Annotated in this window: 50 protein-coding genes (2 of these 50 only partly in view); 22 read left to right on the forward strand and 28 right to left on the reverse strand. The window is 62.2% G+C overall.

Annotated elements, in window-relative coordinates:
* The 7 genes from PQR32_RS14055 to PQR32_RS14085 all read right to left on the reverse strand — a co-directional run.
* Positions 1-186: the 5' end (the start) of a mandelate racemase/muconate lactonizing enzyme family protein gene (locus PQR32_RS14055; protein WP_408227386.1), read on the reverse strand. It extends 927 nt beyond the left edge of the window; the window shows 186 of its 1,113 coding nt (coding positions 1-186); its start codon is at positions 184-186; the stop codon falls past the left edge of the window.
* Positions 187-218: 32 nt separating this feature from the next.
* Complete coding sequence (locus PQR32_RS14060) at positions 219-1,334, reverse strand: porin (protein WP_408227389.1); 1,116 nt, start codon at positions 1,332-1,334, stop codon at positions 219-221.
* 34 nt (positions 1,335-1,368) lie between these two features.
* A complete protein-coding gene (locus PQR32_RS14065) occupies positions 1,369-2,760 on the reverse strand; it encodes an MFS transporter (protein WP_408227392.1) in 1,392 nt (463 codons plus the stop codon).
* 287 nt (positions 2,761-3,047) lie between these two features.
* The gene (locus PQR32_RS14070; protein ID WP_408227395.1) at positions 3,048-4,052 is read right to left on the reverse strand and encodes a ketopantoate reductase family protein; all 1,005 of its coding nucleotides are present in this window, start codon (positions 4,050-4,052) and stop codon (positions 3,048-3,050) included.
* On the reverse strand, positions 4,049-5,239 hold the full coding sequence (locus PQR32_RS14075; protein WP_408227398.1) for an alpha-hydroxy acid oxidase: 1,191 nt from the start codon (positions 5,237-5,239) through the stop codon (positions 4,049-4,051). Before PQR32_RS14075 ends, PQR32_RS14070 begins: the two co-directional genes overlap by 4 nt.
* A gap of 83 nt (positions 5,240-5,322) precedes the next feature.
* Complete coding sequence (locus PQR32_RS14080; protein ID WP_408227401.1) at positions 5,323-6,720, reverse strand: aminotransferase family protein; 1,398 nt, start codon at positions 6,718-6,720, stop codon at positions 5,323-5,325.
* Positions 6,713-9,019: a N,N-dimethylformamidase beta subunit family domain-containing protein gene (locus tag PQR32_RS14085; protein WP_408227404.1), complete on the reverse strand. Its 2,307-nt coding sequence runs from the start codon at positions 9,017-9,019 to the stop codon at positions 6,713-6,715. The genes PQR32_RS14080 and PQR32_RS14085 overlap by 8 nt, the downstream gene beginning before the upstream one ends.
* A 147-nt stretch (positions 9,020-9,166) precedes the next feature.
* On the opposite strand from PQR32_RS14085, the gene PQR32_RS14090 reads away from it, so the two are divergent.
* Both PQR32_RS14090 and PQR32_RS14095 read left to right on the forward strand, forming a co-directional pair.
* On the forward strand, positions 9,167-10,069 hold the full coding sequence (locus PQR32_RS14090) for a LysR family transcriptional regulator (RefSeq protein WP_408227407.1): 903 nt from the start codon (positions 9,167-9,169) through the stop codon (positions 10,067-10,069).
* Entirely contained in the window at positions 10,066-10,992 is a 927-nt protein-coding gene (locus tag PQR32_RS14095) for a LysR family transcriptional regulator (protein WP_408227410.1), read from the forward strand. The genes PQR32_RS14090 and PQR32_RS14095 overlap by 4 nt, the downstream gene beginning before the upstream one ends.
* A gap of 507 nt (positions 10,993-11,499) precedes the next feature.
* Here the strand turns inward: PQR32_RS14095 and PQR32_RS14100 are convergent.
* Positions 11,500-12,078 (reverse strand): GNAT family N-acetyltransferase, encoded by a 579-nt coding sequence (locus PQR32_RS14100; RefSeq protein WP_408227413.1) that lies wholly within the window; start codon positions 12,076-12,078, stop codon positions 11,500-11,502.
* Between the two features lie 620 nt (positions 12,079-12,698).
* On the opposite strand from PQR32_RS14100, the gene PQR32_RS14105 reads away from it, so the two are divergent.
* The 5 genes from PQR32_RS14105 to PQR32_RS14125 all read left to right on the forward strand — a co-directional run bounded on the left by PQR32_RS14105 (position 12,699) and on the right by PQR32_RS14125 (position 17,218).
* The gene (locus PQR32_RS14105) at positions 12,699-13,613 is read left to right on the forward strand and encodes a 3-hydroxyacyl-CoA dehydrogenase (RefSeq protein WP_408227416.1); all 915 of its coding nucleotides are present in this window, start codon (positions 12,699-12,701) and stop codon (positions 13,611-13,613) included.
* Positions 13,614-13,634: 21 nt separating this feature from the next.
* Positions 13,635-14,588 carry a 3-hydroxyacyl-CoA dehydrogenase NAD-binding domain-containing protein gene (locus PQR32_RS14110; RefSeq protein WP_408227419.1) on the forward strand — a complete coding sequence of 318 codons (954 nt, stop codon included), beginning with the start codon at positions 13,635-13,637 and terminating at the stop codon, positions 14,586-14,588.
* Positions 14,589-14,680: 92 nt separating this feature from the next.
* Positions 14,681-16,189 carry a CoA transferase gene (locus PQR32_RS14115; protein WP_408227422.1) on the forward strand — a complete coding sequence of 503 codons (1,509 nt, stop codon included), beginning with the start codon at positions 14,681-14,683 and terminating at the stop codon, positions 16,187-16,189.
* A 340-nt stretch (positions 16,190-16,529) separates the two neighbouring features.
* Positions 16,530-16,925 carry a nuclear transport factor 2 family protein gene (locus PQR32_RS14120; RefSeq protein ID WP_408227425.1) on the forward strand — a complete coding sequence of 132 codons (396 nt, stop codon included), beginning with the start codon at positions 16,530-16,532 and terminating at the stop codon, positions 16,923-16,925.
* 35 nt (positions 16,926-16,960) lie between these two features.
* Complete coding sequence (locus PQR32_RS14125; protein WP_408227428.1) at positions 16,961-17,218, forward strand: hypothetical protein; 258 nt, start codon at positions 16,961-16,963, stop codon at positions 17,216-17,218.
* On the opposite strand, the gene PQR32_RS14130 is transcribed toward PQR32_RS14125, so the two are convergent.
* Positions 17,207-17,398 (reverse strand): hypothetical protein, encoded by a 192-nt coding sequence (locus PQR32_RS14130; RefSeq protein WP_408227431.1) that lies wholly within the window; start codon positions 17,396-17,398, stop codon positions 17,207-17,209. The two genes, PQR32_RS14125 and PQR32_RS14130, sit on opposite strands and share 12 nt — an antisense overlap.
* 6 nt (positions 17,399-17,404) lie before the next feature.
* Here PQR32_RS14130 and PQR32_RS14135 point away from each other — a divergent pair, with 6 nt between their 5' ends.
* Positions 17,405-17,848, forward strand: coding sequence for a hypothetical protein (locus PQR32_RS14135; protein WP_408227433.1), 444 nt, complete (start codon positions 17,405-17,407; stop codon positions 17,846-17,848).
* Between the two features lie 344 nt (positions 17,849-18,192).
* Here the strand turns inward: PQR32_RS14135 and PQR32_RS14140 are convergent, their stop codons facing one another.
* From PQR32_RS14140 to PQR32_RS14165, 6 genes are all read right to left on the reverse strand, one after another.
* Positions 18,193-19,917: an FAD-binding protein gene (locus PQR32_RS14140; RefSeq protein WP_408227435.1), complete on the reverse strand. Its 1,725-nt coding sequence runs from the start codon at positions 19,915-19,917 to the stop codon at positions 18,193-18,195.
* A 66-nt stretch (positions 19,918-19,983) separates the two neighbouring features.
* Positions 19,984-21,219 (reverse strand): CaiB/BaiF CoA transferase family protein, encoded by a 1,236-nt coding sequence (locus PQR32_RS14145; RefSeq protein WP_408227438.1) that lies wholly within the window; start codon positions 21,217-21,219, stop codon positions 19,984-19,986.
* Between the two features lie 181 nt (positions 21,220-21,400).
* On the reverse strand, positions 21,401-22,234 hold the full coding sequence (locus tag PQR32_RS14150) for an enoyl-CoA hydratase-related protein (protein WP_408227441.1): 834 nt from the start codon (positions 22,232-22,234) through the stop codon (positions 21,401-21,403).
* 108 nt (positions 22,235-22,342) lie between these two features.
* Positions 22,343-23,614, reverse strand: a complete 1,272-nt coding sequence (locus PQR32_RS14155; protein WP_408227444.1) for a TRAP transporter large permease — start codon at positions 23,612-23,614, stop codon at positions 22,343-22,345.
* 11 nt (positions 23,615-23,625) lie between these two features.
* Positions 23,626-24,159 carry a TRAP transporter small permease gene (locus PQR32_RS14160; protein ID WP_408227447.1) on the reverse strand — a complete coding sequence of 178 codons (534 nt, stop codon included), beginning with the start codon at positions 24,157-24,159 and terminating at the stop codon, positions 23,626-23,628.
* A 12-nt stretch (positions 24,160-24,171) separates the two neighbouring features.
* Entirely contained in the window at positions 24,172-25,203 is a 1,032-nt protein-coding gene (locus PQR32_RS14165; RefSeq protein ID WP_408227450.1) for a TRAP transporter substrate-binding protein, read from the reverse strand.
* Between the two features lie 423 nt (positions 25,204-25,626).
* Between PQR32_RS14165 and PQR32_RS14170 the strand changes: the two genes are divergently transcribed.
* From PQR32_RS14170 to PQR32_RS14200, 7 genes are all read left to right on the forward strand, one after another.
* Entirely contained in the window at positions 25,627-26,052 is a 426-nt protein-coding gene (locus tag PQR32_RS14170; protein WP_408227453.1) for a MaoC family dehydratase, read from the forward strand.
* A 48-nt stretch (positions 26,053-26,100) separates the two neighbouring features.
* Positions 26,101-27,246 carry an acyl-CoA dehydrogenase family protein gene (locus PQR32_RS14175; RefSeq protein ID WP_408227456.1) on the forward strand — a complete coding sequence of 382 codons (1,146 nt, stop codon included), beginning with the start codon at positions 26,101-26,103 and terminating at the stop codon, positions 27,244-27,246.
* Between the two features lie 44 nt (positions 27,247-27,290).
* Positions 27,291-28,484, forward strand: a complete 1,194-nt coding sequence (locus PQR32_RS14180) for a CaiB/BaiF CoA transferase family protein (protein ID WP_408227459.1) — start codon at positions 27,291-27,293, stop codon at positions 28,482-28,484.
* Positions 28,481-28,924 (forward strand): MaoC family dehydratase, encoded by a 444-nt coding sequence (locus tag PQR32_RS14185; RefSeq protein WP_408227462.1) that lies wholly within the window; start codon positions 28,481-28,483, stop codon positions 28,922-28,924. The genes PQR32_RS14180 and PQR32_RS14185 overlap by 4 nt, the downstream gene beginning before the upstream one ends.
* 189 nt (positions 28,925-29,113) lie before the next feature.
* On the forward strand, positions 29,114-30,007 hold the full coding sequence (locus tag PQR32_RS14190) for a helix-turn-helix domain-containing protein (protein ID WP_087647998.1): 894 nt from the start codon (positions 29,114-29,116) through the stop codon (positions 30,005-30,007).
* A gap of 143 nt (positions 30,008-30,150) precedes the next feature.
* The gene (locus PQR32_RS14195; protein WP_408227465.1) at positions 30,151-31,371 is read left to right on the forward strand and encodes a glycoside hydrolase family protein; all 1,221 of its coding nucleotides are present in this window, start codon (positions 30,151-30,153) and stop codon (positions 31,369-31,371) included.
* 46 nt (positions 31,372-31,417) lie between these two features.
* Positions 31,418-32,590, forward strand: coding sequence for a fumarylacetoacetate hydrolase family protein (locus PQR32_RS14200; protein WP_408227468.1), 1,173 nt, complete (start codon positions 31,418-31,420; stop codon positions 32,588-32,590).
* Positions 32,591-32,731: 141 nt separating this feature from the next.
* Here PQR32_RS14200 and PQR32_RS14205 read toward each other — a convergent pair whose 3' ends face one another.
* From PQR32_RS14205 to PQR32_RS14250, 10 genes are all read right to left on the reverse strand, one after another.
* Positions 32,732-34,264 carry a methyl-accepting chemotaxis protein gene (locus tag PQR32_RS14205; RefSeq protein ID WP_408227471.1) on the reverse strand — a complete coding sequence of 511 codons (1,533 nt, stop codon included), beginning with the start codon at positions 34,262-34,264 and terminating at the stop codon, positions 32,732-32,734.
* A gap of 11 nt (positions 34,265-34,275) precedes the next feature.
* Positions 34,276-35,877: an aldehyde dehydrogenase (NADP(+)) gene (locus PQR32_RS14210; protein ID WP_408227474.1), complete on the reverse strand. Its 1,602-nt coding sequence runs from the start codon at positions 35,875-35,877 to the stop codon at positions 34,276-34,278.
* A gap of 104 nt (positions 35,878-35,981) precedes the next feature.
* The gene (locus PQR32_RS14215; RefSeq protein ID WP_408227477.1) at positions 35,982-37,085 is read right to left on the reverse strand and encodes an Ldh family oxidoreductase; all 1,104 of its coding nucleotides are present in this window, start codon (positions 37,083-37,085) and stop codon (positions 35,982-35,984) included.
* Between the two features lie 73 nt (positions 37,086-37,158).
* Positions 37,159-38,496, reverse strand: coding sequence for an MFS transporter (locus PQR32_RS14220; RefSeq protein ID WP_408227479.1), 1,338 nt, complete (start codon positions 38,494-38,496; stop codon positions 37,159-37,161).
* A 143-nt stretch (positions 38,497-38,639) separates the two neighbouring features.
* Entirely contained in the window at positions 38,640-39,398 is a 759-nt protein-coding gene (locus tag PQR32_RS14225) for a ribonuclease activity regulator RraA (protein WP_408227481.1), read from the reverse strand.
* A 42-nt stretch (positions 39,399-39,440) separates the two neighbouring features.
* Positions 39,441-40,652: a porin gene (locus PQR32_RS14230; protein ID WP_408227484.1), complete on the reverse strand. Its 1,212-nt coding sequence runs from the start codon at positions 40,650-40,652 to the stop codon at positions 39,441-39,443.
* A gap of 153 nt (positions 40,653-40,805) precedes the next feature.
* A complete protein-coding gene (lhgD, locus tag PQR32_RS14235) occupies positions 40,806-42,002 on the reverse strand; it encodes an L-2-hydroxyglutarate dehydrogenase (RefSeq protein WP_408227487.1) in 1,197 nt (398 codons plus the stop codon).
* Between the two features lie 152 nt (positions 42,003-42,154).
* Positions 42,155-42,856 carry a FadR/GntR family transcriptional regulator gene (locus tag PQR32_RS14240; protein ID WP_408227490.1) on the reverse strand — a complete coding sequence of 234 codons (702 nt, stop codon included), beginning with the start codon at positions 42,854-42,856 and terminating at the stop codon, positions 42,155-42,157.
* 308 nt (positions 42,857-43,164) lie between these two features.
* Entirely contained in the window at positions 43,165-44,550 is a 1,386-nt protein-coding gene (locus tag PQR32_RS14245) for an MFS transporter (protein WP_408227493.1), read from the reverse strand.
* 89 nt (positions 44,551-44,639) lie between these two features.
* Positions 44,640-45,806, reverse strand: coding sequence for a M24 family metallopeptidase (locus tag PQR32_RS14250; RefSeq protein ID WP_408227496.1), 1,167 nt, complete (start codon positions 45,804-45,806; stop codon positions 44,640-44,642).
* A gap of 188 nt (positions 45,807-45,994) precedes the next feature.
* Between PQR32_RS14250 and PQR32_RS14255 the strand changes: the two genes are divergently transcribed.
* Positions 45,995-46,990 carry a LysR substrate-binding domain-containing protein gene (locus PQR32_RS14255; RefSeq protein WP_408227499.1) on the forward strand — a complete coding sequence of 332 codons (996 nt, stop codon included), beginning with the start codon at positions 45,995-45,997 and terminating at the stop codon, positions 46,988-46,990.
* A 16-nt stretch (positions 46,991-47,006) separates the two neighbouring features.
* Here the strand turns inward: PQR32_RS14255 and iolB are convergent, their stop codons facing one another.
* From iolB to uxuA, 3 genes are read right to left on the reverse strand one after another with little or no spacing between them, the layout of a single operon-like run.
* Entirely contained in the window at positions 47,007-47,837 is an 831-nt protein-coding gene (gene iolB, locus PQR32_RS14260; protein WP_408227502.1) for a 5-deoxy-glucuronate isomerase, read from the reverse strand.
* 55 nt (positions 47,838-47,892) lie between these two features.
* On the reverse strand, positions 47,893-49,386 hold the full coding sequence (locus tag PQR32_RS14265; protein ID WP_408227505.1) for a mannitol dehydrogenase family protein: 1,494 nt from the start codon (positions 49,384-49,386) through the stop codon (positions 47,893-47,895).
* A complete protein-coding gene (gene uxuA / locus PQR32_RS14270) occupies positions 49,373-50,431 on the reverse strand; it encodes a mannonate dehydratase (protein WP_408227508.1) in 1,059 nt (352 codons plus the stop codon). The genes PQR32_RS14265 and uxuA overlap by 14 nt, the downstream gene beginning before the upstream one ends.
* A gap of 580 nt (positions 50,432-51,011) precedes the next feature.
* On the opposite strand from uxuA, the gene PQR32_RS14275 reads away from it, so the two are divergent.
* From PQR32_RS14275 to PQR32_RS14300, 6 genes are all read left to right on the forward strand, one after another.
* Positions 51,012-52,262, forward strand: a complete 1,251-nt coding sequence (locus tag PQR32_RS14275; protein WP_408227511.1) for a ribulose-bisphosphate carboxylase large subunit family protein — start codon at positions 51,012-51,014, stop codon at positions 52,260-52,262.
* A gap of 6 nt (positions 52,263-52,268) precedes the next feature.
* A complete protein-coding gene (locus PQR32_RS14280; protein WP_408227514.1) occupies positions 52,269-53,660 on the forward strand; it encodes a four-carbon acid sugar kinase family protein in 1,392 nt (463 codons plus the stop codon).
* A 69-nt stretch (positions 53,661-53,729) separates the two neighbouring features.
* Positions 53,730-54,512 (forward strand): phytanoyl-CoA dioxygenase family protein, encoded by a 783-nt coding sequence (locus PQR32_RS14285; RefSeq protein WP_408227517.1) that lies wholly within the window; start codon positions 53,730-53,732, stop codon positions 54,510-54,512.
* 62 nt (positions 54,513-54,574) lie between these two features.
* Positions 54,575-55,621, forward strand: a complete 1,047-nt coding sequence (locus PQR32_RS14290) for a TRAP transporter substrate-binding protein (RefSeq protein WP_408227520.1) — start codon at positions 54,575-54,577, stop codon at positions 55,619-55,621.
* Between the two features lie 56 nt (positions 55,622-55,677).
* Positions 55,678-57,546: a TRAP transporter large permease gene (locus tag PQR32_RS14295; RefSeq protein ID WP_408227523.1), complete on the forward strand. Its 1,869-nt coding sequence runs from the start codon at positions 55,678-55,680 to the stop codon at positions 57,544-57,546.
* Between the two features lie 33 nt (positions 57,547-57,579).
* A protein-coding gene (locus PQR32_RS14300) for a MurR/RpiR family transcriptional regulator (protein WP_408227526.1) crosses the window boundary here: on the forward strand, positions 57,580-57,671 show its 5' portion. Its footprint extends 796 nt past the window's final position; only the first 92 of its 888 coding nucleotides appear in the window; it begins with the start codon at positions 57,580-57,582; the stop codon falls past the right edge of the window.

A 57,671-nucleotide genomic window follows, 5' to 3' on the forward strand; every position in this document is an offset into this window, starting at 1 on the left:
CTGACTATGCGACATCGGTGCCTCGATGATCGCCTTGACGACTGACGGACAACTGTCCACTTCGCCCCATCCGACGATGCCGGAATCGGTGGTGATCTTGATGAGCAATGCGTCTTGCGAGCTGTCGGGACGCGCGCTGATCTCGGGCAACGCGAGCCACAGCGCTTCGACGTTAGTGATTTTCATGATGAGGGTGTAAAAAAGAGAATGGACCTGACTCAGAACAGCGTACGGAGACCGAGCGTGGCGCCCGTTTGCGAAGCTCGTCCGCCGAAGCTGCCAACAGGGTTGTTGGGATCGGTCACCGACGCGCCGTTCAACACGTTGCGGTCGAGTTCGGCGTAAATGTCGGTCCGCTTGGACAGGCGGTAATCGATCAACGCGACGAGGGTCTTGATCTTGCCGCCCGCATCGCCCGCCACACCGGCGACGTTATCCAGCATCAGACTCGCACCGACGCTCAAGGCGGGCGTGACGCGGTAATTGGCGCCAATTTCCGCGTAGGAATCGCGCCGGCTTGCTGTTTGTTTGTTCACGCCCGCTGCCGTGTTGGCGTTCGAGAGAATGCTCGTGTTGGCCAACGCGGAACCCGAAGCCGTACCAACCGTGAAGCCGGCGTCGCGTTTCGAATAGATATAGAGCCCGTAAAGCGTGACCGGACCCAGCGAGTAGTTGGCGCCGCCGCCAAACACGTTGGCATGACGATCCGCCGCGTCGCTTGAGCGCTGCGCCACCGCGCCGACGGCAAGTCCGCTCCCGTTATAAGTGAGCGCGATGGCATCGGTCGAGCCCGCCTGAAAGTCGCCTGCCTGGCCGCCAAACGAGTGCTGCAGTTGCAGCCCGAACCCGGCACGCGAAAAGGAATACTTGGCCGAGTTGTCGAGGCGCACGCCGAAGAAGCGTGTTTCCCAAGCCTCTTGCAGGTAGTTCGGGAAGTTGAACGCATCGTAGTTCGAAAGCTGCCAGAACGGAATGCTGTAAATACGCCCCGCCTGGAGCATGCCGTAGGTCGGGTTGTCGATCCCCACCCATGCCTGCCGGCCGAACAATTGCCCTTGCTGATCGAACGCACCCGTGGTTGGAATGAAGCCGTCCTCCAGCACGAACCTGACTGCCGTGCCGTTGCCGATGTCCTCACTGCCCTTCAGGCCGAAGCGGCTCCCCATGAGCGCGCCCGAACCGAGTCCCCAAGTGGTCGCATTTTTACTCGTCGCCGCATTGGTCGTATAGCGCAGGCCGGTATCGATCGCGCCGTATAGCGTCACCGACGATTGCGCGCTTGCGGCTCCGCAAACAAGCATTCCCGTTGCCAAGGTAATGGTTTTGATTTTCATGTCTTCGCCTGCATAAATGGTTCGGATGTGTTTTTTAGTTTGGGCAATCGTTGACGTGCGTGATGCCGGTCGGATCGGCACGGAGAACCGGAGAGGCGACCGTTCTTTCGGCCGGCAGGGTAGCGGCCGGCGGGTACTTGCCGCATTGGGCACGGCAGGTGATTAACGCCACGAGGCTGACAAGCGCGCCGAACCCGACGTAGTAGGCAGGCGCGAGGTTATCGCCCGTCTTGCCAATCAGCCATGTCACGATGAACGGTGCGAAACCGCCGAAGATCGTCACTGCAAGGCTGTAGCTGACCGACAGACCGGTCGTCCGGGAGCGGGTTGGGAACAGGCGGCCCATCAACGCCGGCACCGGCGCGAAGTAAGCGGCGAGTCCAATGCCGAGCACGAACTGCATCGCGACGAGACGCATGACGCTGGGCGTCGCGTCGATATACACCAGCGCCGGATACATGCCGAGGCCAACGATGAGCGCGCCCGGCACCATGACACGCGCGGCGCCGATCCGATCCGACAGCGCCCCGAAATATGGCGACAGCACGAACTGCACGGTACCGGCTGCCATCACGGAGTAGTAAGCGAGCGACGGCGTGAGATGGAGCTGGCGAATCGCATAGGTCGGCATGTACAGCAGCAGCACGTAGGAGCCGATAGTCGACAGCACGATCAGGCCGGTTGCCGGCAAGAGTCCTGCGAGGCCGCGCCAACGTGACGGAGTTGCACTGGCGCAGACATCGGCGGTGATGAGCTTTTGCACCTCGGCGACAAACTGGGGCGTTTCGTCGACCTTGCGTCGAATGTAGAAGCCGACCGGGCCGATCAGCGCGCCGAAGAAAAACGGCACCCGCCAGCCCCACGACAGTTGTGCATCCGCGGGCAAGAGCGCCACCATCAGACCGAACAGAGCGGCCAGCAGCGCAGTCAACCCTTGGCTTGCCACCTGCCAACTCGCGTAGAAACCGCGTTCGCGCTCGGGCGTGTGTTCGAGCAGGAACGTGGTGGAACTGCCAAATTCGCCGCCCGCCGAGAAGCCCTGGATCACCCGCGAGATCACGATCAGCACGGGTGCCCACGGGCCAATCGACGCATACGTCGGCGCGAAACCGATGGTCAGCGTTCCGGCCGTCATCATCAGCATCGACAGCGACAGCGCTGCCTTGCGGCCAGCGCGGTCGGCGTACATGCCAAGCACGATGGCACCGATCGGCCGGACGAAAAACGACACGCCGAAGGTCGCCACAGTCATCAGCAGTGACGTGAATTCGTCTTTGGCGGGAAAGAAGATCTTCGAGATCGTGATCGCGAAGAAGCCGAACACGATGATGTCGAACCATTCGAGCGCGTTGCCGATCGTGGCAGAGATCACTGCTTTCCTTCGGCGCGCCGCCTGCATGTCGGCGTCGGGAATCAAAGCGTTCATTGTCGAAAGTCCCTTGGTCTTGAGGTCGGATGGCCCGCGTTCAAATGACGACGCGAACCGGTATGGGGAGAAAGTAAAAAGACAAAATAGTGACCGCGATGCGCTTTGCCCATTAGTCGATATTCGCGTGATGAATATCGGCGCGACGCTTTTATCTACGGGCGATTCGAGGCGCCTAGGGCAAACGCCAGGGAGCGCTGCGGCGTCGCGCCTGAACGTCGGCGGCACGAAGACAAAAAAAAGCTGCCCGTAGGCAGCTCGGCTTCGACACAACGGCAAACCGTGTCTCAGGAGGCGCTTGGATAGAGACCGCTTGCCGAGGCTCGCAAACGCGCCAGCGTCGCGAGTAGATCGAGCGTTGGCGTGAGCACGCCACGTTCTCGCGCGAATTGAAGAGGTTGCATCAGGATCGAATCGATTTCGAGCGGGCGGCCTGCTTCGAGGTCCTGAGACATGCTCGCTTTATGCAGCAGCCCGCGCGTCGGCGCGAGGTAGTAATCGGCATCGAGCGGTACCCTGCAGCCCATCGCGTGCGCGAGCGCGATGCCTTCGTTCACCGCTGCACGTAACAGCGTCTCTCCGCCCGGGTCGTCGCAAATTGCCGAGAGCGGCAGGTGCGTCAGCAGCGAGGCCGGTGAACCGGCCAGGTTGCCGATCAGTTTCGTCCATACGTCCATGCGGATGTCGTTCGATACGCGGCACGGCAAACCGCCCGCCTCAAGCGCCTGCGCGATCCGGATCTCCCGCGGTGACGGTTCGTTCGTCGCAAGCCTGCGCGCAGAAGGTTCGCCGATCACGACGTGCGGCTGCGCGCTTAATACCTCGATCACGCCTGGCGCGCTGATCGAACACGCCGTATAAGCGAGCCCGCCTATCGCACGCCTTGGCCCGACCGCGCGCCACAACGCACCATGCGGATCGACAAGCGGCAATTGCCTTTCGTTTGCATCGCCGTTGTGTTGGTGGAAATACCACCATGGCACGCCGTTCGCAACGAACACCACCGTCGTGTCGGGTCCGAGCAGCGGCGTGATGCCCGCAGCCACCGCCGGCAAAGCGGTGGTCTTCACCGCAACGATCACCACATCTTGCGGGCCAAGCTGTTCGGCCCGATCGCTCGCCGTGGGCGTGCAATACAGCTCGCCGTCCGGCAGATTGACCCGCAACCCATCACGCCGAAGTGCCTCGAGATGGCCGCCGCGCGCAATCACCGACACCTGCGCGCCGCCGTACGCGAAGCGCGCCGCCAGATGGCCGCCGACCGCTCCCGCGCCAAATACACAAACCCTCATGCCCGGATCTCCGTCGACAACCATGGCGCGAGACGCACGTGGTCGCGAGTCACCTCGCTGCAGGCCCGCACGCCACACAACGCCATCGCCTGGTCCAGTTCTTCGCGCAATATCGAGAGCGCGCGATCGACGCCGGCTTCGCCGGCGGTTGCGAGCGCGTACACAGCGGCCCGTCCAATCTGTACCGCGCTCGCACCCAGCGCAAGTGCCTTCAGGACATCGCTGCCGCTGCGAACGCCACTGTCGACAAGGACCGACATCTGCCCGCCGACCACATCGACAATCTCCGGCAGGATGTCCAGCGCGGCGATGGCCCCGTCTAGTTGGCGACCGCCGTGATTCGATACCACCAGTCCGTCGACGCCTGCAGCCAGCGCCCGGCTAGCCTGCCGGGGATCAGCCAGTCCCTTGATGACAAGCGCATGCGGCCAGCGGGCCCGCAGACGCTCGACCGTGTGCCAGTCCAGACGCGGGCTGATCGCCGACAGATTGCGCTCGGACACCGTTGCGGCCGGACGGCTCGCCGCGGCCTCCTCCCACATCACGGGCTTCGGTGCCCCGTTGCGCAACATATCGAACATCCAGCGCGGATGCAGCGCCACGTCGAGCACCTTGGCAGGCGTCCAGCGCAACGGCATGGAAAAGCCGTTACGCACGTCGCGCAGCCGCCGGCCGGGCACCGCTGTATCGACGGTCACCTGCAACACGTCGTAGCCTTCGCTGTCGATCTGGTCGAGCCACTTGTCCAGCAGACGTTCATCCGGCGGCACATAGAGCTGGAACCACTTGCGCCCCCCAGCCGCGCGCATGACCTCGCCGCTCGGTATGCTGGTTCCGTTGCTCAGCACGAACGGGATACCGTGCCGGGCCGCGGCGCGCGCCAACGCGATTTCGCCATCCGGCCAGAACGCCGACGCGAGGCCAATCGGTCCGATGACGACCGGCATTGCCTGCTGGCAACCGAACAGGCCAATGCGTGGCGTGCGCACTGAGACATCGACAGGCCCCGATGGAACAAGCCGGACCCGCTCGAAGGCCGCACGGTTCTCGCGCACCGTGCTCTCGCCACCCGCGCCGCCCTCGATGAAGTCGAATACCATGCGCGGCAGCGCGCTACGCGCGGACTCGTGGAAATCCTCGATGCTATGGATGCGCGCGAGCCGGCGCGAGGACGTCGCAAGGGACACTGGCTTTTGCGGTTCACTCGTGATGTGGGCCGACGCCGGGCCGGGCGCAACCGCACTCGTTAAAACCGGTTTGGCGTTATCGCTCATCGCAGCAAACGCTCGCGTTGCAGGTCGCGCTCGAAGTCAGCCAGAGACCGCTCCAGCCGGTTAATCAGTTCATCGATCTGCGGCTCCGTCACGATCAAGGGCGGTGCGATCAGTTGCATGTCGCCGAATTCGCCACGATTGGCGCGCCGGTTGTACAGCGCGATGCCGTGCGCAAGACCGTACTGGGTGAGCCGCGCTGGAGCGTTCATCGCTGCGGGCAATGGCCGTTTGGTCGCCTGATCCGCAACCAGCTCGATCGCCATGAGCAGCCCCTTGCCACGCACGTCGCCAATCAGTCGCGAGCGCGTTTGCAACTCGCGCAACTGTGCATCCAAATAGTCCCCCATTCGCGCGGCGCGCTCGACGAGCCCTTGCTCGACCACTTCGTCGAGCACAGCCACGGCCACCGCGCACGAAAACGGATTGGAGAAATACGTATGGCCATGCACGAAGCCACCTTGAGCCGCAATGGTTTCGACGATGCGATTGGGCGCAAGGACCGCGCCGAACGGCGTGTAGCCGGCGGCCAGACCTTTGGCGAGCGTCACGATATCGGGCCGCGATCCCTGCCAATGTTGGGACGACAGGAACGCGCCGCTGCGGCCCGCGCCGCTCATGATCTCGTCGTGAATCAGCAGTACATCGTAACGATCGCAAATCTCGCGGACCTTCCGGTAATACGACGCCGGCGACACCAGGGCGCCGCTCGACAGTCCACCGATCGGCTCGATGATGAAGGCGAGCACCGTCTGCGGGCCCTCCTCCAGAATCTTCGCTTCTAGCGCCTGTGCACAAGCAGCAACGTGCTCTTCGGCACTGATGCCTGGCGCCAGCCGATAAGTCAGCGGAGCGGGAATTTTCGGCATTGTCCGCAGCATGGGTCCGTAGATCGACTCTGTGAACGAATCGCCGGTGACCGCCATCGCTCCCATCGTCGAGCCGTGGTAGCTCGGATCACGCGCGATGACCTTGAAACGCGTGCCCTCACCGCGCGCGACCGCATATTGGCGCGCGAGCTTGAGTGCCGATTCGTTCGCCTCCGAACCGCCGGAGACGAAAAACGCGCGCTCGAAGCCCTCGCCGGCAAGACCCGTAAGCCGGTCGGCGAGCCGCACGTTGTGCTCGCTCTCGAAGAAGCGTGGGTAGGCGAACGTCACGCGCTGAGCCTGTTCGATCATTGCCGCCACGACACGCGGATTCGAATGACCAAGATTGCTGACCACAGCACCGGAGGTGGCGTCCAAATATGGCTTGCCGGCTTCGTCGTACAGATAGACGCCCTCGCCACGCGCGATGCGCGGCGGTCGTGGCGCGCCCTTCGGCAGGTAAAAGCTCATTACGCTGCCGCCGCTCGGAGTGTCGCCGACCAGGCGCGGCTGAGATTGTTCAGACATGTACGTTGGCCTCGATGGATGCTACTGCGCGCACGTCGTCCGTGCCCGGGTTGGCGCGACGGGAGAAGCGGCTCAGCACGTTGTACAACAGGGTTGAAACGTCGTTGCTATAGCCACGGTGCGACAGTGCACCGCAAAATGTGATTGAGCCGACGGAGAACACGGCGCCGCCGAAGCCCGTTTCGTAGTAGACGATTTCTGAGCGAATCAATGTCTCGGCGGGCGCCCGCGAACGCGTCATCGTGTGTGACAGCAGCGCGTCGAGCGCCGGGCCGAACGCCGCACTATGGCCTTCGGAGCGGGCGAGAATCGTCACATTGGCCGGCGTGCCGTCTGCCGGTGCGGTGGAGTCCAGCTCGAATCCGGCTGCCCCGCCGCCCGACAAGCCGTAGTCACCGAACAATGGTCCTTCAATGCCGTCGAGGATCCAGCCGCCCGGCTGTTTGCGGGCAGCATCCAGCACGCGGTAATGCGCGCCTTCGAACGGACCTTGCGAGGTGAAGCCGATGCCGACCAGTTGCTGCGGCGGGCGCGCGCTGCTGCGCCATAAGCCTCCGTATTCGCCGTCCAGCGCGTGAAAATACTCGCCTGCTTCGGCAGCCCACGCGCGCACGCCCCCTTCCGTGCGGCGCATTTCTATCGCGCCGGGCACGCTCGGCGAGCGGCCGACGCGCCAGTAAAAACCATTGCCGCCGAGATACGCGAGATTGCCGCCGGTGCGCTGATAGCCGGCGAACGCGTCGAGCGTCGCGGCCGTGTGGTATTCCGGATGCGTGCTGGTCAGCACCGTAGCGTACGGTTCGAGAATTGCGGCGCCAAAGCGTTCGAGATCGTCGTCGGTGACGACATCGAAGGCGAAGCCCTGGTGTTCGAGCCAGTCGAGCAGATGAGTATCCGCGATGTAATGACGGCAACCGGAACCGCGCGCGTCGTCGAACGTGATGAAGCCGGGGCGCATCGTCAGCATCGGCCGCAGACGCGACGAAAAGGCGACGCCGCTGCCGTCCGAATGGCGGTTGTAAGTCGACAGGCCGACTTCCGGATGCTCGTCCGGATTGTGAGGATAAGCGCCCCATTGCGCGACCTTGTTGCGCAACGACGCATCGAAGTTGCCGCGCGCGTAATTGGCGTAGGCCTGATAGGTGTAGGTCGCGGCAACGAAGACGATCGAAGCGGTCGGCTTGCCGGGTTCGGGACGCACATAGAACGGCAGATAATCGGTTGCGCCTTCCACGCCTATTTTCATCGCGTAAGCACCGCTTCTCAACGACGGGGGCACCTTGAACGTGAAATCGGTTGCCCAGCCGGCGTCGTGCAGGTCGTCATCATGGAAGTGGATGGCGGCGTAGTGATCCGGCGCGGCGCGCCAGCACGTTTCGCGACCGCTCCACAGGCTGCCGCGTACCGCCCGTGTGGGCAGGTTGATCAACTCGCCGTGCCGCGCGTGCGGTGCGATATCGACAATCTCCAGCGAATCGATGCCGCGCGCGAAGTCCCATGCTGCAAACAGACCAGCATGCTCAAAGTCTGCCGCGCGCGGTGCCGCGGCCGCGCGCGCGTTCGTGGCAAACGCCGGCGGCAGGTTGGCGATGAAGGGTGCTTCTATCTTGCCATTGAAGAAGGCGCGGCGGCCGTCTCCATCCTCCTGCGCGGCGATCAGCAGATCGGCGGCATCGTGCGCGCCGCCGCTTGCCTCCGCTTGCAGCGGCGTTGCAATCGCCTCGTCGAATGCCTGCACGGTGCGGCAAAAGAGCGGCAGCGCAACGCGGCGGTCCACCTCCGCCACCCCGACTTCAATCTGGCCGGCAGCCGGGTCGATAGCGCACCAGATGTCATACCATCTGGCGCCAAGCGCGGCGGGACACTGCAGATGCGTGACGGGCTTGCCAAGACCCCGTCCAAGCCGCATCTCAACGCCGTTCTCGTTGACCAGCAGCGCGAACCCCGTGCCCTTTGCCGCATTCCATTGTGACATCACGCACTGCTCGCCGCGGGCGATGGCGCTCGGCTGGATGCGCGCGCCCACGGTCAGGCCGGCGCCGCCGCCGGCCATTGGCAGCCGCGCGGCGCGGGCAAACGAGCCCGGCAACAGCGGTTTGTCCACCGAGGCAAAAGTCCCAGAAAAAATATGACTGAGGCGCTCAAAGCGCATACCCGGGCCGTCGGGGTTGGGATCGGAGTGAATCACCCGCACGAGCTCGGCCTCAAACGGCTGGGCAGACCGGCTGGATACCTTGAATTCAATGGATTCGTCGGGTCCGGCGGAAAGGATGTCGCTGTAGCCAGTGATCGTGATCATGCGCGTGCCTTGAGTGCGCCGCGCCCTTGCGCGGCTGATTATCAGAATGGACGGCTCCCGCTTCATCGCAGGATTCATTTTCAGCCCAGTCTAGGTCCAGCAAATTTTTTGCACTACGCGGCGGGCGTTTGATCGTATATTCGTGTCATGAATATCAACGAGATCGATCTGAATCTGCTGCGGATTCTTGACGCCGTCCACAGCGAGCGCAGCGTGAGCCGCGCGGCACTCAGGCTCAACCTGTCGCAGCCGCGCGTGAGCAATGCGCTGGTGAGCCTGCGCGAACTGCTGCAGGACCGGCTGTTCGTGCGCACGGCAAGCGGCGTGGCGCCCACGGAACTGATGACACTGCTCGCGCCACGCGTGCGCGAAGCCCTGAGCCTGCTGGAAGACTGCCTCGTGCAACGCTTCGGTTTCGAGCCGGCTAGCGCGCGGCGTACGTTTCGGCTTCATATGAGCGACAGCATCGAGATCATCGCCATTCCGCCACTGCGGCAACGCGTCGACGAAATGGCGCCTCAGGTACGACTCGAAACTGCGCAATTGCCAGCGGCTCACATCCCGCAGGCGTTGCAAGCCGGCGAAATTGACTTCGCAATCGGCAGCTATGGCGCAATGGGCGACGACATCGTGCGCGAGCATCTATTCAATGACGCATTCGTCCTGCTGGTCGAGGGCATGCACCCGGTGCCGGACAACGCATCACGCGAGGCCTTGCAGCAGATTCACTATGTCGTGGTCGGCGAGTCGGCCGACATCGAACAGTTGATGGCTGACCTCGGCCTCAGCCGCCAGATCAGGGTGCGTACATCGTTCTATCTTTCGGTGCCAGCACTGCTGCGGGGCAGCGGCCTGGCCGTGTGGTTGCCGCGTAGCGTCGCGGGCGCACTCGTCGCGCTTGGCGAATACCGTATCGTCACACCCACCACGCGACAACGCGCGGTCGCGGTCAACGTGTTCCTCCACCCGCGGGCCATGCGCGATCCGGCGCTGGAATGGATGCGGCAACAGATACTCGATACGCTGTGCGGCCAGACGGAGGCGCGATGACCCGGGATCCGAATCGCGTAACGGAGCGCATCGATCTGCATCTGCTGGAGGTATTGGACGCCGTTTTCATCGAACGTAATATCGGCCGGGCGGCATTAAGGCTCGACGTATCGCAGCCCGTGGTGAGCGGCGCACTGACGCGCTTGCGTCTTTTGCTGAAGGATCAGCTGTTCAAGCGAAGTCCCGGCGGCGTTGAACCCACTGCGCTAGTCAGCCTGATCGCACCGGCAATTCACCGCGCGCTCAGCGAGATTCACGACACATTGCAAGAGACGCAAACGTTCGTGCCGGAACAATCGGATCGAACCTTCGTGATCAGCATGAGCGATAGCGGCGAACTGGCGTTTTTGCCCGCCGTGCAGCGGCATCTCGCCGCCATTGCGCCAAACGTGCGACTCAAGTCGGTGATGGTTCCTCTCGGCGAACTCGCCAGTGCGTTGGAAACCAACACCGTGCATATTGCGCTGGGTCTGCTTCCTGAAATGGGCGTTGAATTCGAGCGCGTGCATCTGTTCGATCAGGACTATGTGCTCGTGATGGGCGAGCAACACCCGTTCGCGGGGCAAGCCATTACCCGCGAATTGCTGACGCAGTTCGAATTCGTGCTGGTGGGGCGCTTTCCCGATGTCGAGCAGTTGATCGCAGAACATGGGTTGACGAGCCGGATTCGCTTGCGGGTCGCGCACTATCTGGCCGTCCCGATGATTCTGTCGACCAGCAACCTGGCGGTATGGTTGCCGCGAAGTCTGATCGCACCGCTGGCGCTGCTGGGACGCTATCACTCAAGCAGCGTGGCCGCCTTGCAACGCACGTTTTCACTCAGTGCGGTCCGACACCGACGCAGTGTCCGGGAACCAGGCGCGCAGTGGTTATGGGAGCACGTTACAAAGGCCATCATTGACACCTACATGGAAAGCACCTGATCACCCGCTTGCAGTCCCTGGGAACCTGCAAGCGGGAGGGAAAAATATCAGCCCTTTTCGGACAACGCGCTGGGCGCTTTCCGCGCAGCAGGGTCCATTGTCTGGGGAGTCAATGCCTTCGCTAGCAAACTCAATGAACACCGGCTAGCAAAAATAACGAACATCAACCACAAGGGCGAGTGTCCGCAAACGAAGTCGGTTGTGCGGATGATTTCCGGACAGGCATGTTGACCATCCCTGTTAGCTTTTATGTCAATCGAGGCGATTCGGGCTGAGCGAATAACTCGGGGCAGACTCGCCCCGGCTGTCGAAGCTCGGACGCCCAGTGTCTCTTGGCATGCAAGAAGCAAGCCGTCCAGCATCCGTTCCGCGCAGCTTATTGTCCCTTCGGAGCAATTGGGTCGTCTTGCGCACGTCCTCGCCTCTGTTTCCTTCCATCAATCGCAGTGTCGAGTGCGGATTCAACCGAACCCGGCTGTTCCCGCTGCGGACAGGGTGCTTCGGAGATTACGCATGCCGTTCCATAAGGGCCGGTGACGACGAAGGAGCATGCACCAAAGTGCAGATCTTGCCGTCGTTTTCGATTTCGACAAAACCGATTCTGCTGTACCAGTCATAGGCAGCTCGGTTGCATATGAAGACATTCAGGTACAGCGGTTTTTGTAAGTAACTGGACAACGACATGACCTTGGCAATCGCTGCACTGCCGATCGACTTGTTTTGCATCTCCGGCACGATACAAAGCATCCTCAGCCATACGAGATCCGGTTCGACGTCCCATTGCACAAACCCGCATCGGCCGCCTTCCCACGTAACTATTTGACAACAGCCCTGGCGAAGGCTTTTTGCAAACCCTGCTTGCTGCAAGTCGTCGTCCCAGCCATACGCTGAAGTAACGAAACCTTTCATCGTTCGCCGGTACGTGTCAAATAGCCATGCCGAGTCTCCGGGTACCGGCAGCTGAAAATCCAGGTTCATCACAACCGCCGATCCCGATAAGCAGGTCTTCGCCAGCGTACTGGATAAAGAGATCGGCATCAATTGGTTGGGGCCGGCGAACGCCAACGGATGCGGAATGCCATTCACCGGACAGCTGAGTCAGCGATCCGCTGCTGGTCGAACCTGGGCTCCCGACGAACCGCCGAAATCGACCCGAATCGGACCTACGACACTTCGTGCCAGCGATGGCCGGTTTCAAAGGGATGCTGTTGAAAAAGTCGCGGCAGTTGGTTGCCCACCGCCGGTCAGAAAATCGACCTCTCAGAACGCCCTGACAAGCGGTTCGCGGGCCTCGGTTAAGGGTAAAGCGATCCATGAAAACCTCGCGATGTAGACCGTCGCCGGCTTTTTCAACAGCATCAAAGGTCAAATGGTCATTCACGCAGCGACATGCCTCTAACGAGTATGGGACACGAGGCGTATTCCAGCTTTATGTAATAGCCGCCCTTTGCCCCGCCAACTACCATCAGAAAATTGGCACTACAAACCGTTCAATTCAGACACCACGGCTTGGCGATTGCACTGCGGACCTCGATGTGGTCCCGGGCCGGATGAACGTCCTGCCAGGCAATTCACGGCATCCGATTCCGATCGCGAAGGGATCGGAAAGCCAGCGGTAATGATCGACGAGACCGCTACCCGGCGGTACACAGTCGCGCCCGACATTCAATCTCTCTTCCAATGGCAATGACCCGAAAGGACACACGATGACCCTGCCCCGAACCAGCGGAACGAATATTTCCCCGGACGCGACCCGCTCCGGCCGATTGTTTTTCCTCGAACTGAGCGGTGGCCGCATTCACTCGATCAATCCCGACGGATCCGACCTCAAGACGATCGTCGCGGATTGCCGCCTCCCCGACGGCATCGTCGTGGACGTTGATGCCGATCATATCTACTGGACCAACATGGGTTCGATCGGCCTCCATGACGGCTCGATCGAACGTGCCGACCTGGATGGCAAGAACCGCGTGGTCATCGTCCCGCAAGGCGTCACGCACACACCGAAGCAGATTCATCTCGACAAGGTTGGCGGCAAGCTCTATTGGTGCGACCGCGAGGGCATGCGCGTGATGCGCGCCAACCTCGACGGCTCTCAAGTCGACACGCTGGTCGCGACCGGGCAGAGCGACCAGGACCGTCTCGACCAGACCCGGTGGTGCGTCGGAATCACGATCGATCCGAAGCACAAGAAGCTCTACTGGACGCAGAAAGGTCCGGACAACGCCGGCCTGGGCCGCATCTTCCGCACCAATATCGACATCCCGCAAGGCGAAGACCCGGCGAACCGCTCCGACATCGAAGTGCTGTTCGACCGGCTGCCCGAGCCCATCGACCTCGAGCTCGACCTCACGAAGCGTGTCCTCTACTGGACCGACCGCGGCGATCCTCCGCGCGGCAACACCGTCAGTCGCACGCCGATCGACGGACCGGCGACGTCTGAAATCCTCGTTACGCACCTGATGGAGGGAATCGGCATCGCACTCGACATTCCCGGTAACCGGATGTTCGTCACGGACCTGGGCGGCTCGGTCTACTCCGCCGATCTCGATGGAAAAAACCCGCGCAACTTCCTTTTCGCCCAAGGCAACCTCACCGGCATTGCCTATGCCGAATTCTGACCCACGCATTGGAGACATGACATGACTGATACCAAGAGCCAGCCCATTCGCCGCATCGCCATCATCGGCACCGGCGTGATCGGTGCCAGCTGGACCGCGCTGTTTCTCGCCAAGGGGTTGAAGGTCGTTGCGACGGACATCGCCCCGAATGCCGAAGCCCAGCTCAGGGCGTTCGTGGAGGCTGCCTGGCCGGCGCTCACGAGATTGGGCCTGGCGCCCGGCGCGTCGCAAGCGAACCTGACATTCACGCCCGTGCTTGCACAAGCACTCACGGATGTCGACCTGGTCCAGGAAAACGGCCCCGAGCGGCTCGAATTCAAGCAGGATCTCTATCGGCAACTCGATGAGCTGCTGCCCCCCCACGTGATCATCGCATCGAGCACGTCGACCCTGCCCATGAGCAGCATCCAGGTGGGCGCCGTGCTGCATCCCGAGCGCTGCGTCGTCGGCCATCCGTTCAATCCGCCGCACCTGATTCCGCTGGTCGAGATCGTCGGCGGGACCAAGACCTCGCAAGAGACGATCCAGCGCGCCATGGAGTTCTATACGTCGATCGGGAAACAGGCGGTGCGCCTGAACAAGGAATTGCGGGGCCACGTCGCCAACCGTCTGCAGTTCGCGGTGGCGCGCGAGGTCTATTACCTGGTGTCAGAGGGTGTGCTGAGTGCCGCCGACGTCGACACCGCCCTCTCCTGGGGGCCGGGCCTGCGCTGGGGCTTGATGGGCAACATGATGCTCAATCACCTCGGCGGCGGCCCGGGCGGCATCGAGCACTTCTTCCATCAGTTCGCCGGCCCGATGACGGCTGGGTGGAAGGAACTGGGCTCGCCGGAGCTGACGCCGGAAGTGCAGAAGAAGCTGATCGACGGCGTTCATGCCGAGGTCGGATCGCGGTCCATCGAGGAACTGGAGGCAGAGCGCGATGAGCTGCTGCTCGGACTCATCGAACTGCGTACTAAAGGCACTGCGCACTAAAGGTACGGACGCGATTAACCCGCGCGAGGCTGCCGCTCGCGCGGGTTGATCGCGGGCAGTTGACACTCCCTAATCGAAATGGAATTTCGCAAATGAATGACTCGACCAATCTTCCAATCGAAAACGATCCGGATCGGCTCACCGGAATCATTCAATCGAATCTCGCGAATCCGGCACGGAACGCGGATATCGACCTGCACGGCGCGCTCAATGACGTACTGAAAGACGTCGGGCTATCGACGGCGGACAGCGGTGGCAAGATCACTTTCCACGGCCGCGATCCGATCATCCCCGCGCTCTTCCGGTTCGGCTCGTTGTCCGCGATCGCCCTGGCCGCGAAGGCCGTCGGCGTCGCTGCACTATGGCGACTGCGGACCGGCGAGGAACAGGACATCGAAGTGGACGTTCGTAAAGCGTTGCGGCGCTTCGCGGGGTTCTTCGATCTGAAATGGGAGACGATCAATGGACGTCCTCCAGCCCTCAAGATCGATACGAATCTCTTTCGCGAAACCCGCGATGGACGGCATGTCGTGCCCCTGAACATCTACCCAAAGCTGGCTGCCCGCGAACTCAGCCTGCTCCGGTGCGACTCCAGCCCGGAAGCCGTGCGCAACGCCATTCTGCAATGGCGCGCGGACGACCTGGAGAATGCGGCGGCGGAGGCCGGGATCGTCATCGCGAAGGTGCGCACTTTCGAGGAATTCAGCAAGGAGCTTCAGTACACCGAGGTCCTCTCGAGAATGTCGCTGATCAACGTGGAAAAGATCGGCGAAAGTGAGCCGATCCCTTTCATGAAAGAGGGCACCAGTCCGCTGGACGGCATTCGCGCACTTGGGATGGGTCACGTGATTGCCGGAGCGGCCATCGGGCGAGACCTCGCTTTGCACGGGGCCGATGTCCTCAACATCTGGCGGCCGTTCGACGATAGCGAGATCGAGGCGTTCGCGTGGGACACTCAGGTCGGGATGCGCTCGACGATCCTGGACTACTCGAAGGAGGATCGCGCGAAATTCGATCTCCTGCTGAAGGATGCCGATGTCTTCTTCGCAAACAAGCGTCCGGGCTATCTGGAACGCCATGGTCTCGAGGCCGAGGAGCTCTGCGGCAGGAAGCCTGGGTTGATCCATGCCAGTGTCCTGCTTCACGGCGCCAGGGGCCCCTGGAAGTATCGTCCGGGATTCGATGAAATCGGCGCGGCCGTCTCGGGGCTGTTCGCCGTCGAAGGTACGCTCGCGCGTCCGAAATCGCCGCCGATCATCCCCATTGTCGACAACGTGGTGGGCTGGCTCGGCACAGTCGGCGTACTCGCGGCGCTGCGCCGGCGTGCGGTCGAGGGTGGTAGCTATCGGGTCACCGTTTCTCTGACCCGAACCGTGCTGTGGCTGTTCTCGCTCGGCATCTTCGACAGGGACTATGCCCAGGCGACCGCCGGATCTTCCGACGAGCACGCCTACATCGCTCCCGATCTGTTCACGGCGGAGACCCCATTGGGCACGTATCAGGGCATGACCGACCAGGTCGTCCTGTCGGAGACTCCCGGGTCCTTCAGGACGGTGCTCGTGCCACGAGGCTCGAGCAAGCCCGAATGGCTGGCGCGGTGAGGGTTCCCGACCTGCGCTTTTGCGAAATCGGCCAGGAGCGCGACGGCGTTACCGATTGAGAATCGAACGTCGCTTCCTGGCCCGACCCGCGTCTGATGCGGTCGGCTCTGATCGACCCTGTATAGCGGCCCTTCCCGAAATGATGCTGAACGTCTCAAGTCGGGATCTCACCGGCCGTTTGCGTACAACTCGCAGCCCGTTCCATCAGTAATCCTGAGTTACGTGCTCAAACTTGACTGTGCCTCCGGGACTTTTAATTCGCTCCAGGCGGCCAGGTCTGATATTCGCGCTGCGGCACAAGCGTATAGTCAGTCATCTGTCACGGTGGAGATTTGCAGACATGAACGATCTCGCTACCAAAGAAGCCGACGCACTGGCGATTGTCAAAACGTTTTATCGAGGCGCCGCCGAGGGCAGGATAGTGGACTTCGAAAAGTACCTGGCTGACGACTTCACATTGCTCGTTCCCGACTACCTTCCTTGGGGAGGTCAATATGACAAAGCCGGCTACGTGTCGATTCTTCCCCAGGTGGCAGCGACACTCGATTTCGCGAGGCTTTCGTACGAGAGCCTAACCGTACAGGGCGAACACGTCGTAGCTCTGATTCGGATTGGCGTCCAGGGTACTGACGAATCGATTCTGATTTCTGAGCATTGGGATATCTCAGATGGTAAAGCACAGCAGCTACTTGTAGCTTACTTCGACCCGAAGGTGCTGCTGGCCAAGGCCGCATAACGCCTGGCAAGCGCCTACATCGTTAAGGAGCTTTGATGAATCAGCAAGACTTCTCTGCCCGTGACAATGTCATCAAACACAACGTTTACGCTTCCGTGAGACGCCGGGACGGCCTCCCACACGAATTATTTGCAAATTACTGGCGCGACGTGCACTCGACTCTTTGTTCGCGCTTGCCGGGACTCAACTTCTACGTTCAACAGCACTTCGACAGAGACTATTATGCGAACTTCTGGCCTGTCGCAGAGGGCGTTCGCCGGATTGAAGCGAAGCTCGATGGGTCAGCAGAGTAGGGGTTTGCGAATCTTGAGGAGCAGGCCATATTCGCCGAGGCAGGCACAATTCTTTACGACGATGAATCCAACTTCATTGGTGAAGCCGTTGCCTACAACCTGCCAAACGGTTCGCTCACGCTTGTCGACAAGGATGAAGATGGCACTCGCAACGGTGCCGACCCATTTCATCGTATCCATTTGTACATGAGCCGCAAGCCAGGACGGGACACGACGACGTGGCTGACGGAAACGAACACCGCGCTCGCAAAACACGACGCTGTGGTCAAGTGGAAGCTGCACCTCCCTGAACCGTACGACAATGATAGGCCCGCCCCTCCGTCGCCTAACGTCGAACACCGTGTCGCGGCAGACAGACTGAATCTCGCGGTTGCCGAAATCGCATTCGCCAGCCCCTTAGCGGCAAAGTCGCTGTTCTCATCGCCAATGTTCAAAGAAGTGGTGGGCGAACAGGAGCGACATGTCGACGCCATCGGCGTATATCTCGTGACTGGGTTTTATACGTTCGTTCGTGACGGCCATCCGACGTTGGCAGGCTTGCGAGGAAGCCGGCCCGCAGAACTCATCACAACCTTGGGCGCAGTGAATCAGCTCGACGAGAGGGTTACTGCAAGATTTGCTCCGCGATAGACAGGCAATACTTCCTTTCAATATATTCGAAGCATTCTGGCGTGCCAGCGACGTGAGAGGCGGTTGTTCGAGCACGTCGGGGTCGCAGGCCTGCGATTACGCGGCCTGGTCCTTCCGTGCGGCCGAAGATCGCCTTCTTGCAAACCGCGTGTTTGGGCTTTCGGCTCGGCCGCAATCTTATGGGCACGAACGGCGGAAATAGACCGAGCACCAGCCGTTCGACGCGAAGCGGTGAATAGCTGCAGTTGGTCGCTCGCAGTCTCACGCAAGCGGCATACGCAACCCAGCCACCTGAAGCGATTTGCGCGGCTCGACGCGTTCGGTAGCCCAGCTCGGCTACCGACTTACGACGGCAGATCCGCCAGCCGCCCGAACCACAGACCTTCAGGCACGTTCCGCTCGAGGAATATGTTGCTGGCGAAGTCCGGGTTGCGCTCAGGAAAGTCTTCGCGGTAGTGACCGCCGCGACTCTCACGCCTGGCAAGCGATGCCGAAGCCATCAATTCACCGACCTGGATCAAGTTCGCCAATTCGATGCCCCGCATGAGCTCAGCCGGCGTGCCGATCACTGTGTCCTGAAACAACTGGTCTCGCGTCTCCCTGCAGACCCGCCTGAAAGTCTGAAGCCCGGCTTCCTCGCGCACGATCAGCAAATACCGGTTTGCACACTGCTGAATCCGTGCTTTCAGTTCGTCCAGCGTGTGCCTGCCCTTTCGGCGGAATTGCGTGGCGACCGTGCGGTCGTCGTCCAAGGCCCCGGTAGTCGCGCGGTGCGTCATCTTTTTCGCGCGTTCGGCCGCGGCGAGGCCCGCCCGGCGGCCGAAGACCTGGCACGTCAGGGCCATATTGCCGCCGAGACGGTCGGCGCCATGTGGACCCGCTGCCACCTCACCCGCGGCGAACAGGCCCTTCAGATTGGACTGTGCGTTTTCGTCTATATATAAACCGCCATTGATCGCATGCGCGGAGCAGGTGATCTGCACTCTGTCGCGATAAAGGTCGACGCCGTGCCCCTTATACCATTGGCAGGTTAGCGGCCACATCCTTGCGATGCTTCGGCTCTTGTCGGCCAGTATCGATTCGAGATCGCATCCGGCGAAGTCGAGAAACACTCCGCCTTCAGCCGTGCCGCGGCCATCGTTGAGTGCCTTCTGAATCGAAATTTCGACGTAGCGTGAGATGTCGCTTGAGCTGAATGGAAAGTGCCGCTCTTTTTGCCGAATGACATCAGCCTGAGCGAGCCCCGTCGGCAGATAGTCAGGGACGAACGCCCTGCCATCGCGGTCGGTGAGATTCGGGTGCGCGTCCCACAGGTAGTTGCCGAACAGGTTGACGAAAGGCGTCAGCACGCTCACACCGGCCTGCATGAACTCCATGTTGACCAGTCTCGCGCCCGCGCGATAAGCCATTGCATAGCCGTCGCCGGTAATGTCCGATGGATACAGGTTTTGGGCGAACAGCTGACTTGCACCGCCGGTGGTAAGAATCGTCGACTTGGCACGGATCAGCACCGGGTTTCCATCCGAATCGATCGCGTAAGCGCCGAGACATTCGCCGCCCTGCGAAAGCAAGTCGACGAGCATCAACCGGTCCATGACCTTGATGCCTCGCCGGGACGCTTCAGTCCCCAGCGATTTCACGATTGGTTTGAAGTGCTCATGAATCACATGCGAGCGCGGCTTGGAAGAAAAGCATGCGCGAAAAACCAGGTAGTGGTCATCCTCGCGCTCAAACTTTACGCCGTACTGTTCGAGGTAGCGCAGGGAGTCCTGCGCTTCGTTCGCGAGAATCGCGCTCAAGCGCGGGTCGGCCATGCCTTGAGCGGCATGCAGGATATCGGCGAGAAAAACATCAGGATTATCGCTGGGATCCCCTGCTCCGTCCGGCACATTGAAGGCGCCTACTTCGGCTACGCTATGAAACGTAGCGCCGCTTTTGCGAAATTCGCCTTTGATCACGACCAGCACGTCAGCGCCGCTGGAGTCTGCCTCGAGCGCAGCCCGCAACGCAGCGCCGCCGCTGCCAACAACGAGCACATCCGTACTGACTTCCCTGTACCTGTCACTCATGCCTGCTTCTCCTGTTTTGATCGACACGCGCGGCACGCTCGCCGCATGGACGGCTTCATCCTCGCTTCACGCAACTCCGCCTTTTGCCGCGTCCGCGGCAACGGCCTTGGCATCGACGGCAACGCCGATTACGCCGTCCGCCAGCAACGAGTCGATCATCGGCCGGTTCATTCCCAACCCTGACAAGATGTCGATCGTGTGCGCGCCCAATCGTGGCGGCGGCGTGCGGATAGCCGGCGCGCTGCCGTTGTAGCGCACCGGGTGATTGACGAGCGTCACTGGGCTGCCGGTTGCACCTTCGACTGTCTCGAAGCTCTTCAAGTGGCGCACCTGCGGATCGGCGACCACCTGTGCATAATCGTTGACGCGCGTGTGCCAGACATGATGCCGCTCGAAGAGTGGCAACCAGTGCGCCGTCGTGTCCTGCGCAAGCCGGCGCGCAAGCCGGTCGGAGATTTCCTGCTGCGCGTCGAATGCACGTTTCGCGGGAATCCGTTCCTTTTCCGGGATCTCGAGGACCTGATAGATGATGTCGAGAGGACTCAGCGACAATGCGACGAAACCGTCTGCTGTTGCGTATATGCCGTACGGTGCGGGGAAGTACCAACCTGATACACGCCCCGCCTGTCGCACGTCGTCATGGCCGTCTCCGTTCAGGAAGCACGTGAGAGACTCCTGTTGCAGATCGAGCGCAGCCGCCAGCAAGCTGACGTCGACCCGGCAGCCCTCGCCCGTACGCTCACGGTTGAGCAGTGCCGTCAGAATGCCGTTCGCATACAGCGCAGCGCCGTGATGATCGACGACGGACACGCCCACCGCGCGCGGACCGTCCTGCCGGGTTCCGGTGATTGTCGCGATACCCGACATGGCCTGAATGATCAGGTCCTGCCCCGGCCGGCTGGCATAGGGTCCGTCCGGACCGAATCCCGAGCCGGACGCATAGATGATGTCCGGCTTGACTGTCTTGAGTGCCTCGTAACCCAATCCCAGCTGTTCCATCACACCGGGACGGTAGTTCTCGGCGACCACGTCGACTTGAGGCAGCAAGCTCATGACGATTTCGATCGCCCGCGGGTCCTTGAGATTCAGCGCCAGACTGCGCTTATTGCGATTACCCATCAGAAGCAGCATCGTCTGCCCATCGATGGCGCAATTCGCGCCGCCCCACTTGCGCTGAAATGCGCCGTCGACAGGTTCGACCGATATGACTTCGGCCCCGCAATCGGCGAGGTGCTGCACGCCCAAAGGCCCCATCAGAAAATGATTGAAGCTGAGAATGCGGATACCATTCAGCCCGTTCATGCAATCTCCGTTACGTCGTGAGTCCGGCTATCTGGTGAGGTGGACCAAGGCCCTACTGAACTCCGCGTGGGCCCTGAACATTCGAAAGACCGCGGCGTGGATACCTGCATCGATGCCGGTCAGAACTAAAGGCAAGCGTTGCCCATCGCCGTCGCGAGGCGCATGCGCGACGCACCAGTGGTCAGCGCCCCTTAAAGTGCGGCGGCCGCTTTTCGACGAATGCGCGGTGGCCTTCGGCGCGATCCTCGGTCTTGAACACGTCGAGATTCGCCTGATGCTCGCACTCCAGGCCTTGTTGAAGGTTCGTCTCGAACGAATCGAGCACGGCGCGCTTGGCCAGTCGGACCGCGAGCGGCGCGCGGGCGGCGATCAGCGATGCGATCTCAACAGCGCGCGCAATGCTGCGTGCCGGCGGTACGACCTCGGTCACCAGTCCGTGGCGCTCGGCCTCGGCTGCCGTCAGCGGCTCGCCGGTAAGCACGAGTTTCATCGCCAGTGTCTTGCCGAGCACCCGCGGCAGGCGCTGGGTGGCGCCATCGCCCGGGAGGGCGCCGATGACGATCTCTCGCTGCGAGAAAGTGGCGTCGTCCGCCGCGACGACGATATCAGCCAGCATCACCAGCTCGTGGCCACCACCGATGGCGAAGCCGTTGACCGCGGCGATCAGCGGCTTCGGAAACGTTTCGATCGCCTTCCAGCTCGCGAGACGCACCAGGTCCGCATACGCCGCGACCCCGCGTGCCGCCATGTCGGCAATATCCGCCCCCGCGCTGAAGAAACGCTCGCCGCCGGTGAGCACGACAGCCCTGACGTCGTCGCTGACTTCGGCTGCCGCAAGCACGCGCGCCAGTTCCGCCAGCAGCGGCACACACAGCGCATTGCGCTTATCGTGATGATTCAACGTGATCAACCAGACGAACTCAACTGGTTGTTCCAGCTTCAGGTACTGCAGGTCCTCGAATGCGGCCCGCGGGACCGGCGCCGCGCCGCTTCGCTCGATGTGAGCCGTGTTCATGATGAGCCTCTCGGTAATTCGATCGCTTTTCGCGTGCGAACAGTCGACGCATATGGGGTCGTGGAGCTTGGGCCAAAGGCGTGCAGCCGCCGACCCATCGCCCTCGTGTTATTTGATTGCCAGCAAGTTCGGCAGGAAGCGCGGGATATGCGGGAAGACAATGATCAGCAGCAGGTCGACCGCCAGCGCGAAGATGAACGGCAGGATCGCCCGAGTCGCTTTTTCGACGGACACACCGCCGATCGACGCAGCCGTAAAGAGGCAAAAACCGATCGGTGGCAGGTTGATGCCGATGGCCGAGTTGACCAGTACGATGACGCCGAACACGACCGGGTCGATATGCATCTGCACGACGAGCGGCAGAAACACAGGGATCACCACCGCGATACTCGAGATCGTTTCCAGTACCGTATGGGCTACCAGAAGGAAGAGATTGATCAGGATCAGCAGCACGAACGCGCTGGTCGTCACGGCCAGGAAGCTGTTGGCGACGTGCAACGGAATTTGCGCCTCAATCAGATAGCGGCCGAGCACGAACGCGAGCCCGAGAAGAAACGATACCCGCGTGGTATTGATGGCCGTGCGCGTGAGTATTTCCCTGAAGTGCGACAGCTTGAGCGACTTGAAGATGAAGGCGCTCACCAGCGTCACATAGAGCGCCGCGACGACGCCTGCTTCAACCGGCGTGAAGACGCCGCCGAGGATGCCGCCCAGAATGATCACGGGAGTCAGCAATGCCCAGATCGCCTGTCTGAACGTGGTCCACAGCCGCTTGGCGGAGAACGCCTCGACCGCCGTATAGTTCTGGCGCACGGCAGTCACGTAGTTCACGAGCATGAAGGAAACGACCACCAGCAGCATCGGCACTATTCCCGCGACGAACATCGTTCCGACCGAAACGTTGGCGGTGTAGGCGTACACCAGCATGCTCATCGACACGGGCGACAGCAGTCCGAGTGAGCCCGCTGCCGACTGCAGCGCCACTGCGAACGCGCGTGAATATCCCTGCTTGACCATCCCGGGGATCATGACCGAGCCGATCGCTGCGGTATCCGCAGTCGCCGAACCGGAGAGGTCGGCGAAGAACATGCTCGCAACGATCGTCACCTGCCCGATGCCGCCGCGCATAAACCCGACAAGCGCCTGCGAAAAGTCGATGATCCGGCGCGAGACGCCGCCCGCATCCATGATTGCGCCTGTCAACATGAAGAACGGGATGGCCAGCAGGCCGACGTTATTCAGGTTCGAAAACAGCTGCTGCGGAATCACCAGCAGCGGGGTTCCATTCAGCGTCAATGCAATCGTCGCCGCAATGCCGATGCAAATGGCCACCGGTACACCCAAGCCGAGAAACCCGGCGCCTAGAGCGAGTGCCCACATGTTGATTCACCTCAGATATGTTCGGAGACGCCCTGCAACAGAGACGGCCTCGTTTGCGCGCCGGGCGCGAGATGGGAAACCGCGATTCGCACCGCGGAATGAAAGACCAGCAACGCGCCGCAGACGGGAATCGAGAGATACGGGTACACCATCGAGATCGGCAGAGAGGTCGCGGTTTCGGTGCCCATCAGATCCAGCATGTCGCCACCGTACATAACGAACACCACTCCGAGCCCGAGGACGACACAGTCGGTCAGGTCCGCCAGTGTCTGCGCGAAGGCAGGCGGACAACGGTCGGCCAGTACCCGCACCTCCGGATGAACCCGCAGCTTGGCTCCTGCCGCCGCACCGAGGCACGTGAGCCACACGAACAGATAAGCCGCGAGCTCGTCGGACCACGACAGCGAGTTGTGCAGGATGAAGCGAAAGACCACCCCGAGGCCAGCGACGAGCACCATCATGAGAAGTAGTCCACCGCAGAGGAACAGCGTGATCTTCAGGACCAGGTCGTCGATCAACAGGAGACTACGGGCAAGCTTTTCCATCGCACTCTCCCTTCATTTCGAAGCGACAGCGGACTTGTCGGCCGCCTTGATTTCCTGATAAAGCGCCTGGCCATCGGGAATGTCGCTGAGCAGGCTCTGGCGCGCTCTTTCAGTCGCGGCGGCCCACGGCGCTGTATTGATTCCGGTCACCTGGGTGCCGTTCTTCTTCATCGTGGCGAGCGCGTCGTCGTACTCGTGCTTGTATTCCTTCACGTCATAGTCGGCGGCGACGGCGGCAGCGGCCTGAAACGCCTTCTGTTCGTCAGGCGAAAGACGCGTCCAGGCGCTCTTGCTCATTGCCAGCACCACGGGCAAGTAGTTCACGTGGGTCAGGTAGTAATGCTTGGCGACATCGGAAAATTTGTCCTGGATGAACTGCTCCGGGGAGGTATCGCCGCCGTCGACCAGGCCTTGCGAAAGCGCCAGAAATAACTGGTTATAAGGCAGCGGCGTCGGGTTTGCGCCCAGCGCCTTATAGCCCGCGATATAGCCGCGACTCTGCATCACTCGCACTTTCATATCCTTCATGTCACCGAGCGAGCCGACGGGCTTTTTCGCCGTGAACAGATTGCGTTCTCCGACCGACAGCCACGTCAGGCCGATCATGTTGACCGCCGGCATCATGTCGAGGAACTTGCGGCCGACCGGTCCTTGCAGAACCCGGTTGGCGTCGTCGATGCTGCTAAAGAGATAAGGCGTATCGAAGATCTGCCACTGCTTGATCGTGTTTCCGATCGGCGCCTGTGCGGAAATCATGAGCTCCTGGGTGCCGGTGCGCAGCGCTTGCGCCATCTGCACTTCGCCGCCGAGCTGCGACTGCGGAAAGATCTCGATCTTGACCTTGCCGTGGGTTCGCTGCGCGACCTCCTTCGCGAACACCTGGGCAGTCAGCTGATAGTGGTTGTCCGGAGCGAGGGTGTGGCCCAGCTTCATGACGATCGGCTCGTCGGCACGGGCAACGCTTGCGACAACGACGCCTGCTGCGAGCAGCGTACCTACCATCACGGCGCGTCCTGCGCGGCGCGCGCTAAAGAATGATTTCATTTCGTCTCCTTCCGTACTGGAATGTATTTTTCGCGCCGCATCAGGTCGATCCGTCTGCAGGCGCTTCAAGTATTCGTGAGTGCACGCAACGGGCGTTAGGACCGGTCGCCCGATTTCTTGTACTTTTTTACGGCGTCTTCGATAACAAGCGTTTCCCGGACTGTCTGGCGATTTATCCGGCGCGCACGAGGGGAAAACCCTTGGCGATACTGACGAATGGCTAACCGGGGGCTATCCGCGGGCTCCTTGCGGATCGGCGAAGACTGAAATCACTGCGTGCGTGCAGTCAAAAAAGTCCAAGCATTCGCCCAAACCGTCCTAACGGTCAGCAGCCCCCACTGATTAAATTTGAGTCACGCCCGCCGGCCCCGATCAACAAGGAACAGGCCGGCTCCTCAACCGACTCTCACTTTCAGAACCACCATGGCCAAACGCCCGCACATGGATTGTTACGCGGTCGGCGACACTGCCGATTTCGCCAAGACCGTAACTGAATTCGATATCTACGGCTTCGCCGGGATCGTCGGCGATTTCTATGCCGTGCATTTGAACGAGGAATTCGCCAAAACCACGCGCTTCGAGAAGCGCATCGCGCAGGGATGTCTGTCGGTCGGCTTCTTATCGACTGTGATGGGCTATATGGCGCAAAAGGCGCCTAGCCCCGGTGCGGTTTCTTACCGCTACGACATCACGTTCAACGCGCCGGTATTTATCGGCGACACGGTCACTGCCCGGCTCACGCTGCGCGAGAAGGACGACGATCGCAACCTATGCGTGTTCAGAGCAGACGTCACGCGCCAGGACGGCACTGTGGTCGCATCTGGCGATACCTATCTGAAGGTGCTGTAACACAGCGCCCTGCCTTTAACCCCTCTCCCGCTTTTCACAGAGTCGAACATGCCGCATTGGTTAAACGAACACCACACCGCGATACGCGACGCCGTGCGCCGTTTCGCGGAAAACGAAATCGCTCCTGTCTCGGAAGAGCTTTGGGAAGCGGAAGCCTTTCCTTACGACATCTGGAAGCGTGCCGGCGAGCTCGGCTTCGCCGGCCTGCCCTATCCGGAGAGTTGGGGTGGCGGCGGTGGCGAATGGCTTTCCTATGTGATCGTGTTGGAAGAACTCGCACGGGTAGATTGCGCAATCGCCAACTCGCTCATGGCCAATTCGACCGTCGCGAGCCTGCTCTCCAACTACGGCACCGATGAGCAAAAGGACCGCTATTTGCGCCCTATCCTCGACGGCCGCAAGGTCGGCGCGATCGGATTATCGGAGCCCAACGCGGGCTCCGACGCGGCCAACATCGCGACGCGTGCGACGCTGGAAGGCGACCGATGGATCATCGATGGATCAAAGACCTTCATTAGCAACTCCGGCACGGAAGTGACCGGACCAGTCGTCATCGCCGCGGTAACGGGCACGCGCCCTGACGGCCGCAAGGAAATTTCCAACTTCATCGTGCCCAACGGCACCCCCGGTTTCAGCTACGGGCGCAAGCTGCGCAAGATCGGCTGGCGCGCATCGAGCACCTACGAGTTGTACTTCGAGCGCTGCGCGATCCCGGCCGCCAACCTGCTCGGCGAACGCGGTGCGGGCTTGCGGCAGACGCTTGCCCAGATCAGCACGGGCCGAATCCTGATCGGCGCGCTCGCGTTAGGCATCCTGCAGGGTTCACTAGATCGGTCGATCGCGTACATGAAGGAGCGGCGCGCATTCGGCAAGCCGATCGCCGAGTTCCAGGCGCTGCAGTTCAAGATCGCTGACATGGCGGCCCACGCGCACGCCGCGCGGCTGATGCTCTACGATGCCGCCGCGCTGAAAGATGCGGGCGTTCGCTTCGATCAGCAGGCGTCGATGGCCAAGCTTTTCGCCACCGAGCGCGCGATGGAGGCGGCTCATCAGGCGTTGCAGATACATGGCGGTTATGGCGTGATGAGCGAGTACCCCGTGTCGCGCGCATTCGGCGACGCCAAGGTACTGGAGATCGTCGAAGGGACCTCGGAGATTCAAAGAATGATCATTTCGCGAAACCTGCTTGCCTGAGCCCTCAGTCAAACAGATACGGACACGCGGTCAGGAGACAAGTCATGCTGGAAGGCATCAAGGTGTTAAGTTTTACTCACTTCTTGCAGGGCCCCGCCGCCGTGCAGATGTTGGCCGACGTCGGCGCGGACGTGATCAAGATCGAACCGCCGGGCGGCGCGTTCGAGCGCAGTTGGACCGGCTTCGACGCGTATGTCGAAGGGGTGAGCATGTTCTTCCTGCTCGGCAATCGCAATCAGCGCAGCATCTCGCTGGATCTGCGCGACGAGCGCGCGCGCGAGATCGTCTGGCGGCTGATCAAGGAAGCCGATGTCCTGATCGAAAACTACCGCCCAGGCGTCCTGCAGCGCATGGGCTTCGGTTACGACGATGTCCGCGAGATCAATCCGCGGCTCGTGTACTGTTCGTGCACCGGCTACGGGTCATCGGGGCCATATCTCAAGCGGCCAGGGCAGGACCTGCTGCTGCAGGCCATAAGCGGCATGACGATGCTCTCCGGCGAAGCCGATTCCCCGCCCACGCCAGTCGGATCCGCGATCGTCGACCAGCACGCGGCGGCGTTGGCAGCCTTCGGCGTCGTCGCGGCCTTGCAGGCGCGTGAACGTACTGGCAAAGGCACGCTGGTCGAAAGCAATCTGCTCAACGCGGCGCTCGATCTTCAGATCGAGCCGTTCACCTACTACCTGAACAAGGGGCCACTCTGGCCGCGCACAAACCCGCCGACCGGCAGCCGGTTCCATCCGGCACCCTACGGGATTTACCGGACTCTCGACGGCTGGATCGCCGTTTCGCTGACGCCCACTGAGAAGCTGGCGGCGGCCTTGTCTCAACCCATGCTCGCCGGGTTTTCGCACCCGAAGGACAATGTGCGCCGCCGCGACGAATTGAACCGCATCGTGTACGACGTGCTGACCACGCGCACGACGGCCGACTGGATGACGACCTTCGACGAGCACGACATCTGGTACGCGCCCGTGAACGATTACGATCAGGTCGAGGCCGACCCGCAAGTGGCGCACAACCGCATCATCATGGAGGTCGATCATCCGCAAGCCGGGCCGGTTCGTTTGCTCGCGCATCCGGTTCGATACGACGGCGCAGCACCACCGCTCACCCGTCAGCCGCCGCGCCAAGGCGAGCACACCCGCGAGGTGCTCGCCGAACTGGGCTACGAGCCGCACGAAATCAATACGCTGGTCGAAGCCGGCGCGGCGCTGACCGAGCGGAGAACCGCATGAACACTCATCTGAATCAGAGCCACGAGATGCTGCGTTTCGACGAAATCCAGATTGGCCGCTGCCAGATCCTCGTGCGTACCATTGCAGAAAGTGACGTGAACGCTTTCGGCCATCTGTCGGGCGACCTGAATCCGTTGCACATGGATCAGCACTTCGCGGCACACACGCCATTCGGCCAGCGCGTGGCGCACGGCCTGCTGACCGCGGCATTGGTGTCGACGACGCATACCGGGTTGACCGGTCCCGGCTTCGTCTACGTTGGGCAGGAGTTGCGCTTTCTCGGACCGGTCTTCATCGACGATACGATCAAAATCCATGTGACCGTAGTCGAGAAGAAACCCGCCAAGCGCATTCTCGTGATGGACACGATGGTTCGCAATCAGGACGGCAAGCCGGTGCTAACCGGACTGTCGGCGCTGAAGGAATTGCGTTTCCAATGAGCTGACAATCAGCACGCCAGGCCGAACTTGTGCGGGTTTTCGACAACAGCCGTCACGCCGCTTTGCTAATTACAATTACACTACTTTCGATGCCGAACCGGCGAAGGAGAAACAGCACGCTTGACTTAGCTGGGAGGTCAGCTGGCTAAGCGAGCCAGATAAGTGCGCTGGATGCAGGAGACAAATCAGATGCCTAGCGGTTGTGGTTGTGAGTTGCCGGTTTTCAAGATCGCCCACTACGAGTATGGGTCGCGAATCAAGTCGATCGATTTTCATCTCGCGCCTCTCGAAGATATGAAATCGACGTTGCCGTATCCTCATCGGCACGAGTTCTATCACATCGTCTGGGTCGAGTCGGGCAGCGGTCACCACATCATCGACTCGATTCGCTACGAGGTGCGGCCCAATACGCTGTTTTTCATGGCCCCCGGCCAGATCCACGATTTCGCGTTGTCCGAAGACACCGTCGGGCACGCGATCAGTTTCTCGTCCGAATTTTTCGCGTTCAAGGTGCAGAACCGCCATTCGCAGACCGAGATTCCCGTCTACGATTTCGAGCGAATTCCGAACACGGTTTATATGAGCGACGCACAGGCTCAGGACCTTCATCGTGTGCTGGATGGAATCAATGCGGAATATCAGGGTGAAGAGGCAGGCTACGAGGACGTGATCTGGTCATATCTGCGGGTTCTGCTAATCAAATCCGCGCGCCTGGGCGGCGACGCCGTCACCGAGGTCAACTCGTCGCGTAGCGTGCTGTTGTCGCGACGCTTCAAAAGCCTGCTGGAAAAACATTTCACCACGATCCACGACGTCGCTCGCTACGCATGCCTGCTGAACGTCACGGAACGCGCGCTGAACGATGCAACGCGCCAGGCGCTCGGCAGCACCGCGGCCAAGCTGATTCGTGAACGCGTGATGCTGGAAGCGAAGCGTCTGTTGCTGCATTCCGAGGTCAATGTGGCGGAGATCGCAACACAGCTTGCCTTCGACGACCCGGCCTACTTCAGCCGATGTTTTCGCAAGCATACGGGCCGCTCGCCAATCGACTTTCGCCGCAGCCTGGAAAAACTGAGCATCTGAAGCAGTGGCGCGACAGACGTCCGGTGCGAGTAGAAAAGTCCAACATAAGCCGCACTTCGTCCTAACTGCCAGAACCGCCGCACTCCTAGAATTTGCGTGTCCCCGTCACTCGGGAAACGTGAAAGTAATCAGGAGACAAAGGCGTGAATGCTTCGTACCAAGACCAAGGGCTGTCCTCTGACCGGTCCGCCCTCTTCACCAGTATCCTCGATCGCATGGCGGCCAAAGTTGCAGAGGACGAGCCGACGCTCGGCGTCGAATTCCCTCAGATCACGGCGCCCGATGGAAAGTGGGTGCTGCTTCCGGCGTCGCTGTCCGCGGGCTACAGCGGTTCAGCATGGAGCCACGGCAACTGGTTTTGCGGGTTCTGGGTCGGACTTCTGCTGACGTCGTATTTGCACACCGGCGAGGACAAATACCTCTCGTGGGCCCGCGAGCGCATGCGCCTCGTCGCGCAGCGCGCGCAGGACCCTAACACGCACGACATTGGCTTCATCTTCGACAGCAGCGCCGTCCCCGGTTATGAAATCACCCGCGACCCGTGGTACGCGCAAATTGCAATGGAAGCCGCGGACAAATTGCGCGCGCGTCTTGTCACCACGCGCAGCGGCGCCTATCTCGCTTCCTGGGGCCCGCTCGACGATCCGCGCGGACGCAGCGCCTCAGCTATCGACACGATGGCTAATCTATCGTTGCTTTACTGGGCGGCGAACCATTCCGGGGACGGCAGTTATCGCCTCGCCGCCGAAGCGCACTCCGTCATGACCGCGAAGGCGTTTATCCGCCCCGACGATTCGACTTACCACGCGGTCGAGTACGACGTGACAACCGGTGTGCGCCGGCGCGGCTACACGTTTCAGGGCGCGTTCGACGAATCGGCGTGGAGCCGGGGCCAGGCGTGGGCCGTCTATGGCTACGTGAACACGGCGCGTGAAACCGGCAAGCGCGTCTGGCTGGATCTTGCAGGGCGGCTAGCGGCGTACTATCTGCGCCGGCTCGATGGACGTCCGGTGCCACCGTGGGATTTCGACGCCACTGGCGCGGACGTGGAAATCAAGGACACTGCCGCAGCGGCGGTGATGGCGTCAGCGCTGATCGAGATGGGCCGTCTGCATCCCGATCCTGCCGATGCGGTTCGCTGGCGCGAACACGGACTTGCGATGCTCGAAGCTCTATGTCGTGACGAGTTTGCCTACGAACCTGCGCAGCGCGGACTCCTGAGGAATTCCTGCTATTCGAAGCCGCACAATGAAGGCGTCGACGGCGCGACGATGTTCGGCGATTTCTTCTTCGCCGAAGCGCTGAGTCGCGTGATGCTGCCAGGCAGGCTTCGGCCCGACACGCAACGCGTATCGCTCGCTTGAAGCGTACCTCCCTCGCGGTTCCCAACTTTCGCTAGCCAGGCCATCCATGATATCGAACGATCTTCCGCATTTCGTACCTGCTGACCTACCCGATGCCCTGCTGGTCGGACGCATCTGGCGAAACGCGCCGATAGACGGGCCGTCGGTCGTCGTTGTTCGTGCCGGTCGGGTCTTCGACATCACGGCGTCGGTGCCGACGACCTCCGATCTGTTCGAGCGCGTGGACCTGTTAGAGTTTGCGCGTCACGTCGAGGGCGAGGCGCTCGGTCCCGTCGAGAACATCGGCCAGGCATTGCTCGCGCCATGCGATCTTCAGGCCATCAAGGCATGCGGCGTGACCTTTGCCGTGAGCCTGCTCGAACGGGTCATTGAAGAACAGGCTGCCGGCGACGCGACGCAAGCCGACACTGTGCGCGCGACGATCGCGCAACTGATCGGCACGGATCTCTCCAGGATTCGCCCCGGCACGCCAGCTGCCGACAGTCTGAAGCGGGAACTGGAACGGCGCGGCGCATGGTCGCAATATATGGAGGTCGGCATTGGGCCTGACGCAGAGGTGTTCACCAAGTCTCAACCGATGTCGGCAGTCGGCTACGGCGCGGACGTCGGGCTTCACCCGGCCTCCCACTGGAACAATCCCGAGCCGGAAATCGTTCTGGCGGTAAACAGCCGCGGAACGATCGTCGGTGCAACCCTTGGCAACGACGTCAATCTGCGCGACATCGAGGGCCGCAGTGCGTTGCTGCTCGGCAAAGCGAAAGACAACAACGGCTCATGCGCGATCGGTCCTTTTATCCGGTTGTTCGATGATCGCTTCACGATGGACTCGGTGCGGGCGGCCAGCGTGTCGCTCAGGATAGAAGGCGCGGACGACGGATTCATTCTCGAAGGCGTGAGCCACATGCGCGAGATCAGCCGTGACCCAGAGGAACTCGTGGCCCAGACTGCCGGGCCGCATCACCAGTATCCCGACGGCTTCATGCTGTTCCTCGGTACGATGTTCTCTCCGATTGAGGACCGGCATGCTCCGGGCAGCGGCTTCACGCATCACCTCGGGGACAAGGTGACGATTGCAACGCCGGAGCTCGGCGCACTTGTCAACACCGTGCAGTCGTCAACCGAGATCGCGCCCTGGCGATTCGGCGTGCGCGCTCTATACGAGGCCCTTGCAAAACGGCGGGCGCTTGCCCGCGCCGTGGGGCAGGTAAGCAATGCGTAAATCCGCGCTGAGCGTGATAAGAAAGTTTCCGCGAGACCGTCGGTGACGGTCGGTCGAAGGCGGTCTGTCGCGTCGTGCTGACGCGGCCGAGCGCACTTTTTTATGTACAGGTGCGCTTGGGGTGGCGGTGTGGTCGCTTGTCTAGAGGCGAAACACCGCGACCGTTTCCTTCAACTGCCGCGCCTGTTGCTCAAGCAACTGCGCCGCTGCCGCCGCCTGCTCGACCAGTGTGGCATTCTGCTGAGTCGCGGTATCCATCTGCGCTACCGCGTGAGCGACCTGTTCGATACCCGAGCTTTGCTCAGACGAAGCGGCCGATATCTCGCCCATAATATCGGCCACGCGCTTCACACTGGTGAGAATCGCCTGCATGCGGCCGCCCGCCTCGTTCACCAGCGTGCCTCCCGCCTGCACTTTTCCGCTCGACGTCTCGATCAGTTCCTTGATCTCCTTGGCCGCCGCCGACGAGCGCTGCGCAAGCGTGCGCACTTCGGAGGCCACCACCGCGAATCCGCGCCCCTGCTCGCCCGCACGCGCGGCTTCGACAGCCGCATTGAGGGCAAGGATATTGGTCTGAAACGCGATTCCTTCGATGATCGCGATAATGTCGCCGATGCGTGCAGAACTCTGATCGATCTCGGCCATCGTCGCTACCACCCCCTCCACCGCGCTGCTGCCATGGTGGGCCGTTTCCGTGGCGCTGGTCGCGAGCGTCAGCGCCTGGCTCGCGTTCTCGGCATTCTGCCTTACCGTGCCGGTCAGCTCCTCCATGCTTGCCGCCGTTTCCTGCAATGACGCCGCCTGCTGTTCCGTGCGCGAAGACAAATCGAGGTTGCCCGAGGCGATCTGCTGCGCGGCTGTTGCGATGGTGTCGCTCGCGTGGCGCACAGCATTTACCGTGTTCGCGAGACCGTCGCGCATCTGCGAAAGACCCTGTAGCAGCGCGCCCATTTCATCGCTTGAACGAATTTCGATTCGTTGCGACAGGTCACCCGCCGCGATCCGGTCGAAGTGTCTCCGCGCCTCGTCGAGCGGACCGCTGATCGCGCGGCGCAGCGACATGAACGTCAACGCGCCGGCGAGCAGGCCGAGCACGGCGGTACCGGCCGTTATTGCGCGAAAAAGCCGGAAACCGGCTTCTGCACCAGCGTACCGCGCCTTCGCTTCGTCGCGCTGAAGCTGCTTGAGATTCGCACTTGCCGTGACATAGTCGGTATTGGCCAAAGCAATTTTCTTCAACGCGAGTTTGACCGCCGCGCCGTCCATGCCCTTGACCGAATCCGCGAAAGCATCGAGGTCATTCTGCACCTGGCTGCGCTTTGCGTTGACCACTGCAGCAAGACTGCTTTCAGTCGACGTGGCGGGCAGAGCCAGGTATTGCGTCCAGGCCTCCATGCCTTGCCCTTTGAGCATGCGGTAAGTGGCCACGTCTTTGTCGACGGTCGGTGCTGTGGGATCGAAGGCGATCCGGTCGACGGTCGTCCGCTCACGGCTGATCGACAGTTCGGCATCGCCGATCAGCCGCGTGCTGGCGAGCCGGTTTTCGTACGTCTCGCGATTGGCGTCGTTGCTGCGCGCCATACCGGTCACGCCGAGCGCGCCGATGACGATCAGCAGCACCGACAGCAAAAGTATCGCGGCGCCAAGTCGCGCGCGTATGGACAATTTTGGCATCGTGTTTATCCTCAACGGGCGCTCGAACCGTCGAGCGGACGCGGCGTCATTTCTCCATCGACGAGCCGCATCAGCTTGAGCGGATTGGCATTCTTCAGCGCGTCGGGCAGCAGTTCGTCCGGGTAATTCTGGTAGCACACCGGCCGCAGGAAGCGGTCGATGGCGAGCGTGCCGACGGAGGTGCCGCGCGCATCGGATGTGGCGGGCCACGGTCCACCATGGACAACCGCGTCCGACACTTCGACGCCGGTCGGATAGCCGTTCACGAGCAGACGGCCAGCCTTTTCCTCGAGCCGCTCGATCAGCGTGCGATGCGACCGCAGATCATTGGACGAGGCGATCAGCGTGGCCGTCAGTTGACCGCGCATTGCCGATGCAAAGCGCAATAGCTGGTCAGCGTCATCGACTTCGACGACGATCGTCGCCGGTCCAAAGATTTCTTCTTCGAGCGGCCGGCTTCGATCGAACAGGAGGTTCGCGTCCGCCATGAACAGTTGCGGTGCGGCTTGCCGGGCGTCGCCTCGGGCGCACGCGTGCAACCGGATGCCGCGCTGTGCAGCGGCGCGTTCGACCGCCGCGTTGAAGTTCGCAAAGATGCCCGGGTTCAGCATCGTCTGCGGCGCCTGCCGCTCGATCGCGCGGCCGAGATGGTCGACAAACGCGCTGAAGCTTGCCGAGCGTATGCCGAGCACAAGACCCGGGCTCGTGCAAAGCTGCCCGCAACCGGTTGCTACCGAGGCCGCCAGTTCATTGGCGATCGCCAATCCCCGCTCCTCCAGTGCGCCATTCAGCAGGAACACCGGATTCACGCTCGACATCTCCGCGAACACCGGAATCGGCTGCTCGCGAGCCGCCGCGAGATCGCATAGCGCACGTCCGCCACGCAGTGAGCCGGTGAAGCCTACCGCCTGAATGCCGGGCGCCTGCACGAGGTGCGCGCCGACGCGTTCGCCGTAGATCATGTTGAAGGTTCCCGCCGGCATGCCGGTGCCTTGCACCGCCCGTTCGATTGCGTCCGCCATGTATTCGGCTGTGACAAGATGGCCGGAATGAGCCTTGACCACCACGGGGCAGCCAGCCGCCAGCGCGGATGCAGTATCGCCGCCCGCGACCGAGAACGCCAACGGAAAATTGCTCGCGCCGAACACTGCGACCGGGCCGACACCGATCCGGTACTGGCGCAGATCGGGACGCGGAATCGGCTGCCGCTCGGGCAAGGCCCGATCGATGCGCGCGCCGTAAAAGTCGCCCCGGCGCAGGACCGCCGCGAACAGGCGCATCTGATTGCTCGTGCGTGCGCGTTCGCCGACAATCCTGCCGTTGGGCAGCGCCGTTTCGCGCATCACCTCGGCGATGAAATCGTCGCCAAGCGCGTCGATCTCCGCAGCAATCGCGTCGAGAAAGTCCGCGCGGGTGCTCGCGGGCACCGCACGATAACGCGCAAACGCGGCAGCCGCGGCCTCTGCCGCAGCGTCGATTTCTTCGTCGGTCGCCTGCGCGAAGGCCACCGGATAGGTCTCCCCAGTCGATGCCGACAGACTGTGCAACGTGACGTCGCCACGCGCGCTGCGCTGGCCGCCGATGTAGTTGTAGCCGAGAACGGTTGTTGTCATTAGCTTTTCCTGGGAAATGGCGGAGACCGGCGCCCGCCCACCTGCCGCGTCGTGGCTGCGCCGGAAACAGGTTGAAGGTGAAGGCCGCTTGAAAAGCGCCGGAATCAAACCGTCAGCAGGAACGGCGCACCCGCCGCTTGTGCGACTTCGCGGATCTTCTCGCGCAACGAATCGGGCATCGGTATGCCCTGCTCGCTGCGCTCCGCGCGCGTCAGACGTTCAGGGTCCCCAGGGATCAATACGGGCTGCGCCGGGTCGGCGGGCTGGCTTTCGCGCAGCGCATCGATTACCGCGTCGAGGTCAGCGTGGTATTCCTCGATGGGACGGAACGCCGCCGGATTCATAGCAAGGAAGAAATGGCCTATGTTGTCCGGCTCGTCGCTCCTTTGCGTGCGGTTCCGCACAGGCGAGAACGAACCGCCGCCCAGCGTGCTCCCGAGAATCTGCGCGAACAAACCGAGGCCGTAGCCTTTGTGACCGCCGAGAGTCTTGCCGTCGCCGCCCAACGGCGCGAGGCCGCCACCGAGGCGCTCGAACAGCAGCCGGTAGGCTTCGGCCGAATCGGTCAGCGGGTTGCCGTTCGCGTCGAGCGCCCAGCCCGGCGGCAACGGCTTGCCCTGCAACGCGTACACCTTGACCTTGTTCGACGCGACCACGCTGGTCGACATGTCGAGAATCACGGGCGGATGCCGGCCCGCCGGCGTGGCAAAGGCGAACGGATTGGTGCCGAGCATCGGCTCTGCCCCGAAAGTCGGCACTACCGTTGCAAGCCGGGTCGAGCACGACACCATCGCGATCAGTCCGCGTTCAGCCGCCATTTCCGCGTAGTAGCCCGCCGCGCCGAAATGCTGCGAGTTGAACACGGAGACCGCGCCCATATCGCACGCCAGCGCTTTCTCGATTGCGAGTTCCATCGCCATGCGCGACGTGGGGTGTCCCATCGCCGCATTGCCGTCGATCAGCGCCGTGGTCGCGGTTTCGCGCACGATGCGCGCGCTCGCCTTTATGTCGATCTGACCGGCGCGATACAACTGGTCGTAGAACATCAGCATCGAGATGCCGTGCGAGTCGATACCCTTCAGATCGGAATCGATCAGGATGTCGGCCGAAGCCGCGACCTGCCCGGGCGACATGCCCCAAGCTTCAAGAATGACCTCGATTTGCTGCCGTGCGATTGCGGCCCCGACGCGGGGCATAGTGTCTGCCATGACTGACCTGCTAAACGAAAGAATTGAATTGAAAAAAATGGCCGACGCGTTGCGTTAAGTTAAGCGTGAAAACTTATTGCGCTGTGGACATGGACTCCGGTCCGCCGCGGCCCGCGAGACCAAGCCGCAACCAGACCACCAGTGCGCCGGTGCCGAGCAACAGCAGGCTAATGGCGGGCACGAGCATCGGCGCGGACGTGCTGCCCGTTACCTTGCCGACCCACGGCATGATGTTTTGCGCAAGGAAACCGCCGACGCTCGAGCCCGCCGCGATCACCGCGAGCGCCGCCGCGCCGCCCGCGCCCTTCATGAATGAGGCCGGCAGCAGGCGCGGCGGCAATGCCCAGAAACACGGAATCATCAGATACAGACACGGTGCGCCGAGCGAGAGCGCTGCGAAACGCACCGCGTTGCTGAACGGGCCCACGCTGGCGACGAAGCACAGAATGCCGAGCAATGCTGCGCAGAACGCGGCGATCAGCACGCGGCGCGGCGTTTTCAGACGGCGCGGCAACCACAGCAGCATCAGCGATGTGATGAACCACGGAATCATGTTGAGCATGCCGTTGACGCTGCTCGTCACACCGAAGCCTTTGACCAGGGTCGGCAGCCAGTAGGCGATGCCGTAGATCGCGATAGAGATGGTTCCGTACCCGACGCTAAAGAGCCCCACCGTAACGAGCGCGGCCAATGACCAGCCACTGCCGCCGGCAAGACGGGCGGCGGGCGGATCCGCGCGCAGCCGGCTTTCGACGACATCTTTCTCGCGGGCCGTCAGAAAGTTGGCGGACTGCGGGCCATCTGGCAGGCAGTACAGCGTGACGAAGGTGAGCAGCACGGCAGGCGTGCCGGTGGTCAGAAACACCCACTGCCAGCCGGCGAGGCCGGCTACGCCATGCAGCTCCAGTGAGAAGCCACCGATCAGCGAGCCGAGCATGTTGCCCATGCTGCTGCCGAGCGTCAGCAAGCCGATGATGCCGGTGCGCTGCCGTTCAGGAAACCACATGCCGAGATAAAGGATGATCCCCGGATAAAGGCCGGCTTCCGCAGCGCCGAGCAAGAAGCGCAGGATCTGGAAGGCCAATGCTGAAGGCGTCCACGCGAGCAGCAGCGTCGCGACGCCCCACGTGAACATGATCCGCGAAATCCAGCGGCGCGCGCCAAAGCGATGCATCAGCAGATTGCTCGGCACCTCGCATACCAGATAGCCGATGAAGAACAGCGACGACGCAAAGCCGTACGACGCCTCGCTCATCTTCAGGCTGCTCAGCATCTGCAGCTTGGCGAAGCCGATATTGGCGCGGTCAATATACGCGACCAGGAAAATCGCAATCAGCAGCGGCACGAGCCGCCACGCTATGCGCGTAAAAAGTTGGTCTTCACTGCTTCGATCGGTCACTGTCGTCTCCATGCCGGACCGCCTTTTGCGCGGTCCGTCGTAAATGCTGATGCGAGTGGTTTCGTACGGCCTCGCCGCACGGAATCATTTGTTAGAGCGGCCACCTGCGCTCGCGCGACTGCATCATTGCGCGGCACAGGTCACCGTTTCCCTGCTTATAGTCCAGACCCGTTTGCAGACGGGCTCTTCTTCCATGCTTCGAAGTCGGCGCGCGTCGCTTCGTCCGGCGGGTACAGTCCGAAGGTCGAGCGGCCAGCACGCACCTGTGCGTCGACCCAGTCTTCGAATACCGTCATTGCTGCGGCCTCTTCAGCGATCTCGTTGGCCAGATGCGCCGGAATCACCACAACGGCTTCCGCATCGCCGACGATAATGTCGCCCGGATACACCGCCACGTCGCCGCACGCGATCGGCACGTTCAGATCGACGGCATGGTGATGAATCAGGTTGGTCGGCGCCGACGGCCGCGCCTGATAGCATGGAAAGTCGAGCTTCTGCAGGTCCGGTGTATCGCGAAAGCCGCCGTCGGTGACGACGCCGGCCACGCCGCGCATCATCATCCGCGTGATCAGAATGCCGCCTGCCGAGGCCGCGCGCGCGTCCTTGCGCGAATCGACCACCATCACGTGACCAGGTGGAATCTCCTCGACGCCGCGGCGTTGCGGATGGCTGCGGTCCGAGAACACGCCGATGTGATCGAGGTCCTCGCGGGCCGGAATGTAGCGCAGCGTATAGGCTTCGCCAACCATGCGCGCGGCCGCCGGGTTGACCGGCAGCACGCCTTGCACGCAAACGTTGTGAAGGCCGCGCTTGAAAAGCGCCGTGGTCAAGGTCGCCGTGCTGACGTTGCGCAAGCGGGCGCGGTTCTCGTCAGTGAGCGGACTCGGGATAGTCACTGCGGTCGCTGAGGTCACAGATTTACTCCTGGTTTCGGTGAAGTGGTGGCCGGCCGGGCGTCAGAACTTGTGGCGGATCGCGAAACGGACCGTCGCCTGCTGGTTACCCGACGCAGGCGTCAGGCCATTGAGCGAGGCGCGCGCTGCGCGCCCGGTCGAATCGGTGCCCGACGCGTGCTGCAAAACGCCGATCAGATAGAAATCGGTACGCTTGGAGACGATGTAGTCGGCACTCAGCGAGCCCTGTTGATATTTCGCGTGATTCGCGCCGCCGCCGTCGGTGTAGTTGTAGGCTGCGCCGAACGAGAGCGCCGGCGTCAACTGATACTGGAAGTTGACTTCAGCGCTGTTGAAGCTCGCGGTGCCGCCCACGCCGGCCGGATTGAGCGGCGACACGGCGCCGCTCAGATGCTTGAATTTCGTGTTCGAGTAAATCCCGCCGAGGGTCGCCGCGCCGATCACGTAGGTGGCGCCGGCGCTGATGATCTCTTCGCTGTGCGCCGAGGCATAGCCATTGATCACCGGCGAACTGCCGAAGTTGTTGGTGGCCGCCGTCGCGCCGACTGCCGTGCCGAAGAAAGAGGCATTCGGATTGCGCGCATTCAGGTAGCCGACGCCGACCGTGAGCGGCCCGCGAGCGTAACCGGCGCCGAGCGAGTAGATCTGGTTGCCGGCCATGCTGCCCGGCACGCCACCGAAGCTATACATGCCTTCCGCGGTCAAGCCTCCATAGCTGGCCGTGCGGTACTTGACCGCGTTGTTCACGCGATTGGTGTTGTTGAGGTTATCGAGGTCGCCCGGATGCGCGCCGATGCTGCCCGAGAACATCGCGCTCGGCATCAGCGGATGGATGTAGTCGACCACCGGATCGTACTGACGGCCAAACGTGACCGTGCCGTACGGGCTCGAAACCCCCACATACGCCTGGCGGCCGAACAGCAGCGAACCTTGGCCCATCTTGCCGCTGTTCACGTCGAAACCGCTTTCGAGCACGAAGATCGCCTTGATCCCGCCGCCCAGATCTTCATTGCCGCGCAGGCCCCAACGGCTGCCGCTCAGAATGCCGCTCGACAGGCTGTACTGGCTGTGGCCTCGGCCCGGGCTCGTTTGTACGTTGCTCGTGTAGTTGATGCCCTCGTCAATGATGCCGTATAGCGTCACGCTGCTTTGCGCGTGAACTGCTGCCGGCGCTCCCGCAGCGGCAAGCGCGGCGAATGCGAATGCCACGTGTGCGGCGAGAGGTTTCGAGGAGGTTGCGAGGGACTTATGCACTGCGAGGTCTCCAGTCACTTTTTTTCAATGCAGAGAGGAGTTGCGCTTTGCCGATGCACGGCGGACACAACAGAAAATCCAACGAGGCGACGACCGTCCTCGTCGGCGGAAACGGTGTTGTTCAATGAGCGTGCCGATGGGTGTGCCAGTCAGTTATGCGGCCTTCAGAATGCGGTCGGCGATCATTGAGCCGATCGGCATCGCGGAGGTCGCGGCCGGCGAAGGCGCGTTGCACACGTGCACCATGCGCGGCGTGTCGGCGAACAGGAAGTCGTGCACCAGCGTGCCGTCGCGCATCACGGCTTGCGCGCGAATGCCGGCTTCATAGGGCAGCAGATCGTCGACCGTCAGCGACGGGCAGTATTTGCGGCATTGCTCGAGATAACCGCGCTTGAACAGCGAGTTCTTCATCTCGCCCATGCCGGAGCCCAGGTTGCGCCAGATGGTTTTCCAGAAGCCGGGGAAAGCGGCATATTCGGCGACGTCGCGCAGATTCACGGAAAGCTTCGGATAGCTTTCGCGGCCGAAACCGAGCACCGCGTTCGGTCCGACTGTCACGCTACCGTCGATCATCCGCGTCAGATGCACGCCGAGAAACGGCAGATCCGGGTCGGGAATCGGATAGATCAAATGACGCACCACGTCGTTTTTCGAGGCCGGCAAGCGGTAGTACTCGCCGCGAAACGGCACGATCTGGTGATCGATTTTCACGCCCGCGAGCCTGGCTAGCCGGTCCGATTGCAGGCCGCCGCAGACCACCAGCTTCTTCGCCTGCCATTGCTGTTCCTCCGAGGCGCCGACGGTGACGTAATCGCCCAACTCGGCAATCGACGTGACCTGCGTGCCGAGGCGAATTTCGCCGCCTGCTTTCTTGATGACGCGCGCCATCGCTTCGCATACCTGACGGTAATCGACGATCCCGGTCGCATCGAGGAACAGGCCACCCAGACCAACAATATTCGGCTCACGGCGGTGCAACTCGGCGGCGTCGAGCCGCTCGACGCGCAAACCGTTCTGTTGCGAGCGCGCGTACAGCGCTTCCATGCGCGACAGCTCGAGCGGATTCGACGCGACCAGCAGCTTGCCGCACACGTCGAACGGAATCGCATGCTCCGTGCAAAACTGCTTGGTTGCCTCGGCGCCGCGCTTGCACAACTCTGCCTTCAGACTGCCCGGCTGGTAGTAGATGCCCGCGTGAATCACGCCGCTGTTGTGCCCGGTCTGATGCTTCGCGAGCGTGGTCTCTTTCTCGAGCAGCAGCAGTGAGGCCGTGGGCTCCCGTTGCAGCAACTCCATCGCCGTCGCGAGACCGACGATGCCGCCACCGATGATGCAAAAGTCATAAATCATGTTTTTCTTCTTCGCTTCTACTTTGCGGATTCAGCATGCTAAACGCTTTCTCGTCCGCTTATCAGGTTGTCAGACTAAGTAGCCAAAAAAAAGAGATCGCGCCGGGGACTTGAGCGCGGAGCCGCGAAGGTCCGCGCTCGAGCCCGCTATCGTCAATCGCTAGGGGGTAACTCGATCTTCTGGCGTTTGGCTGCGGCGCGCAGATGCCGCTCAGCCGACTCGGCGGCACCCCGATGGTCGCCGCGCTCGATAGCCTCGTACAGCTCGCCGTGCTCCTGGCGCGCGTAGTCGCCCGCGTGGCTCGCCGTGTTGGCCCACTGCGCACGACGCACCGCCACCAGTTGGCCGCGCAGGAAATCATGGAACGCGACGAAATACTCGTTCTTGGTGGCTGCGGCGATGGCCCGGTGAAACGCGACATCAGCCGCGGAAGCCGCGTCGAAATCAAGGCGTTTCTTTTCCATCTCGCGGATCGCATCGCTCATACGCTTCAGATCTTCCGGGGTACGTCGGCGCGCCGCGGTCATTGCCGCCTGGGTTTCGATCCACAGACGCATTTCGAACAGTTGCGCAAGATCCAGCTTCTGCTTGCCGCCGCTCGGCAGCCGGAAAACCGTGCCCGATGGCGTTTGCGAAATGAACGACCCTGCGCCGCGCCGGGCAACCAGTACGCCGTCCGACTTCAGCTGCGCGATTGCCTCGCGCACAACTGAGCGGCTCACGTTGAGCCGTTCCGACAGTTGCTGCTCCGTTGGCAGACGCGACTCGGCAGGAAAATGACCAGCATCAATTTCCGCGCGAAGTGCGCTCACCACACGCTGCACAAGCGAATCGGGACGTTCAAGCTCAAGCATCAACAGGATCTCGTTTGATCAGGTTGTCAGACAATACCGAGTTACCCGGACAGTGTCAAGCGGTGGCCGAATTCCCACGCTCCCCGACCACGCATAACCTGCTCTTCAGCGCTGCGCCGCAGGCGCAGACTGTGCACGCCACCTGACCGGCCGTGCCGCCGTCCCTAACCGCCGCCCCTGTATGCGATCCGCGATTGACCTGGCCAATGAGGCGTCCATTCAACCCCGCGTCAGCGACTCGACGGCCGCCGCTCCGGCGCCGCAAACGGCCAGGTCATACACGGCATTGCAGCCGGATCGATTTGCGCTCAGCGCGGCACGGGATGCGGCGAGTGCGCGGATGCACGCGCGCCCAGCGCTGCGGCCGCTTCGTCTTCCGGCTCCGCGGACAGGTCCCGCCTGAAAGTCTCGGCGAGGAAAAACGCGCACACCAGGCTCAGCAACCCTGTCGCCGCGATATAGATCGAAATGGGCAGCGTCTGGCCATATGTGGCGAACAGATACGTGGCGATCAATGGCGTCGGTCCTGACGTGATGATGCCGGCGATCTGATACGGCAGCGACGCACCCGTGTAGCGCACCCGCGTGCCGAACAGTTCCGCAAACCACGTCGATTGCACGCCGTACACCGACGCCTGGCTCAACGCGATACCGCAGACGTACGCCACGAAAATCAAGGTCGGATTGCGCGTCTCAAGCAACGGAAAGAACGCGAATCCATAGATCGCCACGAACACCGCGCCGAGCATGAAGACGGTCCGGCGTCCGATCACGTCCGACAGTTTGCCGAACAAGGGCAGCGTGATCAGCGCAAACGCGCAGCCCACAATGATGGCGTTCAGCAGTAGTCCACGCGACAAGCCGAGCCGCGTCGTTCCGTAGACCAGCACGAACACGTTGATCACGTTGAAGGTGATGTCGACCGCGAAGCGCGTGCCGATCGTCAGCACGAGGTCTTTCGGATGCCGGCGCAGCAATTCGACCAGCGGCGCCTTCACGACCTGCTTGCTCGCCTTGATCTGTTCGAATACCGGCGACTCCATGACGCGCAGGCGGATGAACAGGCCGATCGCGATTAGCGCGACGCTCAGCAGGAACGGCAGGCGCCATCCCCATGAATAGAACGCGTCCGACGGCATACTCGACACGGCTTTGAACACCGCGGTCGAGAGCATCAGCCCGAGCGGCACGCCCAATTGCGGGAACGCGCCGAAAAAGCCTCGCTTCCTGGCCGGCGCCGTTTCGACCACCATCAGCACCGCGCCCCCCCATTCGCCGCCGACGCCGAGCCCTTGCAGGAAGCGCATCGCCACCAGCAGGATCGGCGCCCAGACGCCGATCGAGGCGTAAGTCGGCAGCAGGCCGATCACGAAGGTGCTGACGCCCATGATCGTCAGCGTCGCGACGAGCGTCGCCTTACGTCCGATGCGATCGCCAAAGTGCCCGAAAAACACGGCGCCGAAAGGCCGTGCGAGATAGCCGACCGCAAAACTGCCGAACGCCGCGATGGTGCCGACCACCGGATCGAACGAGGGGAAGAACAGCTTGGCGAAAACCAGCGCCGAAGCGGTGGCATAGAGAAAAAAGTCGTACCACTCGATGGCGGTCCCGACCACCGAAGCGGCCAGCACACGGTTGACGGCCGAACGGCTGATAACCGGCGCGTTGCCGGGTGAAACGGGCGATGTATTCATGTCTCCTCCCTTCTCTGGGAATCTATGTTTTGAACTGCTGCGTGTCGGCGGCGCGGGTCCGCCGGCACATTACGATAAATACCCTATGCTCACCAGTGCAGTTCCATCGGGAATTGGTCGAGCGTTTCGACGCCGCCCGAGGTCAACCGCACGATACGTTCGGTGCGCAAGCCGCCGACGTTCGGCACCGTGATCGTCGCCTTCAGGGTAAAGACCATGTTTTCCTGCAGCACGGTCTTGTTGCCCGGTCCGATCCACGGCGCTTCTTCTTCCGGGTCCATGCCGGTGCCGTGACCGGTGCCATGGCCGCGCGCTTCGCTCGAGTATTGCTCGTAGTTCGATTTCACCAGCGCCTGCTGGATCACCGCGTTCAGTTCCATCGCCGCCATGCCGGGACGAGCCGCGGCAAGCCCCGCTTCGACCGCGCGCGCCGCTGCCGCGACGATCGCCATCTTCTCGGGATTCGCCGGACCGTAGGTGAAACCGCGTCCGCCATCGGCCACGTACCCACGATAACGCGCACCGATGTCGGTCATGATCAGGTCGCCCGGTTGCAGGATGCGGTCGGTGGGGCGCGCCAGGTTATACGCCGAGCGCGGACCGGATTGCACCATCGAATCGAACGCGGTCCGGTCTGCTCCTCCCGCGAGCATCGCGCGGTCAGCGATTAGAGCGAGTTCACGCTCGGTGTAGGGACGGCCGTCGGCGAGCGCATCGCGAATCGCGGCCATCGCCGAATCGGTCAAGGCGGCGGCTTTGCGCATCAGCGCCACTTCGGCGTCGCTCTTGACCGCCTTGATTTCGGCCAGCACCATCGTCGGTTCGAGCTTCAGTTCGCCGAGACCGGCGTTCAGGCGCTTCAACAGATCCGCGGGGATATAGGCGGCGCCGGCGAGGCCGACTGTGCCGCTACGGTGCCGCGCCGAAAATGCCTGCACCTGTTGCGTGACTTCACGCAGGCTGCGCACCTCGAAGGCAGTCACGCTCGTCGCGTAGTCTAAGCATTGATCCGACACGAACAGCACGGGGTCGCCGTCCACGGGCAGCAGCAGGATCGCGTTGGCGATGTCCGATACGCCGTCGAGCGGACGGAACTCGGTAAAGTAGCCGATGTTCGCGCCACGCCAGCAATCCCCGAAGGCGAGCAGGCCGACCAGGCCCGCCTTGTCGAGTGCGCTGCGGACCTTGGCGACGCGGCCGAGGAACTCGTCGGTGGTGATGCCTTCCGGCGGGATGTCTGCGGTACGGGTGTTCATTGCGTTCTTCGTCTCCTGTGCGGCTGCCTACGCGGAGGCTAGGTGCAGCCGGTCTCGATGCCCGTGATGGGAATCCGTCCCGCCGTGGAATGCAGGACATCTTCCGCATAGTAGAATCGATCGATATGCTTTTATAATGAAAAATAACGCAACATCTATATCGATAAGGAATACGTGGAGACAACATCGTGAGTTCGGCCACTCATCCGGACAATAGCGCGGGGGCCATCGCGGCGGGCCGCTTCGACCCCACGCGTCTGAAGACACGCCAATTGGCCCTGATCGTTCAGCTCGACATCCATCGGTCGGTGTTGCGCGCGGCGGACGCCGCGCACATGACGCAGCCCGGGGCGACCAAGTTGCTGCGGGAACTGGAAGACACGATGGGTGTGCCATTGTTCGAACGGCATCCGCGCGGTGTCGAGCCCACCTGGTACGGCGAGGTGCTGATCCGCCATGCACGCAGCGTGCTGGCGGAGTTGCAACACGCGTACGACGAAGTGTCCGCGCTCAAAGCCGGCCTGACCGGGCAGGCGATGATCGGCACCGAGGTCACGGCGGCCACCAACCTCGTGCCGCAAGCGGTGGCGCTCCTCAAGAAGCGCTTTCCGCAGATTCGCATCAACATCGAGATGGAGTTCAGCGAGGTGCTGGTGCAGCGTCTGCAGGAAGGCAAGCTGGATATGATCGTCGCGCGAATCCGCAATCCGGACGATCTGGCGGAACTGCACTACGCCCCGCTCGCAGAAGCACAGCACGCGCTGTTCGCGCGCGTTGGCCATCCGCTCGTCAAGCGCAAGACTCTGAGCTGGAACGATCTGGCGCCGCAAACGTGGATCTTGCCGCCGAAAGGCAACGTGATGCGCAATCAGATCACGCAACTTTTTCTCGAACGGCAGCTCGCGTTGCCGACGGATGTGGTCGAGAGCTCGTCGCTGACTGTCATCACGAGTCTGCTGCAGATGAGCGATATGATTGCGCCGCTTGCGCGCGAGCCGGTGCGACCGTATTGCATTGCCGGTGCACTCGAACCACTACCGTTCGAACTCGATCTGAAGCTCGGACCGGCGGGCATCGTCACACGGCGCGGCGAACGGCTTTCGCCGGGCGCGAGGGCGATGCTGCAAGCGTTGCGCGAGGCGGCCGGATTCGACACCCAAGGCCCCGACGCCGACAGCGATTGACCTACAGCAACGGGACTCAGCGCGCGCCGTCCGTCGCGACGCTTGCGCCGGGTTGTAGTAGCCATTCATGAGCCGGCTCGTTGTGTACGTGCCAGGTGCGGCGCGGACCGGCCATCACATTCAGGTAGTAGAGGTCGTAGCCGTGCGCGGCGGCAACCGGGTGATAGCCGCGCGGCACCAGCACCACATGCTTGTCGTACGCCGCGAGCGTTTCGTCGAGACTGCGGTCGTCGGTATAGACCCGCTGAATCGCGAAGCCCTGCGGCGGCGAGACACGGTGGTAATAGGTTTCCTCGAGATAAGTCTGCTGCTCGCCATCGTCGGTATCGTGGCGATGCGGCGGGTAGCTCGACCAGTTGCCCGCAGGCGTCACCGATTCCACCACCAGCAAGCTCTCCGCCGGCTCGCTTTCCGGCAGGATGTGGCGCACGTGACGCAGATTGGCGCCGGCGCCGCGGGTTTCCTGCTTGATCTCGTCAGGTGCAATGAAGCGCGGCGGCAGACCGCCTTTCGCGGGCGCGGAGCAGATGCCGAGTTCGACATGATCCGTCGCCACGATCGTGTAGCGCGTATGCGGCGGCACATACATCGACCACGGCGCGCCATCGAACGGCGTCATCCGCGCGCCGATTGCGCGGCTCGCGAGTCCTTCGCAACCGACCATCGCGTGCCCCTTGACGAGCACGATCACGACTTCGCGATTGCCTGTATCCTGCGTGACCGTGGCGCCGACCTTCAGGTCGAAAACATCGAAGCCGACGTATTTCCAGCCGGCGCTCGCCGGCGTGATATGGATGATCTGGCCGTCTTCGGCATGCTTTGACGGTTTGACGAGCAAGTCGCTCATGTCTTCCTCCAGTTATTTAGGGCTACTACCCGGCAGAACGCGGCGGTCGCTGCGGCTACGTGGGATGGCCTGAGGCGGTACAAGCATCCATGGCTTTGACGGCGCCTTGTGCGCGAATCGCCGCCAGATGGCGTGCGACTTGCGCGACGAAGCGCGGCTGTTCACGCAGATCGCATCCGAAAATCGACTCGATTTCGAACAGTGCTTGTACCGCATCAACGGCATCCGCGTACAAGGTCGAACGGACCGCTTCGGTCAGTGTGTCGGCGAGGGGATCCGCGATCGCGTAGGTGCGCCCTGTCTCGTCCTGACCGCTGAGGTATGCGATCCAGCCGGCCAGCGCAAAGGCAAGACGTTCGGTCGGCGCGCCGCTTTTCAGGTTGGCGCGCGCGCTTTCCAGCCAGCGCTGTGGCAGTTTCTGCGAGCCGTCGGTCGCGATCTGTTGCAAGCGGTGATCTAGCGCGGTGTTGCGAAAACGCGTGAACAGTTCAGCGCGATAGGTGGCCAAAGCGGGTCGTGACAGCGTCGGCTCCACCTCGTCGCGCAACATGCTTTCGACAAAGTTCAGCACCGCCGGCGCGTCGATCGCCTGATCGACGGTGTCATAGCCGATCAGCGACCCGAGGTAGGCGAGCGCCGAATGCGCGCCGTTCAACATCCGCAATTTGGCCTGCTCATAGGGACGCGCGTCACCCACGAGCGTCGCGCCTGCGCACTCCCACGCCGGCCGCGGTCCCGCGAAGCGGTCCTCGATCACCCATTGCGAAAACGGCTCGGTCATCACCGGCCACGCATCGTCGGCACCGAGCTGCTTCGCGACGCGCATGCGATCGGCGTCGGTGGTGAGCGGCACGATCCGATCCACCATCGTGTTGGGAAATGCGCCCTCTAGTTCGATCCAGTCGGCCAGCAGAGGATCCGCTTTGCGCGCGAACGCCAGCGTCAACGCGCGCATCGTGTCGCCATTGGACGGCAGGTTGTCGCACGACAGCACGGTAAACGGGCCCAGACCGGCCGCGCGGCGCAGCGCCAGCGCGCGCACGACGAAGCCGATCGCGCTTCGCGGCGCGGCGGCCTCGCGCAGATCATGGGCAATGTCGGGATGATCGAACTGCAATGCGCCGCTGGCCGGATTGCGGCAATATCCTTTCTCGGTGATCGTCAAGCTGACGATATGGCAGCGCGGATCGGTCATCGCATCGAGCACGGCGGCGGGCGACTGCGGCGCGACCAGCGAAGTGATCAGCGCACCGACCACCTGGAACGAATCCGCGGTGCCGTCGCGCACATCCACGGCATACAGATGATCTTGCGGAGTGAGCGCCTCCGACGTGTCCGCACGCCGCAACGACACGCCGACGATGCCCCAGCGGTGATCGCCAGCGCGCAACGTGTGCTCGGTGTACACGGCCTGGTGCGCGCGATGAAACGCCCCGAGGCCCAGATGGACAATGCCCGGTGCAAGGCTCGCGCGATCGTAGGCGGGAACGACGACTTCGCCAGCAGCGCGCGCCGCGAGCGAAGCCAGGGCGGCATTACTCAGCCGCATGATAGGCCGGATGTTTGGCGAGGCCTTCCCAGATGCCGTTCAGGTAGACCGCACCCAGCGCGCGGTCGAACAGCCCATAGCCGGCGCGGCCCGTTTCGCCCCAGATCATTCGCCCATGGTCCGGCCTTGCATAGCCTTCAAAGCCGGTTTCGAAATAGGCTTTGACGATTTCCGCCATGTCGAGCGAGCCGTCGGCCGAGCGATGCGAGGTCTCATGAAAATCGCCCGCCGCATTGGTTTGCACGTTACGCAGGTGGGCAAAATGAATCCGGCCACGCGCGCCGAACTCGCGCACCAGTGCCGGAATATCGTTCTGCAGGTCCGCGCCCAGCGACCCCGAACACAGCGTCAGGCCGTTGGCGGGATCGTCGACGATAGCCAGCACGCGCTGCAGGTCAGCGCGATTCTTCACGATGCGCGGCAGCCCGAAAATCGGCCGCGGCGGATCGTCGGGGTGGATCGCCATCTTGATGCCGGCTTCTTTGGCCACCGGAATGATCGCGCGCAGGAAGTAGTCGAGATTGGCCCAAAGACCGGCCTCGTCAAGCGCTTCGTAGTCGCGCAGCAGGGCTCTCAACTGCTCGGGCCGATAGCTCGCGTCCCAGCCGGGCAGCTGGATACCCTGGCTGACGTCGAGTTCGCGGATCGCTTGTGTGTCGAACGCGAGTGTCGTCGATCCATCGGGCAGGTGCATTTCCAGCGAGGTGCGGGTCCAGTCGAAAACCGGCATGAAGTTGTAGCAGACCACCTTCACGCCGCAGGCGCCGAGGTGACGCAGCGTCTGGCCGTAGTTGGCGATGAGCGTGTCGCGCGTCGGTTTGCCGAGCTTGATGTCCTCGTGCACCGGCACGCTTTCGATCACTTCCAGCGTCAGGCCGTGAGCCTCTATCTTCTCCTTCAGCGACAGGATCCTGTCGATTGGCCACACCTCGCCCACAGGCACGTCATAGATCGCCGAGACGACCCCGACCATGCCGGGGATCTGGCGGATATAAGCGAGCGGCACGGGGTCCGTGTCGCCATACCAGCGAAAGGTCATTTTCACGTTCGAGTCTCCTCCCCACACGCTCGCTTCGCTTTCGACGACGCTGCGTATCAGTGAATGGTTGGTTAGTCCTTCCGCATCGGCCCAGCGCGGCGACGCGGCGGATGGACACCGTGCGCCTGTCGGGTTCACGCGAGGGCGCAGCCAGGACTCTGCATACTAGCGGCGATCGACATGCTTTTATAATGAAGAATAATGCTTTATCTATACGATTATGGAATACATTGAGCCGCAAGGTTGCCGCCCCATATGCTGTCAGAAATAGCACGCGCGAGGCGTTCAGTTCCCCGTCTTCCTCTCGCTCGGCCAACGGCTGCTGTTACATAAGTCGATGGCCCGCAGGCCCTGAGTCCTCGACATAAAACATGTTGCGCGACGCGGGCGAATCGCTATCGCTAACAATGCACCGCGGCCAATTCCGTGTTGTCTGACGTGCCGACCCGGATGTTCGCGCTGCGTAAAGAATTCCGTGGCGAACGTAGGGCATACCCCGAAAAACCCCAATAAAATTAAATTTTCTTTGACGCATATTGAAAAATAATATTTCATATAGTCATCGCCCTTAAACGCGGAGACTACTGTGTCACACCGATTTGCTGCTCGATACCTGATCGAAACCTCGCTGGATCCGCAGGATGCCGCGGCCGAGATGGCCGGCGAGTCGTCCACGGCCACATTTGTTGCAATTCCTGGCGAACGCGCTTCGATTGCCGAGCTTCACGGCGCGCGCATCGATGAAATCGTGGAGGTGGAAACGCCCCTGGCCGGTTCCATTGCTCACCCGTCGGCCTCGGCGGTGCGCCGCTGCCAGGTCAAGCTATCGTGGTCGCTCGAGAACACCGGCACGTCGCTGCCGAACATGCTCGCCACCTTTGCCGGCAATATCTTCGACGTACAGTCGGTCAGCGCGCTGCGGCTCGTCGATGTCGAGTTGCCCTCGGTGCTCGCCGATGCCTACCCGGGTCCGCAATTCGGCGTGGAAGGTACGCGGCGGATAACGCAGATCGAAGACATGCCCATCATCGGCACGATCGTGAAACCGAGCGTCGGCTTGACGCCCGACGAAACCGCGTCGCTAGTGGAGCGGCTCGCCGATGGCGGCATCGACTTCATCAAGGATGACGAACTCATGGCGGATCCGCCGCACTGTCCGTTCGATCAGCGCGTCGACGCCGTTCTCGACAGGCTGCGCCGCTATACCGAACGTACGGGTCGCCAGGTCATGTACGCCTTCAACATTACAGGCGAAGTCGATGAAATGCTGCGTCGTCACGACAAGGTTCTCGCGGCCGGGGGCAACTGCGTGATGGTCAGCCTCAACTGGATCGGCCTGCCGGCGCTGGCTCATTTGCGGCGGCATTCGCAGCTTCCAATTCATGGGCACCGCAATGGTTTCGGCACGATGAGCCGGGCTCCGGGCTTCGGCGTCGACTTTCGCGCATGGCACAAGCTGTTCCGGATCGCTGGCGCCGACCACATCCACGTGAACGGCCTGGACAACAAGTTTTATGAGTCGAACGAATCGGTGGTGCGCTCGGCGCAGGCCTGCGTTGCGCCGGTGTTCGCCGACAGCGGCCCCGCCTGGCCCGTCATGCCGGTTTTCTCGTCGAAGCAAACGGTCTGGCAGGCGCTTGACACCTATCGCGCGATGAAGTCGACGGATCTGATCTATGCGTGCGGCGGCGGAATTCTCGGCCATCCCGACGGGATCGCGTCGGGTGTGGAAAGTATCAAGGAGGCGTGGGCCGCGGCGATCGAGGGCGTGTCACTCGACGACTATGCGCGCGCACGGCCCGCGCTCGCCCGAGCGCTCGGCGCTTTTGCAGCCTGAACCGCCATGCACGAAACTTCCATTCCGCAACGGCCACGCGGCGCTCCGATCGCCTTCTACGGCGACGATTTCACCGGAGCGGCGGGTAATCTGCTTGAGTTTCATCGCAGAGGTTTGCGTGGCATCCTGTTCGTTGAAACGCCGAGTCTGGAACGATTCAAGGAAGCCACCGCCAACCTGGATGTGGCAGGTGTAGCAGGTATTGCGCGATCGTTGCCGCCGCACGCAATGGCTGCCGAAATCGAGCCAGCGCTCCAGCTATTCAAGGCGGCCGGCGCACGAGTCATTCAGTACAAGATTTGCGCGACCTTTGATTCGTCGCCTGAGCAGGGCAGCTTCGGCGCGGTGCTGGAACTGGCGCGACGATGCTTCGGCATCCAGAACGTGCCCATCGTCGCGGCGCATCCCGACTTCGGCCGATATACCGCGTTCGGTCACCACTTCGCGACTTTTCGCGGCGAAGTCTTTCGCCTTGACCGCCATCCGAGCATGGCCGCTCATCCCGCTACCCCAATGCACGAGGCCGACCTGCGAGCCCACCTTGCGCGGCAGACGACGTTGCCCATCGGCGTCTGTGATTTCACCGCGCTGCGTCGCGCATCCGTGGACCGGATTGTGGCGTTGATCGACCAACACGATGCGGATGTGGCCACTGCAACGGCGGCCACCCTGTTCGACGCGATCGAGCCTGCCGACCTTCGCAAAATAGCGCACGCCGTCTGGCATGCCTCAGCGCGACGGCCCGTGTTCGCCCTGGCATCGCACGGCCTCGCGGCCGGACTCGCCGCACACCTCGGCGATCAGCATGCCGAATCTGGTAATGGCGCAGCGCAATGCCCCGTGAATAGCATCGTGGTGCTGTCGGGGAGTTGCACACCGCACACCGCCGCGCAGATTGCCCATGCAAAATCACAAGGTTGGCTGGTGCTGCGTCTCCCGCTCGCAGAGCTTGCTGTGCATGGCGAAAACGAACTCGCCGATTCGCTCGCGCTTCAGGTTTGCAGCGCATTGGAGCGTGAGCAAAGCGTGGTGATCTACACAGCCTCCGGTCTCGACGACGCGAATATCGCGACTGGAACCCAAGTGTGCGAGCAGATGGGTGCCGAGTCCTCGGCGCTCATCGGCGGACTGTACGGCGCAGTGCTACGGCGGGTGTCGGCCAGACGGCGTCTGCCGCGTTTCGTCGTGGCGGGCGGCGACACGTCCAGCCAGACGATGCGCCGGCTCGGCATCGACGCGCTCAGCGTTGATGCAATCAACCCGGCTTCCCAGGACGCCTTCATGCGCATTCACGCCGCGGACCCGGCGTTGAACGGCGCACAGGTGCTCCTGAAAGCCGGCCAGAACGGCGACGACAATCATTTTGTGCTGGCCCGCGAGGGCCGGCATTGGCGCTGACCATAGAGTCGGCCAAGCTCTACCAGTCATCAAACCGGGTGCGCGCACCCGCCAACAGGAGACAGAGTAATGAAGCTCACCCAGGACCAGGTCAATCAATACAACGAAACCGGTTTTCTGGTTTTGCCAGACGTTTTTTCAGCCGATGAAGTCGACGTCCTGCGCCGCGAAGCCGCTGATATCACTCAGGTGCAGCGCCCTGAAATCTGGCGCGAGAAGAACGGAGCGCCGCGCACGGCGTTTGGCTGTCATAAGTACAGCGACATCTTCCGCACGCTCTCCAGCGACGCGCGCCTCGTTCGGCCCGTTGAACAGTTGATTGGGGAATCGCTGTATATCCACCAGTTCAAGGTGAATCCGAAAGTCGCGTTCGATGGCGATACGTTCCCGTGGCATCAGGACTTCGTCACGTGGCACGAGGACGACGGCATGCCCGAGGCGCGTGCGATGAATATCGCGATCTTTCTCGACGATGTGTACCCGACCAACGGTGCACTCATGTTCGTGCCCGGCAGTCATAAGCGCGGCATGATTCCGACCACCCCGAAGGAAAACAACCGCCGTTGGATGGACCTGAAGGACGTGGAGAGCATCATCCACTCCGGTACCGATATCGAAGTCGCAACGGGCAACGCGGGCAGCGTCCTGATGTTTCATGGCAACGCCGTGCACGGCTCTGCGGGCAACATGACGCCGCTGCCACGCCGCATCGTGTATGTCACGTATAGCGCGGTGTCAAATGCCATTCGCAAGCCGACCCGGCCGGAATTTATCGCGCACCAGACGTTCGAGCCGGTGAGCGCCACGCCGCCCGAAGCGTTCGCGCAATACGTCAGCAGCTTTCACGGCTAACGCCGGCATGCGCCGGCCAGATAAAAACCGACAGGCGCTGTCAGCGCGCCCAGGAGACAACGATGGACCAGCACACGAAAAATCCGCTCGGCTCAAAGCGCCGCATGGTGCTTAAAGCCAGCGTGGCGGCAGGCATCACGGCGGGCTTCGCCGCCATTTTGCCGCGCGGCGTCCGCGCAGCCGAGTTCAACTACAAGTTCGCCACGGCGCTCGACGCGGGGCATCCGCTAAACAAGCGTGCCGGCGAAGCGCTGGAACGGATCCGGGCTGCCACGAATGGACGCCTCGACATCAGGCTTTTCCCTGCCAACCAGCTCGGCTCCGATGCCGACACGCTTTCGCAGACACGCAGTGGCGCGGTCGAATTCATGACGCTCGGCCACGGCAATCTCGGCAACTATGTGAAGTCGTCGGGAATCGCCAGTACGGGCTTCGCCTTTACCAACTACGAGCAGGTCTGGAAGGCCATGGATGGCGCGCTCGGTGCGAAGATTCGCGATGACGTCAACCGCACCGGAAAGATAGCCGCAATCGGCGGACTATGGGACAACGGCTTCCGCCAGGTCACTTCGTCGTTGCGTGCGGTGCGTTCGCCTACCGATCTCGCCGGTCTGAAGCTTCGTGTGCCACCTAATCCGGCCTACACGTCGCTCTTCACGGCTCTTGGCGCCGGTCCCACGCCGCTCAACTACAACGAGCTTTACAGCGCCTTGCAAACGCATGTGGTTGACGGCCAGGAAAATCCGCTTGCGCTGATCAACTCCGGAAAGTTTTATGAAGTGCAGAAGTACTGTAGCCTGACCAACCACATCTGGGACGGCTTCTGGACTCTCGCCAACAAAGACGCGTGGAGCCGCCTGCCGCCCGACTTGCAAAAGATCGTCGAGACCGAATTCGCACGCTCCGTCCAGGATCAGCGAGCCGACATTGTCGCGCTGAGCAAAAGTTTGCAAGCGGATCTTTCGAAGAAGGGTCTGCAATTCTCGACGGTCGATCCGGCCGCCTTTCGCACCGCACTTGGGAAGACACGTTTCTACGCGGATATGCGTGAGAAGTACGGCAATGACTACTGGGCGTTGCTGGAGCAAGCCGTGGGTAAGCTTGGCTGACGCGAGCCACCCGTCCGCGAATCCAGGTACCGAAGTTGAAGCCCAGGAGAAAGAAGATGAAGTCCCACATGACTCACACCGCGCCGTTCCCGGCGCCGCCAGACAACCTCGCGGCGAGGCTGGAGGGCGCGCTGGTCTGGACAGTCGAAGCGGCGGCCGCATTGCTCGTGCTGGCCGAAGTCGTGCTGCTGTTTAGTGGCGTTGTGTCGCGCTACGCGCTGCACCGTCCGCTCGACTGGTCAGACGAACTGGCATCGCTGCTTTTTTTATGGCTCGCCATGCTCGGATCGGTGATTGCGTTCTGGCGTGGCAACCACATGCGAATGACAGCACTGGTTGACCGGGTAAGCGCCACGACTCGTGCTTTTTTCGATGTTCTCGCGGTAGCTGCATCACTTGCCTTCCTCCTGCTGATTCTCGCGCCCGCGTTCAGCTATGCGTATCACGAGGCTGACGTCTCCACACCCGTGCTCGAACTCTCCTCCATGTGGCGGGCTGCGGCAATGCCCGCCGGCGCGGCGCTGATGACGTTGTCAGCACTATTGAAGCTGACGCGCGTGGCCAACTGGCGTGCAACGCTGGGCGCCGTGATGATGGTGATGGCCATCGGCGCCCTGCTCGCTCTCGCGCACCCGCTGCTCGAACGGCTCGGCAACTACAATTTGGTGATTTTCTTCGTCGGTATCGTCACGGTGACGGTGTTGGCCGGCGTGCCGATCGCCTTCGCGTTCGGTCTCGCCACCTTCAGCTATCTCGCGCTGACGACCGCGGTGCCGCTCACCGTGGTGGTCAGCCGGATGGACGAGGGTATGTCGCATGTCATGTTGCTGGCGGTGCCGCTCTTTGTGTTCGTCGGCCAGTTAATGGAAATGACCGGCATCGCGCGTGCGATGGTGGCGTTTCTGGCCAACCTGCTTGGGCATGTGCGCGGCGGCCTGTCGTACGTGCTGATCGGCGCCATGTATCTGCTGTCTGGCATTTCGGGTTCCAAGGCCGCGGACATGGCCGCGGTCGCCCCGGTTCTGTTTCCCGAAATGCAGAAGCGCGGCTCGGACCCTGGCGATTTGACCGCGTTGCTCGCCGCAACCGGGGCGCAGACGGAAACCGTGCCGCCGGGTATCGTACTCATCACTATCGGCTCGGTGACGGGCGTCTCGATTACCGCGCTGTTTATTGGTGGCCTGTTGCCCGCCATCACCTTGGGGCTCGCGCTGTGCGTCGTGGTATGGTTCCGCAGCCGGAGCGAGGGGAAGGCGCAAATCTCACGCCCCGCATGGAACGTGATCGGCCGCAGCCTCGTGGTCGCGCTGCCCGCCCTGCTCTTGCCCGTAGTCATCCGTACGGCCGTCGTGGAAGGCGTTGCGACGGCGACCGAGGTGTCGACGATCGGCGTGGTGTATGCCGTAGTGGTCGGGCTCCTGATCTATCGCCAGTTCGAATGGCGCCGACTTAAAGCCATGCTCGTTGACACAGCCGCGCTCTCAGGCTCGATTCTGCTTATCATCGGCACGGCGACGGGTATGGCGTGGGCGCTGACGCAGTCCGGCTTCTCACAAGACCTTGCCGACGTGATGTCGCATCTTCCCGGAGGCGCCCCGACCTTCATGGTGGTCTCGGTTGCGACATTCATCGTACTGGGCAGCGTGCTGGAAGGCATCCCCGCTATTGTCCTGTTCGGTCCGCTACTGTTTCCCGTTGCGCGAACGCTCGCCATCAACGAGGTACAGTATGCGATGGTTGTGGTGCTGGCCATGGGTGTCGGCCTGTTCGCCCCGCCTTTTGGAGTGGGATACTACATGGCTTGCGCAATCGGCCGCGTGGATCCGTCACTCGCGATGCGCCGGATCTGGGGCTATCTCGTGGCGTTGATTGTCGGGCTGGCCGTGGTCGCCGCGGTGCCTTGGGTATCAACGGCTTTCCTTTGAATTCGGCGCTCTCTACCGGAACAAACTTGACCCATGAATTCTGCCAACGGAACCATCGCGCTCATCCGCGGACGCCTGCCGGAACTGAATCCGGCGCTACGGCGGATCGGCCTGCACATCGTGCG

Source organism: Paraburkholderia dipogonis, assembly GCF_046027395.1.
GTDB lineage: Bacteria > Pseudomonadota > Gammaproteobacteria > Burkholderiales > Burkholderiaceae > Paraburkholderia > Paraburkholderia dipogonis_A.

Bases quoted from the DNA above. Each gene is read 5' to 3' on its own strand.
- PQR32_RS14250 (WP_408227496.1), bottom strand. From the start codon at position 45,806: ATGAACACCCGTACCGCAGACATCCCGCCGGAAGGCATCACCACCGAC.
- PQR32_RS14280 (WP_408227514.1), top strand. From the start codon at position 52,269: ATGCACGAAACTTCCATTCCGCAACGGCCACGCGGCGCTCCGATCGCC.
- PQR32_RS14095 (WP_408227410.1), top strand. From the start codon at position 10,066: ATGACCCGGGATCCGAATCGCGTAACGGAGCGCATCGATCTGCATCTG.
- PQR32_RS14070 (WP_408227395.1), bottom strand. From the start codon at position 4,052: ATGAGGGTTTGTGTATTTGGCGCGGGAGCGGTCGGCGGCCATCTGGCG.
- PQR32_RS14240 (WP_408227490.1), bottom strand. From the start codon at position 42,856: ATGCTTGAGCTTGAACGTCCCGATTCGCTTGTGCAGCGTGTGGTGAGC.
- PQR32_RS14105 (WP_408227416.1), top strand. From the start codon at position 12,699: ATGACCCTGCCCCGAACCAGCGGAACGAATATTTCCCCGGACGCGACC.
- PQR32_RS14245 (WP_408227493.1), bottom strand. From the start codon at position 44,550: ATGAATACATCGCCCGTTTCACCCGGCAACGCGCCGGTTATCAGCCGT.
- PQR32_RS14160 (WP_408227447.1), bottom strand. From the start codon at position 24,159: ATGGAAAAGCTTGCCCGTAGTCTCCTGTTGATCGACGACCTGGTCCTG.
- PQR32_RS14140 (WP_408227435.1), bottom strand. From the start codon at position 19,917: ATGAGTGACAGGTACAGGGAAGTCAGTACGGATGTGCTCGTTGTTGGC.
- PQR32_RS14115 (WP_408227422.1), top strand. From the start codon at position 14,681: ATGAATGACTCGACCAATCTTCCAATCGAAAACGATCCGGATCGGCTC.
- PQR32_RS14085 (WP_408227404.1), bottom strand. From the start codon at position 9,019: ATGATCACGATCACTGGCTACAGCGACATCCTTTCCGCCGGACCCGAC.
- PQR32_RS14125 (WP_408227428.1), top strand. From the start codon at position 16,961: ATGAATCAGCAAGACTTCTCTGCCCGTGACAATGTCATCAAACACAAC.
- PQR32_RS14135 (WP_408227433.1), top strand. From the start codon at position 17,405: ATGAGCCGCAAGCCAGGACGGGACACGACGACGTGGCTGACGGAAACG.
- PQR32_RS14190 (WP_087647998.1), top strand. From the start codon at position 29,114: ATGCCTAGCGGTTGTGGTTGTGAGTTGCCGGTTTTCAAGATCGCCCAC.
- PQR32_RS14145 (WP_408227438.1), bottom strand. From the start codon at position 21,219: ATGAACGGGCTGAATGGTATCCGCATTCTCAGCTTCAATCATTTTCTG.
- PQR32_RS14265 (WP_408227505.1), bottom strand. From the start codon at position 49,386: ATGCGGCTGAGTAATGCCGCCCTGGCTTCGCTCGCGGCGCGCGCTGCT.
- PQR32_RS14215 (WP_408227477.1), bottom strand. From the start codon at position 37,085: ATGGCAGACACTATGCCCCGCGTCGGGGCCGCAATCGCACGGCAGCAA.
- PQR32_RS14220 (WP_408227479.1), bottom strand. From the start codon at position 38,496: ATGGAGACGACAGTGACCGATCGAAGCAGTGAAGACCAACTTTTTACG.
- PQR32_RS14120 (WP_408227425.1), top strand. From the start codon at position 16,530: ATGAACGATCTCGCTACCAAAGAAGCCGACGCACTGGCGATTGTCAAA.
- PQR32_RS14205 (WP_408227471.1), bottom strand. From the start codon at position 34,264: ATGCCAAAATTGTCCATACGCGCGCGACTTGGCGCCGCGATACTTTTG.
- PQR32_RS14285 (WP_408227517.1), top strand. From the start codon at position 53,730: ATGAAGCTCACCCAGGACCAGGTCAATCAATACAACGAAACCGGTTTT.
- PQR32_RS14290 (WP_408227520.1), top strand. From the start codon at position 54,575: ATGGACCAGCACACGAAAAATCCGCTCGGCTCAAAGCGCCGCATGGTG.
- PQR32_RS14185 (WP_408227462.1), top strand. From the start codon at position 28,481: ATGAACACTCATCTGAATCAGAGCCACGAGATGCTGCGTTTCGACGAA.
- PQR32_RS14080 (WP_408227401.1), bottom strand. From the start codon at position 6,720: ATGTCTGAACAATCTCAGCCGCGCCTGGTCGGCGACACTCCGAGCGGC.
- PQR32_RS14110 (WP_408227419.1), top strand. From the start codon at position 13,635: ATGACTGATACCAAGAGCCAGCCCATTCGCCGCATCGCCATCATCGGC.
- PQR32_RS14090 (WP_408227407.1), top strand. From the start codon at position 9,167: ATGAATATCAACGAGATCGATCTGAATCTGCTGCGGATTCTTGACGCC.
- lhgD (WP_408227487.1), bottom strand. From the start codon at position 42,002: ATGATTTATGACTTTTGCATCATCGGTGGCGGCATCGTCGGTCTCGCG.
- PQR32_RS14130 (WP_408227431.1), bottom strand. From the start codon at position 17,398: ATGGATACGATGAAATGGGTCGGCACCGTTGCGAGTGCCATCTTCATC.
- PQR32_RS14210 (WP_408227474.1), bottom strand. From the start codon at position 35,877: ATGACAACAACCGTTCTCGGCTACAACTACATCGGCGGCCAGCGCAGC.
- PQR32_RS14175 (WP_408227456.1), top strand. From the start codon at position 26,101: ATGCCGCATTGGTTAAACGAACACCACACCGCGATACGCGACGCCGTG.
- PQR32_RS14165 (WP_408227450.1), bottom strand. From the start codon at position 25,203: ATGAAATCATTCTTTAGCGCGCGCCGCGCAGGACGCGCCGTGATGGTA.
- iolB (WP_408227502.1), bottom strand. From the start codon at position 47,837: ATGAGCGACTTGCTCGTCAAACCGTCAAAGCATGCCGAAGACGGCCAG.
- PQR32_RS14200 (WP_408227468.1), top strand. From the start codon at position 31,418: ATGATATCGAACGATCTTCCGCATTTCGTACCTGCTGACCTACCCGAT.
- PQR32_RS14170 (WP_408227453.1), top strand. From the start codon at position 25,627: ATGGCCAAACGCCCGCACATGGATTGTTACGCGGTCGGCGACACTGCC.
- PQR32_RS14150 (WP_408227441.1), bottom strand. From the start codon at position 22,234: ATGAACACGGCTCACATCGAGCGAAGCGGCGCGGCGCCGGTCCCGCGG.
- PQR32_RS14060 (WP_408227389.1), bottom strand. From the start codon at position 1,334: ATGAAAATCAAAACCATTACCTTGGCAACGGGAATGCTTGTTTGCGGA.
- PQR32_RS14180 (WP_408227459.1), top strand. From the start codon at position 27,291: ATGCTGGAAGGCATCAAGGTGTTAAGTTTTACTCACTTCTTGCAGGGC.
- PQR32_RS14065 (WP_408227392.1), bottom strand. From the start codon at position 2,760: ATGAACGCTTTGATTCCCGACGCCGACATGCAGGCGGCGCGCCGAAGG.
- PQR32_RS14155 (WP_408227444.1), bottom strand. From the start codon at position 23,614: ATGTGGGCACTCGCTCTAGGCGCCGGGTTTCTCGGCTTGGGTGTACCG.
- PQR32_RS14295 (WP_408227523.1), top strand. From the start codon at position 55,678: ATGAAGTCCCACATGACTCACACCGCGCCGTTCCCGGCGCCGCCAGAC.